Origin of the sequence: Pandoraea sp. PE-S2T-3, from assembly GCF_002179965.1 — a bacterium.
GTDB lineage: Bacteria > Pseudomonadota > Gammaproteobacteria > Burkholderiales > Burkholderiaceae > Pandoraea.
Genome location: NZ_NGUQ01000037.1, coordinates 346,029 through 402,605 on the forward strand (window position 1 = coordinate 346,029; position 56,577 = coordinate 402,605).

Sequence of the window (56,577 nt, forward strand, 5' to 3'; positions counted from 1 at the left end):
CAAACGCATTCTGCTTGCCACTGACGGCAGCGAGTCGTCGCGTCGCGCGCTACGCGAGGCGGCAGCCTTTGCGCGTAGTGGCGATGCGATCCGCGTCATTCACACGGTGGAAGATCCGGTCAATCTGCTGACGTCTGCGTTCGGCAAACTCATCGATCTGGAACAGGTGCGCCGCGACATGCAACGTGAGGGTGAAGAGCATCTGGCGCGCGCCGTGCTCTACCTGCGTGAAGAAGGGTTCGATGCGCAGGCGCATCTGCTGGATCTGCGCACGACCGGCGAAACGGTGCCCGAAGCGATGACGCGCGAGGCCAACGAATGGGCGGCCGACATCATCATCGTCGGCACGCACGGACGTAGCGGGGTGCGACGCGCCATGCTCGGCAGCGTGGCCGAACAGATTCTGCGCAATGCGTTGGTGCCGGTGATGCTGGTCGCGGGTGAAGCGCGCGCGCATCTGCCGCTACGCGCGGGCGGTCATTACGAGCGCGTGCTCGTGGCGCTCGACGCGAGCGAGACATCGCGGCGTGCCTTCGACTATGCGCTGACGCTGGCCCGCACGCATGGCGCGACATTGCGCGTGGTGCACGTACTGGATTTGCCCGGGCCGTTTCTGGCGGGCTTCGACCCCGAACCGATGCTCGAAGCCGTGCGCGCGGTGGGCGAGCAGGTGCGTGTGTGGGCTACGCAGCGCATGCGTGAAGCGGAAGTGCCGGGGGAAGTGGAAATGCGAGAGATTGAGCCGGTGGGCGAAGGGGTGGCCGATCAGATCATCGCGGCGGGCCGGGACGCCGATGCGGATCTTATCGTGCTCGGCACCCACGGCCGACGTGGTTTTCGGCGCTTCACACTAGGCAGCGTGGCGGAAGATACGGCCCGCCACGCGGGCAGGCCGGTCCTGCTATTGCCGGCGCAAGCACCGCACGTTGCCCCGGCCGCGCAGACCTGAAGCGATTCAGGTCAGGCGGCTGAATTGCCGGCCGTCGACAACTCGGCGACGAGTGTCTTGAGCGGCGTGGCGGCATCGGCCAGACGGGCCGGGTCGATCACGGCACGGCGGCCGACCAGCTCGCGGGCGGCGAGGAATTCCTGCGCGCGGTTGATGCTGGCAGCGGCCACGACGGCGCCGTCGCGCAGATAGAACAGCATGAACACGGCCGCGCCCTGAGCATCCGGCAGGCGGCGCTCGACCACGGCGTCGTGGCCTTCCGTCATCCCGACCATTTGCAACTTCGCGTTGAACTGATCCGACCAGAACCACGGTGCGGTGGCGACGGCCTTCGGGGCGTCGCCATGTACAACGCTGGCGGCCACCTTGGCCATTTCGCTCGCGCTCGGCACCGACTCCAGACGAATACGGCGCCCCAGCGCCGGGTGTTCGTGGTGGGCGCAGTCGCCCACAGCCAGAATGGCCGGATCGCTCGTCCGGGCGAATTCGTCGACCACGATGCCGTTGTCCACGGCGAGGCCGGCGGCTTGCGCGAGTTCGGCGTTCGGCAGCACGCCGATGCCGACCACCACCACATCGGCGGGCAGACGCTGCTCACCGGCGACCACGGCCACGACCTGACCGTTCGCGTCTTGTTCGAGCGCAGACACACCGACACCGACTTGCACGTTCACGCCGTTCTCGCGGTGCAGCGTCGCGAAGAAGTCGGCCAGATCGGCTTCGGCCACGCGCGCGAGCAGGCGCGGCGCGGCTTCGAGCACGGTGACCGTCGTGCCGGCCTTGACGGCGCTTGCCGCCACTTCCAGACCGATATAGCCGCCGCCGACCACGATCACGCGCTTGCCGGGGGTGAGCGCTTCGCGCAGACGTTGGGCGTCGGCGATGTCGCGCAGGTAGTAGACGTTGGCGGCGTCGCCGCCGGGCATCGGCAGACGGCGCACGCGACCGCCCAGTGCCAGCACCAGATGATCGTAGCCAAGCGTCTGGCCGTCGTCGAACGTCACGGTGCGTGCCGCGCGGTCGACGGCAGTGGCCGTGACGCCGAGACGCACGTCGATCTCTGCCTTCTCCCAGGCGTCGGCCGGGCGAATCAGCAAGCTGGCTTCGTCGGCCTGGCCGGCCAGAAACGCCTTCGAGAGCGGCGGGCGGCGGTAGGGCAGATGGGTCTCGCTGCCGGCGAGTACGATGCGGCCGGTGTAGCCAAGCGCACGCAGCGCGAGCGCGGTTTCGCCGCCGGCTTGACCGGCGCCGAGGATGACAGTGGTAGGAGTCATTGCTTCGGACATGTGGAAGTAGCGTTGGAGTTTGGCCGCCAGTGTAATGCATTGCACCGGCATTGCCCCCGCATTCCACGCGTATTCCACCCGAATTCCACCGTCTGCGGGCCGTCCGATACCGGTAAGATGACGTTGCGTCCCCCTTCCGGAACAGGCCCCAGGAGCTGCGATGGCAAGTGACCGTGCCGGCCGCCCGCTGTTGTCGAAGCACCCCGAGCTTTCTGCGCCGCAGGTGTATTTGTTTGCGTTCGCGCTGGGGTGTTCGACCGGTGTCGATTTCGTCGCCTCGTCGATGATGGGCATTGGCGGCACGCACATCCGGGGCGGCATACACGCATCGCCGGAAGACTTTCTCTGGAGTCTGACCGCGTACGCGGCAGCCGCGACCGTCGCCAATCTGGTGCTCGGACGCATTGCGCGCGACCTGAGCTATCGCGGCTTCACACTGCTGGGGCTCATCATTGCGGCCATTGGCGCCGGTTTGTGCGCGCTCAGCAATACCCCAACCGAACTGGCGCTGGCCAAAGCCGTGCAAGGGCTCGGCGCAGGGGGCCTGTTTTCCGCCTCGCGCATCATCATCCAACTGGCCGCCGAGCGCGAAGAGCGCAAGCCGCTGTTCATGGGCTTCAATACGGGCGGTATCGGGCTTGCCGCGCTGGCGCCGTGGGTCACGTCGATGCTGATGCAGGATGTCAGCTGGCGCGTCATCTTCGTGGTGCAGGTCGTGCTTGCGCTGGCGACGCTGCTGCTCGTGGCGCTAACTTACCCACGTCGGCTCGAAGCGTCGCTCGCGCCATGGCAGCTCGATGTGGGCGGCATGGACTGGGTCACCGTGGTGTTTCTCGGCGCGGGCGCGCTGGTCCTGCTGCACGGCCTTGGCGACTTGCGCTTTTACGAGATCCGCAGCTCACCGTCGGTGGCGCTCACGCCCATCATCGGACTGGCGCTCATTGGTTGCGTGTTCCTGCATCAGCACCGCCATCCCGACCCGTGGCTCGATCCGAAGCGGTTGATCGGGCGGCGCTATCTGGTCGGTCTGGGCTTCTATGCGCTGTATTACTTCCTGAACGGACTCTGGAACTACGTGCTGCCGACCACGTTGCAGACGGGGCTCGGCTTTACCTTTCAGTCGACCGGGACGGCGATTACGGTGGCAGGGCTTATCGGCTTTGCCGCCATGACGGCGTTCACCTATGGGAACCAGCATCTGGTCGGACAGCGGCGCTGGATTGCGCTCGGCTACGTGATGTTTGCTGCGGCCGCGTGGCTGGCGTCGCAGCGCATGATGCCGGGCGTGTCGTTACCGCTCGTGCTCGAAGCAATGTTGCTGCAACAGATGACCACGCCGTTCATTCTGGCGCTGGTCGCGGGGCTCACGTATCGCGAGTTCACCGTCGACGATTTTGCTCATGCCTATCAGTTCAAGAACATCGTGCGGCAGATCGTGACGGCGGGCGGCACCGGCGTGGCGAGTCTCTGGTTGCAGTACGGCGAGGCGATGGCGCGCACCCAACTGGTCGGCAACATCACGCCGTTTTCCCTGCCCCCCGATACCGATGCGGCTGAGCTCGCACGGCTCTCGCAACTCATCGATCAGCAGGCGTTACTGCTCGCGGCGAGCAACCTGTTTGCGCTGCTCGCTTCCGTCTGCGCGGGCGTCGCCATCATCGCTGTGGTGCAGCGCGCGTTGCGCTGAAATCACGTCAATTTGCTGCGCTGCACAGCAAAACGTTACAACAGGTGAAACCCCCGTCAATTAAGGCTGGAGCCCGTATTCATGCGGGTTCCGAAGCGACGCAGGGGGTCTTTTACGTGTCCGCAAATTGAGGAGTAGAGTGGGTTTCGTCGCACACATTGCCGCCGACGAAGGAGACACCATGGCCTGGACGAGTCAACAGAAGCATGTGGTAACGGCAAGCTACTTGGGGTGGACGCTCGACGCGTTCGATTTCTTTTTGATGGTGTTCGTGTTGAAGGACATCGCGAAGGAGTTCAACACCGAACTTGGCAGTGTGGCGTTTGCGCTGCTGCTGACATTGGCGATGCGCCCGGTGGGGGCGCTGATCTTCGGGCGGCTGGGTGACCGGTTCGGCCGACGCCCGGCGATGATGGCGAGCGTTTTGCTATATGCGTTGCTGGAACTGGCCTCGGGGTTCGCGCCAAGTCTCACGGTACTGCTGATACTGCGCGCGCTCTTCGGTATCGCGATGGGCGGCGAGTGGGGCGTGGGCGCGGCGCTGACGATGGAGAGTGTGCCGACGCATTCGCGCGGCATTGTGTCGGGGTTGTTGCAGGCGGGGTATCCGAGCGGCTATCTGCTCGCGTCTGTCGTCTACGGCTTGTTCTACGAGAGCATCGGGTGGCGCGGCATGTTCTTCGTGGGTGTGTTGCCGGCATTGCTGGTGTTCTATATCCGGCGGCATGTCCCCGAGTCGCCTGCGTGGCAGAAGGGCACGACACAGGCGGCGACGCCACGCGCAAACCTGCTTCAGGTGTTGGCGAGGGACTGGAAGCTGGCGCTGTACGCCATCGTGCTGATGACGGCGTTCAACTTCTTCTCGCACGGCACGCAAGATCTGTATCCGACCTTCCTGCAAGTGCAGCACAAGTTCTTGCCGCACACGGTGAGCTGGATCGCCATCACATACAACATCGGCGCGATTATCGGCGGGCTCTTTTTCGGGGCGATTTCGGAGAAGATCGGCCGGCGGCGCGCCATCGTGATTGCGGCGCTCATTGCGCTGCCGGTGCTGCCGTTGTGGGCGTTTTCCAGCGGTGCGGTGTTGCTCGCCGTCGGCGCGTTCCTGATGCAGATTTCGGTGCAGGGCGCGTGGGGCGTGATTCCGGCGCACTTGAACGAGCTGTCGCCTGACGAGATCCGCGCGACGTTCCCGGGGCTGGTGTATCAACTAGGGAATCTGTTTGCGTCGGTGAACGCCAATTTGCAGACTTCCATCGCGAAAGCGCACGACGGTAATTTCGGTCTGGCGATGGCAATTGTCGCGGGGACGGTGGCGGTGGTGATTGCTGTGATGATCGGCTTTGGCCGAGAGCGCCGTGGCGTGGTGCTGACAACCACGGCTGAAGCGCCAGCGGACGGCTTGCCGCCGGGGGCGGCGGTGCGGTAGCGCGTTGTACTCAGTGAGAACCGTCAGCCGATGCCAGTTGGCGTCGGCTGACCGGATTACGCCTTTGACGGCGTTGCAGCATTCGGCGTCGCGAAAAACAACATTTCCACCTGATTGATCAGTGCCGGGCCGAACGCCTCGCCGCCCACTTGCGGCGCGATCAGTTGCATCAGCACGGGCGAGCCGGGTGGCGGGTGCAGCGCGTGCACCAGCAGGCAGAAGTACATGGCCGGATGCTCGGCACGCACTACACCCGCTTCCATGCCCTGCACGATCAGCGGCTCCATGCAGTCGTAGACCGGCATCACCAACTGGCGGTGCAGCGTCGCGCCGCGCTCGCCGGTTTCCGCCGCGTGCTGCGCGATGAACTGCTTGTGTTCGGGATGGCTAACCGCGTGCGCGGCAACGATGGCAATCGCTTCCTTCAGCCGGTCGGTGACCGGGCGGGACATGTCGAGCGACAGCGCGCGCATCTGTTCGGCCGGCTCGGCGAGCGCCGCTTCGAGGGTGTCCACGCACGCGCGCCACAACTGTTCCTTCGAACCGAAATGCACGCGCACGAGGCTGGCGTCGACCTTCGCTGCCCGGGCAATCCCGCGCAGGTTCGCGCCGTCGTAGCCAAGCTGCGCGAAAGCCTCGATGGCGGCGGCAAGCAGCGCCGCGCGGCCATCGGGCAGGTGTTTGGGGCGTCGGCCCCGCGTTATGGGTGTGGCAGTCATCGTCTCGCAACGTCTTGCGACGTGCGTGCCTGTCCCTCGGCTTGTCCCACCGCGCCAGCCTTTGCCCCGTCCACCGGTGTCGGGGAAGCGGGAGTTTTGGCAGCGTCGGCCGTTGGCTCGGGCGGCACGCCCATCGCATAAAACAGGAGCGCAGTATCCGACAAACGCGCGCCGGTTGCACGCACTGTCGTCATATAGGCGTTCCAGTACTGCTGCTCCCGGCCCCGCGCCGCCGACGTGGGCAACGCGCCCAGCCTGACGCGCGCGGCCGTGTCGCGGTACACCTGCTCGGCCGCAGCGCTCGCGTTATCGGCATGCCGCAACGACGTGTTGTCCGCGTCGAGCGAGGCGAGGGTGTCGGCCACGTTCTTGAACGCGGTGAGCACCGTCTGCTTGTACTGATCGACGGCAGCCTCATACGTGGCCTGTGCCGCGCGACGCTGGGCGAGTAGCGCGCCACCATGGAAAATTGGCTGCGAGATCGACGCGGCAATGCTCCACAGCGACCCGGCGTTCGACATCACCGTCGGCCAGTTGAAGCCGCCTTTGCCCATCGACGCCGTGAGCGACAGGCTCGGGAACATCTGCGCCGTCGCCACACCAACCTCGGCCGATGCGGCTTTGAGCGCCATTTCCGCCGCCTGAATGTCCGGACGCGTTTGCAGCAATGTCGACGGCACAGCGACCGGCACCGATTGCGGTACGCGCAGTTCGCCCAACGGCAAATCATCGGGTGCCTGATCAGGCGTGCGGCCCAGCAGCACGGCCAGCGCATGACGGGTGGATTGCCACTGCGCCCGCAAGCCCGGCAGCGACGCCGCGAGTGATTCGGCATTCTGGGCGGACGACAACGCGTCGGAACGCGACACGGCACCGAGGACTTCGCGGCGTGCCATCTCGTCGGCATCGGCCTGTGCGAGATCGACCAGCCGTTCCGTGGCCTTGACCTGCGCACCGAGCACCGACGCGCTGATGGTCCCGGCAACGATATTGGCCGCCAAGGCCTGACGCGACGCTTCCAACTGGAATGCCTGCTGATCGACTTGCGCTGCCAGCGACGCATTGGCAAAGCGCGACGCCCCGAAGAAGTCGAACGTGTAGCGCGCCTGAATCTGACCCACGAACATGTTGTAGAGCGCCGTGGGCGGCCCGAACGTCGGGATGCCGAGATTGCGCTCGCGCGCCGCCTCGCCACCGATGTCGATCGACGGGAACAGCGACGAGCCGATCTGCGCCTTCAACTGTTCGCGTGCGGCCTGCAACGCATGATCGGCGGCCGACAGATTCGGGCTGTTGCGCAAGCCTTCTTCCACCAGCGCATTGAGCTTGTCCGAGCGATAGGCCTGCCACCAGGCCTTGACCGGTGCCGCCCCAACGTCGAACTGTTGCGACGTGCCCTGCGCCGTTACCGTGCGCTCAGGCAAGGTGTTGGTGCCGTATTGCGCAGGCGAGGGCATGACGGGCGGCTTGTCGCTCGGCGCGAACGAGCAGGCACCGAGCCACAACGGGAGCAGGGCGGCGAGGGGGGCATATCGGCGCACTACAGGGCGCGATACCGAGTGCAATGTCGATCGCAAAGTGAATCGCGGGGTCATGAGCGGTCTCCTTGCGGAATGCCGTTGTCGTGCGCACTGGCGGGCGGGCTACCCGGGCCATTCGAACCATTCGGGCCATTCGAACCCGCCGGGGCATGCGAGGCGCGCTCGTCATGCCGCACGCGGAACGCCGTGGCATACAACGCCGGCAGGAAAAACACGGTCAGCACGGTGGCGCTGGTAATGCCGCCCATCAGCGCGGTCGCCATCGGGCCGAAGAAGTTGCTGCGCAACAGCGGGATGAGGGCAAGCACGGCCGCCGCAGCGGTCAGCGTGATCGGCCGGAAGCGTCGTACCGTCGCGCTGACGATGGCGTCAAAGCGCGGATGGCCGGCCGCCACGTCCTGCTCGATCTGATCGACCAGAATCACTGAGTTGCGCATGATGATCCCGAACATGGCAATCACGCCGAGCATGGCCACAAACCCGAATGGCTTGCCGAACAGCAGCAGCGTAGCGACCACCCCGATCATGCCGAGCGGCGCGGTGAGCACCACCAGCATGGTGCGGGCGAAGCTCTGAAGCTGAATCATCAGCAGCGTGAGCACGACGATGATCATGATCGGCATTTGCGCCATGATCGACGACTGCCCCTTGCCCGACTCTTCCACCGAGCCGCCGATTTCGATGCGATATCCGACCGGCAGAGCCTTGCGAATGTCGCCGAGCTTCTTGTAGACCGCTTCGGTCACATCGATCCCTTGCTTGCCGGCGCGAACGTCCGAGCGCACGGTGATCGTCGGCTGACGGTCGCGCTCCCAGATCACACCGTATTCCAGATCGTCGACCACGTGGCCGAGCGTCGCCAGCGGCACCGGACCGTTCGGCGTCGGCATCGCCATCGTGGCGAGCTTGGCCGGGTCCATGCGTTCGGTCTTCGGTGCGCGCAGCGTGATCGCGATCAGCTTGTCGCGCTCACGGTACTGGCTCATGTCGTAGCCGGTGAGCGTCATGGCGATGAAGTTGGCGATGTCCGACGAACTCACGCCCAGCGCGCGTGCCTTCTGCTGATCGACTTCGAAGCGTACCGAACGTTGCGACGGCTCGTCCCAGTCGAATTGCACGTCGACGGTATCGCCGTTGGCACGCATCACGTCGGCCACCTGCTCGGAGATCTTGCGCACGGTGCCGATGTCGTCGCCGCTCACGCGGAACTGCACCGGAAAGCCGACCGGCGGCCCGTTTTCCAGACGCGAGAGGCGGGTGCGCACGCCCGGCATGGCTTCCCGCAATTTCGGTTCGAGCCACTGCGCCAAGGCTTCACGGTCTTCCACCGACTTGGCCGTGACGACGAGTTGCGCGAAGTTGGGCGTGGGCAGTTGCTGATCGAGCGGCAGGTAGAAGCGCGGCGCGCCCGTACCGACAAAGCTGACTGTGTGGTCGATTTCCTTGCGGCCTTCGAGCAGCTTTTCGAGGCGTTCGGTTTCGCGCAGCGTGGCCTGATACGACGCGCCTTCCTGCAAGCGCAGGTCGACCATCAACTCGGGCCGGTCCGAACTCGGGAAGAACTGCTGCGGAATCAGCGAGAAGCCCGCCATCGCGATCAGGAACAGCACGACGGTAATCACCAGCACGACGATTTTCCGCTCGATACACCACGTCAGCCAGCCGCGCAGGCGGTTGTAGAACTTGGTGTCATACACCTCGTGCTCGTGATCGTCGCCATGATGCGCCTCGCGCTTGCGCTCGGGCAGCAGCTTGTAGCCGAGCAGCGGAATCAGCACCACGGCCGCGAGCCACGACGCCAGCAGCGCAATGGCCGAGACTTCGAAGATCGAGCGTGTGTATTCGCCGGTGCTCGACTTCGCCAGCGCGATCGGCAGGAAGCCCGCCACCGTCACGAGCGTGCCGGTGAGCATTGGGAACGCGGTGCTGGTGTAGGCAAACGCAGCAGCGCGTTGGCGATTCCAGCCCTGCGAGAGCTTCACGGCCATCATTTCGACGGCAATGATGGCGTCGTCGACCAGCAGGCCAAGCGCCAGAATCAACGTGCCGAGCGACACCTTGTGCAGGCCGATGTCGAAGATGTACATGAACAGCGACGTGACGGCGAGCACGACCGGAATCGAAATCACCACCACCATGCCGGTGCGGAATCCCAGCGACAGCAGGCTCACGACCAGCACGATGGCCACGGCTTCGGCCACGGCTTCGAGGAAGTCGTCGACCGAGTGCGACACCGATTGGGACATGCTCGCCACTTCGGTGAGCTTGAGCCCGGCGGGCAACTGCGCCCGCAGATCGGTCATGGTGCTGGCCAGTGCCTTGCCAAGGTGGACGACGTCCTGCCCCTTCTGCATGGTGATGCCGATGCCGAGCACGGGCTTGCCGGCGAAGCGCATTTCCGTGACCGGCGGGTCGACATAACCGCGCTTGATCGTGGCAATGTCGCCGAGCCGGAACGTGCGGTTGTTCACGCGGATCAGCGTGTCGGCGAGTTCCTGCACGTTGCGGAATTGGCCGCTCGGACGCACGACGACGCGATCATTGGGGGCTTCGATGGTGCCCGCAGGCGAGACGGCGTTCTGGCCATTGACCGCTTCGGCAATCTGGTTCGGCGAGATACCGAGGCGGGTGAGCTGAGTGTTGCTGATTTCGACATAAATGCGCTGGTCCTGATCACCGAAGTAATCGACCTTTGCAACACCGGGCACGCGCAGCAGCACGGTGCGCAGCGCGTCGGCGTAGTCGCGCAGTTGGGCAGGGCCGAAGCCATCGCCTTCGAGCGTGAAGATGTGGGTGTAGACGTCACCAAACTCGTCGTTGAAGAACGGCCCCTGCACGCCGGGCGGCAGCGTGTAGGCAATGTCGCCGACCTTCTTGCGAACCTGATACCACTCCTCCGGCACTTCGCTGGCGGGTGCCGAGTCCTTCATCGAGAAGAAGAGCAACGACTCGCCGGGGCGCGAATAGCTGCGCTGGAAGTCGATCGACGGCATCTCCTGCAACTTGCGGGCGATGCGGTCAGTGACCTGTTCCTGCACCTGTTTGGCGGTGGCGCCCGGCCAGAAGGTGCGGATCACCATCACACGGAAGGTGAATGGCGGGTCTTCGGACTGCGCGAGACGCGAGTAGGCAAGAATGCCGAAGATCGTCGCCATCGCGATGAGAAACACCACGAGCGCACGGTGACGCAGCGCCCACGCCGAAAGGTTGAAGCTCCCTTCTTCGTGGCGGTAGTCGTGCGGCTCGGCGGGCGGTGGGGTGTCGGGTGTCTGGGGCACGGGCGGCTTCCCGTCCTGCGCGCTCATGACGCGAAGTCCTCAGGGTGCAGCGGTGCCACCACGCGAACCTTTTCGCCGGCCGTCACGGTATGCACGCCTTGCCAGACGACGCGCTCGCCCGGCTGGATGCCACCGGCCACCGTCACCGTGCGCTCGCCGTAGCGGGCGACCTTCACGCGGCGCAGCACCAGCGTGTCGTCTTGCTTGACCACCCAGACCGCGGGCAGATTGCCATCGTGGAAGAGGGCGGTGGATGGCAGCGTGATCGCCGGTCCTGCGGGGATGGCGGCGGTGGCAGCGGCCGTATCGGCGCTACCGGCCGCAGCGGCACCGCTGGCCGTGGACGGCGCGGCAGGTGCCGGTGCAGACGCCGGCGTTGCCGCGGCGGCAGGTGCCGCTCCGCTGCCCGGCAGCGGCTGGGCAAAGGCGACGTTCGCCGTCATGCCGAGCTTCACATCGGGGCCGGGGGAGAGCAGCGAAAGTTTGGCGCGATACGTGCGGCTTTGCGGGTCGGCCGCCGGGGCGACTTCGCGCACCCGGGCTTGCCACGTCTTGCCCGGCATGGCGGGTAGCGAGACGGTCGCCATCTGACCGATGCGGAATGCACCGAGCGCGACTTCGGGCACGTCGGCAATCACGTCGACGTCGCCCGTCCATGCGAGTTGATACACCGGTTGGCCGGCACTGACGTTCTGTCCGGTATCGGCCTGCTCAGCGGTGATCACGCCGTCGCGATCGGCCTTGAGATTGCCGTAGCTCAACTGGTCACCGGCCAAAGCGGCCTGCTGGGTCGCCTGATTACGCTGCGCGAGTGCGCTCGCGTAAGCGTTTTCCGACTGTTCCAACTGGGCGGGGGCAATCAGGCTTTCTTTCGCCTGCGCCCGGTCACGCGTGACGGTCTGCGTCGCATAGTCGAGCTGGTGCTGGGCGGCGTCGAGCTGGGCCCGCGCGCTGGCGGCGTTCTTCGACAGATCAGCCGGGTCGAGACGCGCGACGACCTGACCGGCTTTCACCGCATCGCCGAGCCGTACCGAGCGGTCAACGATCTTGCCGGCCACGCGAAAAGACAGCGGCGTGGTGTAGCGGGCTTCGATCTGGGCGGGGAGCGACGCGATGGGCGTCTGCTCGGCGGTTTTCGCCGCCATCGCGACCACCGGACGCGGCGGTGGCTCGGGCGGCGCCTTGCGCGAGCAGGCGGCCAGCGCGGCGACGGCAATGGCCGTGGTGGTGAGCGCCAGGGCAAACCGGCGGCGACGAGAAGCGTTGGCAGGCAGAGAAGGCAACATGCGCGCGTAACTCACAAGGTGTCACAAGGTGAGGAATCCGGGGGCATCTGGCGTGAATTCAGGCCGGTCGTCGACCGTCCGACCGGCGCCGCCCGTGGCTCGCACGGGCAAATCACCAGTCAAATCAGCAAGATCCAAATTAAATCTACGGGCGATGATATATGGATTGCGAGCGACCTGCAACGGGCGTCGGTGCCCCCTGTGACTATCGATAGGGAGCGCCCATTGGGAATGTTGACCGGGGCCGGTGAAAGGTCAACCGGCGAATTGTTTTGGAGTACGATCACTCGTACGAGCACTAAGGCGCGGTCACTCATCGTATGCAAAAAAGCTGATGATGGCGAGCCGCAGCGAGGCCCCCGAGCGGGCCCCCGGTTGGAGACAAATTGTCGCAATCGAGGAACGTTGTCACATGCGATGAGTCGCACTCGAGCCAGTTGCAACGACTGGCGACGTCACGAGATGCGGCGGTCCGGCGAATCACGAAGACCGGCATGCCGAGAAGTCGGCAATACCGCTTGATCACCATTTTTCGCGGGTTTGCGCGAGGTCAAGCACAGGGCACGCCGAGGCGTCGAATGCGCCAGCGGGCCGGTTTTTCCCGGCTATGCTGAATGTATCCGAAGTTTAACGATCCACAACGTTAACGAGAGACGGATAGCTATGACAACACGTATTGCATTGGTGACAGGCGGCATGGGCGGATTGGGAGAAGCGATCAGCCTGCGTCTGGCAGACGCCGGATATCGCGTGGCAGTCACCTGTTCTCCCCAGAATCACGATTGCGAGGGCTGGGTTTCCCGGATGCGGGAAATCGGGCGGAATTTTGAAGCCTATCGTGTCGATGTCGCCGATTACGCGTCGTGTGAGGGCTGCGTGAAAGCGGTGGAGTCCGACACCGGTCCGGTCGACATTCTCATCAACAATGCGGGCATCACGCGTGACAGCACGATGCGCAAGATGACGCCGGAAGACTGGCAGTCGGTATTGCGCACCGATCTGGACAGCGTATTCAACATGACGCGCCCGCTCTTCAGCGGCATGGTCGCGCGCGGCTGGGGCCGCATCGTCAATGTTTCATCGGTGAACGGCAGCCGTGGTGCGTTTGGTCAGGCGAACTACGCCGCCGCCAAGGCGGGCATGCACGGTTTTACCAAGTCACTGGCGCTGGAAGTCGCGAAGTCGGGTGTGACGGTCAACACGGTTTCGCCCGGGTATCTCGCCACCAAGATGGTCACGGCGGTGCCGCAAGATGTGCTCGAAGCGCGCATCCTGCCGCAAATTCCGGTGGGCCGGCTCGGGCGTCCCGATGAAGTGGCGGCGCTGGTCGCGTTTCTCGTGTCCGACGACGCGGGTTTTATCACTGGCAGCAATCTGGCAATCAACGGCGGTATGCACATGGAGTGAGTCGCGCACGCGCCGTGCTCACATTCACAGGTGTTTATTCAGGAGAGTCAAGATGTCCAAGGAAACGAATCCGGCATTGGCATTGGTCAAACTCGGCACGGCAAGCACGCTGGGGGCTTACGGCATCATGCTGGAAGCTGCGCAGCGCATGCACCAATTGCAGGCACAGCGCGATACCGAGTTGCTCAAGGCCCATGCCGAAGCCGCCAAGACGCTCGGCGGCGCGCAGGATTTCAACACGTTGATGACCGCGCATCTGCAACTGCTTAACGGCCAGCTCGCGCAACAGAACGAGTTCTGGCGCGAGTGGCTGGCCGTATGTGCCAACAATCAACTGCTGTGGGCCGAGCATTGCCGTACCACGGGCGAGGAGTTGCAGCACGGCATGGCCGGCGCGATGACGCTGCCCGATCTGATCGGTGCGGGGACCGCAGCCGGCGAAGCGGCCAAGGCCGTTGAGGCGCCGCTACAGAAGTGGTTCCAGGCCTTCAACGAGGCCACGCAGGGCACCATGGACGCGTGGCGCCGCATGTCGACGGAAGCCGCACAGGCGACCGAAGCGGCGGTGTCGAGTCAGTCGCCGCTCAATGGGCGTGTGCCGCCCAAGCGCGGCGGCCACGCTCATCGTTCGAGCACGTAAGCCCCGGGCGCATCGCCAAGATCGCGCCCCGGTGGTCAGGACGCGGCGACGCTCTCGCCGCTGTCCTGCGCCAGTAGCCACGCCCGCCACTTCCGCCACACCTGCCATGCCTGCCGCCACACGCGGTCCACGGCCATAGTGAATTCCTTTCCGACGAGCAATGCAAGGCCGCGAGTGCGTTAGCCTGCGGCCGCAGGCGCCACAGGGGTCGAGGTTTTCCCCGGCGTGGTGGATGGCGCAGTCGACGGCGCAATCGACGGTGTAATCGACGGCGTCACCGGCGGCACGACCGGCTTGCGTGCGTGCCAACTGGCCCGGCGGAACGGGTGATCGCGTCCCGACAGATTGAGTGCAATGTGGGTAATCCAGCGCTGCGTCGGCACGCGCTCGCCGTGCAGCCACATCACGAGTACGAAGAGGCTCGCGGCCATCGGCAACGTCTTGAGATTGGGGGCGTCGTCGTGGCGGGTCAGCCAGGCAAACGCTGCGCAGACGATGAAGCCCACGACACAGCCCGCGACGGCTTCCGACACCGAGTGCGCCGAGAGCGCCACCCGCGACACCCCGACGGCCACACTGCCGGCACTGGCGAGCGCCATGCCGAGCACGCGCCACGGCCACGCGAGCCGGCGCAGCAACAGCCACGCGATCACGGGATAAACCGTCGCCGCCAGCATCGTGTGGCCGCTCACGCCGGTGAAATCGAGCTCGCGCACCCCGAGCCCCCAGCCGAGAAACATGACCTTCGATGCCGCCACGACGAGTGCGCCCGCGCCGAACAGCGCGACCCAGATGAATGCGGTGCGCCACGCGCGCGCCGCGAGCAGCCAGACGGTGAGGGCGGCCGCCGCAGGCACGGTCACTGCGGCGCTACCGAAATTGGTGATGGTGATCCAGAAGTTCAACTTGACGACCAAAAAGCGGCCCGGAAGCAGGGGGCTTCGGGCAAAAACATTATCTTACGCGTGACGCTGCGCTCGGACCACAGTGCCGCCGGTCAAGGCAGCTGGCTTCGCGTCCGACTCGTCGCAGATCAATTCGTTCGAACGCCGACACGGATTCGTACTCAGGCAGGTTGCGAATGTTACGGCGATCGGCCGCGCGGTCGTGGCAACCTCATGAATCCGACGGGTTTCAGCGCACCAGCGGCCATAGTACGATGCCCGCTGATGTGGCCCCCGACGCATCGAATCAGGAGACTTCATGATGTTCAACGAAGCGAGCAAGACGGCACTTCCGCCGCCCTCGCGACCGCTGCCGCTGCGCAGCCGCAACGATGGCATCGACCTCTTGCGCGGCTTGTCCATTCTCTTCGTCGTGGTGCATCACCTCGCGCTTAGATTTCGCCTGCCGCTCGGTCCGAGCCTGTTCGGCGACGTGTTACCCAAGCGCATCATCGACGGTCTGAGTTTCAACGGCTACGAGGCCGTGTTCGTGTTCTTCGTAATTTCCGGCTTCGTGATCACGCGGCGTTCACTGGAGCGTTACGGCTCGCTCGACGCTTTTCGCTGGCGTAATTTCTATGCGTTGCGCGCGGTGCGCATCTTCCCGCTGCTCTTGTTGTTGCTGGCGGTCCTCGCCGTGATGCACTGGCTCGCGGTGCCCGGTTTCATCATCAACAAGCCCGGTCAGACGCTGGGCGGCGCGCTGGCCTCGGCGCTCACCATGACGCTGAACTGGTACGAAGGACGCACCAACTGGCTGCCCGGCGCGTGGGATGTGCTGTGGTCGCTGTCGATCGAAGAGTGTTTCTATCTGGCCTTCCCGCTGTTTTGTCTGGTCGTTCGCGGGCCGTGGCGTGTGCTGGCACTGATCGTACTGGCACTGTCATTGCCGTGGACCCGTGCGGCATTGCAAGGCAACGAAATCTGGCAGGAGAAGGCGTACCTGCCCGGTATGGCGGCGATCGCGTGGGGGGTGTTGACGGCACTGCTCATGCAGCGCGTGACGCTGCCACGCGTGTTGGCGCGCGTCGTGGGAGGACTGTCTTTGGCAGGGTTGCTCGCCGTCGTGTTCTATGGCGACGTGTTGGGGCGGCTGCTGCACGACCACATCATGTTGCTGCTCTGCGCAAGCGCTGCGTGCTGGCTTGCCGCCGCACATGGCTCGACCCGTGCCATGCCGCGCGGGTTTGGCTGGCTCACGGCGATGGGTCGATGGAGTTATGAAATCTATCTGAGCCACATGTTCGTGGTGCTGGCCGTCACGCCGGCGTATCTCGCGCTGATGGGCGGCGACATGCGCTGGACGTTCCTCGTCTACGTGCCCGTCGTGGCCATTTGCACCGGCCTCGGGGCGTGGCTGCACCGTTACGTGAGCGGTCCCGCCGCGCGGCGCATTCTGGGGCGCACGCCGTCGCAAATCGCCTCGGGCGCGGCGTAAACCTTCGTAATATCTCGAGCCCAACCGATTGGGTAAGCACGCGGCCCGATGGTACATTCTTGGTTTCCCGTACTTTGATGAACAGGACGCGTAGTGAGCCAGACCGTCGCCAATGTGATGCCCGAGAGTGCCACCCTGCTTGAGATCGTGCGTGCGCAGACCGAGATCGCCAAGCTCGGCCTCGACCTCGGTGGTGTGATGTCATTTGTTGCCGAGCGTGTGCAGGACCTGACCCAGGCCAACGGTGCCGTGGTCGAATTGGCCGAGGGCGACGACATGGTGTACCGCGCCGCGTCGGGCGTGGCCTCGGATCTGCTGGGCATGCGGTTGTCTCGCGACGGCTCGCTCTCCGGTCAATGCGTCAAGACCGGCAGCATTCTGCGCTGTGACGACTCGGAGACTGACCCCCGCGTGGACCGTGAGGCCTGCCGTCGCGTGGGGTTGCGTTCGATGATCGTCACGCCGTTGCGACACCTCGACACCACCGTGGGCGTGTTGAAGGTATTCGCGCCCACGCCGAGTGCGTTTCCCGACGCCGATGTGCGCACGCTTGAACTCATGAGCGAGCTCATCGCGGCCGCCATGTTCCACGCGGCGCGCTACGAGACGAGTCAGCTCTACCTGCAAGCCACGCACGACGCACTTACCGGCTTACCCAACCGTGCACTGTTCTACGATCGCTTGCGTCAGGCGATTCATCTGGCCATGCGCTCGTCGCAGCGGCTGGGCATTTTCAATATCGACATGGATGGCCTCAAGCCGATCAACGATCGGTATGGCCATCGCGCGGGCGACGCGGCCATTCGTACGGCCGCCGAGCGCATGCATGCGTCGGCTCGCCGCTCGGACACGGTGGCCCGCGTCGGTGGCGACGAGTTCGGCATGATCCTGCCGGGTCTGCATTCGCGAGAAGATGCCGAGGCGCATCGGCAGCGGTTGATGCAGCAAGTCGGTGCACCGTTTGAATTCGAAGGCAACGCGCTCGAATTGGGCGTGAGCGTCGGCATCGCCATCCTGCCCGACGACGGCACCGAAATGACGGCACTGATGGACCGCGCCGACGAAGCGATGTACGCCGTCAAACGAACTCGCACGACGACACGCGGCTAACCTGCCCGTAATTCGTCACTCACCCGCCGCTGACCTGTCCTTTCCCCCGGCACTCGCGTTAGGTCACTCATCGCGCGCGAATTGTCCCAAATACCACTGAATGGCACGCAACCTGCGTGCCATTTGCGTCTTTTCCCATCATTTCTCGCCAACAGCCCTCGTAGACTGCGCTGCTACTGTTCTCAGACCGCATGCTATGGATTTCGGACTGTTTGGCCGTTTGACCGTGGGCACTGGCCTGTGCGCGACGCTCGCTTTGCCGGGTGCCGTGCTGGCTGATGCTGGCGACATTCCCGCGATGCCCTGGCATCAGCGGCTGACTGCGCACGCTACGCCGATGCCGCATGCGGTCGCTGCCGGGCGCGCGCAGCTTCCCCTGTGCCACAAGGCGATGTCCATGTTTTTCGGACCGCCGGCGAGCGGGGTGAGCCATCAGCTTGTCTCGGCGACATCCGTGCATGCCGCATCCGCGCTGCACAAGGGGCATGCGCATGCCACGCCCGCGAGCAGGAAGTTCATGATGCCGGTGTCGTACGTGCGCGTCTCGTCGGCGTTCGGTTACCGTCGTCATCCGGTGCGCGGTGTCTGGCACGGTCACACGGGGGTCGATCTGGTCGCCCCCGCGGGCACGCAGGTGAAGGCGGCATCGCAGGGCGTGATCAAATTCATCGGCTTCGAGCGCCGGGGTTACGGCCGCTATGTCGTGATCGACCATCGGTACAACAGCGAGACCATCTACGGCCATTTGTCGTCGACATCGCGCGATCTGCGTGTCGGCACGAAGGTGAACGCGGGGCAGGTGATCGGGGCAGTCGGCAGTACTGGGATGGCGGCGGGGCCGCATCTGCATTTCGAACTGCGCCGTCATGGCCGGTCGGTCGATCCCATGCCGCTGTTGCGTGAGGCGGTGGCCGACGAACAGGACCACATGCCGCTGCGCCCGAGCGAGGCGTGTCTGACGGTGGCGTTTGCGCAGACACTGGTGCCGCACGCCAAGCGTGGCGCGGCATTGTTGCCCGCGTCACCGGTGCAACCCGAGCCTCCCGGACGCCCGCACGGCGGGGCCAGGTTCTTCGAAGAAGGATTCTCGGGAATAAATCGACGCGTCAACCCGTAATACAGGTGCCGGCACTTGCGAATGTCCGTCATCGTGATGGATGCGCCCCGGCCAGTATTGCGAGGGAGGTGCGTCATGAGCGATCGAACGACGGACGAAGCAAACCAAGGGGCCGGTAATGACCGCAATGCCGAGACGGCGGACCCAACGGGAGTCACCCGCGCCGACGGCACGGCCACGGCGGCCACGCCTGGCGGGCAGCCAGCCGCGCCATCGGATGCGCCGGGCATGTCCCGTCGCCGTGCGATGGCCTGCCTCGCGTGGGCCGGGGCGGGCATTCTGTGGACGCTCGACGGCGGCGTGCCACGCGGCGTTTCCTTCGGAACGCAGGCGCTCGCCGCGACCGATGCGCCTGCGGGCAACGCGTTGTCGTTCGTGCAGATCAGCGACAGTCATATCGGTTTCAACAAGGCACCCAACCCGGACCCCGCGTCGACCCTCCAGTCGGCGATCGATCGTATTCGCAGCGCGCCGCAACGTCCGGCCTTCATGCTGCATACCGGGGACGTCAGTCATCTCTCCCGCCCCGCCGAGTTCGACACCGCACAGCAAATCGTGACCGGCGCCGGCCTCGAGACCCATTACGTGCCCGGCGAGCATGACGTCATCGGCGACGATGGCCGCGCATTCTTCGCGCGCTTCTCCCCCGATACCCGTGGCCTCGGCTGGTACAGCTTCGATCAGAACGGCGTGCATTTCGTCGCGCTCGTGAACGTGCTCAACCTGAAAGCCGGGGGCATGGGATATCTGGGCGACACGCAGTTGGCGTGGCTCGCCAACGATCTCAAGGGCCGCTCGCACAGCACCCCGCTCGTCGTGTTCACCCATATGCCGTTGTGGACGGTCTATCCCGCGTGGGGCTGGGGCACCGACGACGGCGATCGCGCGCTGGCGCTGCTGCGGCCGTTTGGCTCCGTGACTGTGCTTAACGGGCATATCCATCAGGTGTTGCAGAAAGTGGAAGGCAACGTGCGCATGCAGACCGCCATGTCGACCGCGTTCCCGCAGCCTGCGCCGGGTGACGGCCCCGGCCCGGGCCCCAAGCAGGTCGACCCTGCGCAGTTGCGGCAGACCCTCGGTATCCGGCGCGTGGACTTCACCGCGCTCGACGGCACGCCGTTGCTTGCCGACACGACATTGGCGTCGTGACACTGCCCGGGCAGTGTCCGTTTATCGATTCAGGAGAGCCATCATGCGTTTGCCATCCCATGCCATGCGCCGTTTTTGTGCGGGCCTCGTCACCGTTTGCGCCGTCGTCGGCCTGCCGGCAAGTCCCGCGATGTCAGCGGGCGCCACGACGGCGACATCGGATCCCAACACGGTGCGTATCGACAACTTCACCTTTGCACCCGCCACGCTGACCGTTCCCGTGGGCACCAAGATCACGTGGGTCAACCGCGACAACGAGCCGCACACGGTCACCAGTCAGGCGAATCCGCGCGAGTTTGCCTCCGCAGCGCTCGACACTGGCGACACGTTCGTGCGCACGTTCGACAAGCCGGGCACGTATGCGTACTACTGCGCGATCCATCCGCACATGACTGGCGTGATCGTCGTGAAATGAGCTGCTGGCGCGCTGCGCGAGCGGCGAAGCGCAGATGTGTTTCAATGGACGCCATGGATGCCATCCAGCAGATGCGTCCTTTGCCAAAGCGGCTAACCCGGACACGCCGGTCATAGGGATCATGACAAACGTGCCCGACTTCGGGAGACCCCGGTGAGCGATGCCCCGAACACCGATCTGCCAGACCCGTCAGACTCGCTGAATCCGTCGGATGGGCGCGGCGCCAATCCTGCGGGCCGCTTCGAAGCGCTGGCGTTGCCGCATCTCGATGCGGCATACAACCTTGCCCGCTGGCTCTCGGGCAGCGCGAGCGACGCCGACGACATCGTGCAGGAGGCGTATCTGCGCGCGTTGCGGTTCTTCGACGGCTTTCGGGGCGAGAATGCCCGCGCGTGGTTGCTGGCGATTGTGCGCAACACTTGGCTCACCGAGTGGCGGCGGCGCTCCGATGCGGCGGATGGCACACCGTTCGACGAGACGCTGCACGGTCTGCATGGCGATACCCGGTTGCCGGGATGGGACGACGCCAGCGGCACCGACCCGGAGTTGATGGCAGTGCGGCGCGACGATTGTGCGATGGTGCGCGACGCGCTGGCGGCGTTGCCGGTCGTGTTTCGCGAGGTACTCGTGCTGCGCGAGATGGAGGACCTGAGCTATCGGGAGATCGAAACCATTCTTGGCGTACCGGCGGGCACCGTGATGTCGCGGCTCGCGCGGGGCAGGCACATGCTGGCCGCTGCCGTGCGCGCGAAGCAGGACGCCGGACGCGCCGCGGCATCCCCGTCGACCGCACAAGTCACACGTCTGCCCCTGGGCGGCAATCCACGCGGAGGACGCGATGAACAAGCCTGACGATCCTACCCATCCGAGCGATCCTGCGGAGCGCACCGATCCGGCGGGTTCCGTGAGTGGTACCCACTCGGAACGCACGTCGGCGCAGAGCGCGGAGACCACGCTTGGCAACGTGCTGCGCGACGGTTCGTTGCGGCATGCCGCGCCGTCGTCGCTGCGTGCGCGTATTCAGGCGGATCTGGCGCATGCGGAACAGCGTGCCGATGCGCGTGTGTCGCCGCCGCAATCCCCCAAGGCGGCTCAGCCATCGCCTTCACCACAATCGCCGCACGCATCGCCGTCATCGCAGACACCAACGAAACCGGCGCGTCCGCGGGACACCTCCGATGCGGGGTGGGGTTTTCGACTTGCACCTTGGTTCTTCGGCGGTGCGGGCGGGGCGATTCTTGGCGGCATGGCCGTGGCGATGGCGTTGCTCGTCGCGCGTCCGCCTGCGCCGCCGGAACCGGCAAGCGTGCAGACCGCCACGGGGCTGCAACCGCAGGAGATTGTCGCGAGCCATGTGCGCGCGCTGCTTTCGCAGCATCCGATCGATGTGATCTCGACCGATCAGCACACGGTTAAACCGTGGTTCAACGGCCGCCTCGATTACGCACCGCCTGTTGTCGATCTTGCTGAGAAGGGGTTCCCGCTCGCGGGCGGACGGCTCGATTACGTGGGCGGCCGCACAGTTGCCGTGCTCGTGTATCACACCGACAAGCATCCGATCGATCTGTACGTCTTCCCCGCGCGCGACAAGACAGCCACCGCACCGAGCCTGACCGGTGCCGACGGTTACACCATCGCGCGTTGGCGTCGGGACGGCATGACGTACTGGGCGATCACCGACGCCGAGGCATCGCATTTGCGTGTGTTTGTGGAGGCGTTGCAGGCGGCAAACTGATATCGTGACGACCTGTTCTCTGTGTCTCTGATGGAGTGAGTCATGACGCAAGCCTCGTCGTCCAATACCTCGCCGGATTCGGCCAAACCCGTGAATCCGGCGTGGCAAGCCTCGCAGTATGTGAAGTTCGAAGACGAGCGTACGCGCCCCGTGCGCGACCTCGTCGCCGCCATTCCGAATGCGCAAGCCGGCAACGTGGCCGATATCGGCTGCGGCCCGGGCAATTCGACCGAAGTGCTGGCTGAGCGCTATCCGACGGCCGACGTGCTGGGGCTCGATAGCTCGCAGGACATGGTCGACGCCGCACGCAAACGCCTGCCGCAATTTCGATTCGACGTGGTGGATATTGCGGGCTGGCAGGATGGCCCGTTCGACGTGATTCTCGCCAATGCCGTGCTGCAATGGCTGCCCGATCACGAGACGCTGTATCCGCACCTGATCGAGCGCCTCGCACCGGGCGGTTCACTGGCCGTGCAGACCCCAGACAATCTCGATGAGCCTGCGCACCGTCTGATGCGCGAAGTGGCCGCAGACGGCCCGTGGGCAGCAACGTTGAAGGGGGTGGAGCGTACCGCGCGCAATGGTGCGACGTTCTATTACCCGTTGCTCAAGGCGATGTGCTCGCGCGTGGACGTATGGCGCACCACTTACTACCACCCGCTCGCGGGCGGGGCACCGGCGGTAGTGGAGTGGTTCAAGGGCAGTGCGCTGCGCCCGTTCCTCGCGAAACTCGACGATGCATCGCGCGAAGCGTTTCTCGCGCGCTACACCGACGAGATTGCGAAGGCTTACCCGGCGCTCGCCGACGGCACGGTGCTGCTGCCGTTCCCGCGGCTCTTCGTGGTGGCCACGCGCTGATCGATCCAGCGGGCCGTGCAAGCGGCCCCGGCCACGGCCAGTAACATCGGGGCGAGAAAGTCCTGATTCACGTGTGTGAATTCGAGGGCGAGCACCACGGCCGTGATTGGCATGCGCATCGAGACAGCGAGAAATGCCGTGGCACCGATCAATGCCGCCGCGCCTAACTGCACGGTCATCGCCTCGGGCAACGCGCCGTTCCACACGCCGCACAACACCACGGCGAGCAATGCGCCGTTGGCCAGCCCCGGGGTGAGCAAGCCACCGGCTGCGCCAGCGCGCAGGCTGCTCCACGTGAAGACCACGCGCAGTGCGAGCAGGGCGAACGCGAGCGCGATCGTCAGTTCGCCATTGAACGCCAGGCCGGCCGGCCCTTTGCCGTTGCCCGGTAACTGCGGATACCAGGCAATCACCCACCCCAACACCATGAAGTTCGCCAGCGCGAACACCGGCAGACGCCAGTCACGCGGTGCCGTTGCGCGTGCGTTCTCGGTCAGCCGGGCGTAAGCCCACGCGGCGACACCGACGAGCGGGCCGCAAACGAGTGCCCAGACGATCAGCGGTGCGCTCACATCGAATACCGGAATCGTGTATTGCTGCTCGGCGCCCATGCCGATCCATGCGACAGCGGCGGCGATGGCTGACGTCGCGAACGCGGGCAACACGGCGCGCCACGCAAAGGTACCAAGCAGCACTTCGAGCACGAAGATCGCGCCGCCGAGCGGCACGTTGTACACGGCAGCCAAACCTGCGCCTGCACCACAGGCCACCATGAGTCGGCGCTGTTCGGGCGTGAGGCCTGCGCGACGCGCCAACTGATCGCCGATGAGCGAACCGAGCTCACGCGGTGCAACTTCCCGCCCGAGCGGCGAGCCCAGCGCGACGGTCACGATTTGCAGCAACGCATGCGCCAGCGTGCTGCCGACCGGCATGGCCCGTCCGCGTGATACGGCTTCCTTGATCGAGACGAGTTTGGCGCCGAACCGATATACGGCGAACCAGCCGAGACCGGCAACGACGCCGCAAAGTGTCAGCACGGCAAAGCGACGTTCGGGAGATGCCTCACTCACGCCGCTCAAAAAGCTCTGCGCGCCAAAAACGGTGTCGGTCGCGTAACCGAACGCGAAGTGTTGAACGACGTGGAGCAGGGCGGCGAGCAGGGTGCCCGCGACGCCCGCACCGACACCGGTCAGCAACGTGACGACGGCGAGCGTGGCGAGTGAGGGGGCGGCGACTTGCTGGGGCTCAGTGACCCGATGCATGGCCGGAGACGGCGTATGGGCGGGGGTTTGGGCGACTTGCCTCGAATTCATGATGCTGCGACTTCCGCTTGGGGGTGAGGGAATACCCGGAGTTTATGGCGCGACGCAGCATAAGTGAAATGAATGTTACGTTGTAATTTATGAATATTTCGTATGAGTTGGCGGCAGGTCAATACGTAAGCAAACGGGGAGTGTTGACTCGATCAGGTCGTCTCACCGCCGACGGGAGACGCTGGAAGATGAACTCGAAATGTTCCTCAACGCTTATCGCCTTTTGGACTTTTAACTGTCTCGGAATTTAATCGGAGAATAAAAAATTCTAGAGCGTGTATTCCCAACGCATGATTTGGAATTTCGGATCGGCAACCGACAGATTTTGTACGTGTAATTCGTCGCGATTTAAATACGTCAAATGATCAAGTGACACAAATTAAGTAGTGCGATGTACACTATGCGTTACGTAGTGCGATACACAATGTGTGACAAGTGGTGTGCGGCATCGGCAGCTGCATCGCCTTGTGCCCGCTAGGTACTTCCGACGTTTTGCGAGAAACCGACGATGAATAAACCAGCTGCGCGCATTACCCTTCTCATGGCAAGCCTTTTGCTTGTCCCGCCGCTGCCTGCGCAAGCGGCTATCTACAGCACAGGCACCGCTACCGCCACGTTTACCGTCACGCTGATCATCACGGCGGGCTGCTCGGTTACTGCCACGCCAATGAGCTTCGGGTCGCTATCCAATCTGAACACCGTGCAGACCGCCACGTCGACGGTCTCTGTGACCTGCACGAACACCACGCCGTACAACGTCGGGTTAAGCGCAGGTTCAGGTACCGGCTCGACCGTGACTGCACGGGTACTCTCCGGGGCTATCAACGGCAACGCGGCAACCATCGCGTACGGGCTCTATCAAGACTCGGGGCATGCGACGGTCTGGGGTACCACGCAAGGCACCAATACGCAGGCAGGCACCGGCAACGGCAGTGCACAGGCATTTACCGTTTATGGCCAGTTGCCGGTGTCAGCGGGCGCAATCCCTCAGCCGGACACGTACAGCTCGTCGATCACCGCGACCGTCTACTTCTAGCGGAGGACGGTCGATGACAGGTTTCCGCCTGCGCTGGGGCGCGATGCTCGCCGGCGGGTGTGCCGCCGCGCTCGTCTCGCTGTCTGCGGCCTCTGCCACGCTGCAAATTTCCCCCGTCACTGTGGAGTTTTCTGCCAAGCAGAATGCCATCGGCATGACGTTGAGCAATCCGGGCGAGACGCCCGTCTACGGACAGGTTCGGATCTATGCCTGGACGCAGGAAGACGGGGAAGACAAGCTCACGCCAACCGATGCCATCGCCGCCAGTCCGCCGATTCTGCGCATCGACGGCGGCAGCTCGCAGATCATTCGGCTGGTGCGTGTGGCGAACGCGTCACCCCAAGCCGAACAGAATTTCCGGCTGCTCGTCGATGAACTACCTGAGCCCGGACAGCCGGTCCAGAGCGGCATCTCGATCCGCATGCGCTATTCGATCCCTGTATTCGTGGTTCCGGCGACATCCTCCTCGAAGCCCGACCTGCGCTTCACACTCAAGCGCATCGACGGCAAGTGGCAGTTGGAAGCAGATAACCGAGGCGGCATGCGCGCGCAGATCGGTGCGACCCGGCTTGTCGATGCCGCCGGAAAATCGCACCCCGTGACCGATGGTCTGCTCGGTTATGCACTTGCGGGGCAGCGGCGCGTGTTCAACGTCACGTGGCCGGTCGACAAAGCGCCGGCGCAGCCGCTCGCGATCGACGCCGCGATCAATACGGTTCCCACACGCTTCGTCGTCCAAATCGATGGCGGTCCGTGAGCGCGCGCGTCTTGACGCGAACGCCCTCACGACTGCCCCGGCCACGGTCTCGACCCTTGCCGCTGTGTCGCCAGTACCGGCTGCCACGTCACGCCTATTCGCGAGATGCGGCAATCGCGCGAGCCTCCTGCGTCGCAAGCGGCAGGCCGCCCTGTGGGTGGCAAGTCTGTTCGCGGGTGCACTGGCACCCTTGGCCCCGGCATCGGCAACTGACGGTACCCCCGGTGACTACTATCTCGACGTGTCGGTCAACGGCGCCGCCACCGGCGCCATCGCCCACTTCATCATGCGCGACGGGCGTCTGAGCGCGGCGGCCGACGACTTGCAGTCGCTCGGCATCGACGTTAGCCAGTTGAGCATCTCGGGCGACACACAGGTGCCGCTCGATACGATTGGCGGCGTTCAGTACCGCTACGACGCGTCGCGGCAAAGCATCGATATCGCCGTGCCCGATGCCCTGCGCGTGCCGTTCCAGATCGGACGTGTCACGCCGCGCGCCGCGAATGCGATGACGTCGAAAGGCTTCGTGCTGAACTATGACGCGCTGGTCGAGCGCGACCGCATGACACGTGCGTCCAGTTGGACGGAGTTGCGGTACTTCCATCCGGGCGGCGTATTCAGTCAGACGGGCGTGTTCGACACTTGGCCGCAGAGTCAGACCTACCTGCGCTATGACACGTACTGGCGGCACGACAATCCCATCGAGATGACGACCTTGCAACTCGGCGACACGATCTCCGGCTCGCTCGCCTGGTCGCGCTCGGTTCGTCTGGCGGGCGTGCAATGGCGCAAGAACTTCGCCTTGCGGCCCGACCTCGTCACGTTCCCGGTGCCGTCCCTTGGCGGATCGGCCGCAGTCCCGTCGTCCGTCGACGTTTATCTCGACGGCATCCGGCGCTTTGGCGGCAACGTGCCTGCGGGGCCCTTCGTGATTCGCGAAGCGCCGGGGCTGATCGGCAACCTTCAGGCGAGCGTCGTCACGCGCGACGCGCTCGGGCGCGAGAGCGTCGTCAACGTGCCGTTGTACATCGATACCCGCATGCTCTCAGCGGGCCTGTCGAGTTACTCATTCGAAGTGGGCGCCCCGCGTGCGGACTACGGCTTTCGCTCATGGGGCTATGAACATCGCGTTGCGGCGTCGGCCGCGTATCGCTACGGCGTGTCGGATCTCCTGACAACGGAATATCACGCGGAAGGGTCTTCCGGCCTCGCGAATGCGGGGGTGGGCGCTTTGGTTTCCCTCTCCGGCTACGGTGTGCTGAGCGGGTCGCTGTCGGGATCGACGGGGCGGCGCAACGGTGGCCAGTTCGGCATCGGCTACCAGTATCTGTCGCGCAATTTCTCGTTCGACTCATTGTTCCAGCGCACCGCCGGAGATTTCCGAGACCTCGCCACACTGGGCGGCTCCGCCGTGCCGACCGCGATGGATCGCGTCACGGTGTCGTCGCCGTTCTGGGAGAACAGAACACTGTCGTTGAGCTACATCGGCATGCGCGGCCCCGATTTCCCGACGTCCCGGGTGATTTCAGCGAACGTCTCGTGGCCAGTGCGCTCGACGGGCTCGCTCAATGTCGGCGCGTATCGGGATATGGCCAACCGCCGCAGCTACGGCGTGTTTGCGATGTTCAGCTTCACCTTGGGCCCGAACACCGTGGGCTCCGTGTCGCTGGCTCGCCAGCAGGGCGCGACGCAGGCGCTTGCCGGCGCGACGCATACGCCCGATTACGGCGGCGGGTGGGGGTGGAACGTGCTCGGGGGTGTCAACGACAGTGTGCGCATCGGGCAGGCCCAGGCGCAGTATCTGGGCCGCTACGGGCAGGCGTCGGCGCTGGCACAGACCTACGACGGTCAGACGCGCGTCGGCGTCGGGCTGACCGGTGCTCTCGTTGCCATGGACGGTGGCGTCTACCCGGCGCGCCGCATCTTCGACAGCTTTGCGCTGGTCAAGACGGATGCGGATGCCGACGTTCCCGTCTTGCGCGAACAATTACCCGTCGGACGAACCAACAGTGGCGGCAGTCTCGTTATTCCCGATCTCAACGGCTATCAGACCAATCGCCTCAGCGTCGACACGACCGATTTGCCGGCCGACATGCGCATCATGCCCACGGCGCGCTCGGTGGTGCCTGAGACGGGCAGCGGCGTGCTGGTCTCGTTCCCGGTCCATCGCTACCGCGCTGCACTCATCACGTTGGTGCGCCCGGATGGCGCGCCGTTGCAATTGGGCGCGCGGGTCACGCACCGCGAGACCGGTGCGCAGATGATCGTCGGCTACGACGGCCAGACGTTCATCGACGGCTTGCTGCCTGAGAACACGCTCGTGGTGTCGCAGGATAACGGCACATGCGACGTGACGTTCACTTACGACCCTGTCGCGCAAGGCGCCATGGCCCGTATCGGACCGCTGGTCTGCACCCCCGAGGCCATCGTTGCGCCCCCTACACTGCCGAGGCGAGCCCGATGAAGCGCTTTCTCCTGCTCACGATCCTGATCATGACGGCCCTGTTCGCATCGCCGTCGGCGCAAGCACAGAGCTGCTCGTTGGGCGCGCCGAGCGTCGCATTCACGCCGTTCAGTCCAATCACGGGTGCCGCCGTGTCGACGACCGGCACGGTGCTGGTCACGTGCACGTGGCCCACCGTGAATCTGGTGCCGAACGTAAAAATCTGCGTGAATTTTTCGGCGGCAACGCCGCGGTCGCTGTCGAACAGCAACGTACCCAACACTATCGCCTACGACTTGTATACCGACAGCGGCTACGCCACACCGTGGGGAAACACGCCATCCACCGCGTTATCGACCACTTACAGCAACTCGATCCTCGGCTATACGGGCAGCACCAGTATCAACATCTACGCCAGAATCGGGGCGAACCAGACCACCGTGCCGACGACGGGAAACAGCAACACCGTCTACTCGACCACCTATCCCGGCAGCGATGTCACGATGACCTATCAGTTCTACCTGCTGTTTGCACCGGCGTGTGGCGGCACGGGTTTTTCGAACGGCACCACCAACGCTTTCACCGTCAACGTCACGGTCGTGAACAACTGCACGATCAACGCGACGGGCCTCACATTCGGGCCATCCTCCACGTTGCGCAACACGCTGACCGCGCAAGGCTCACTCGGCGTCCAGTGCACCAATAACGACGCCTATCAGATTCTGTTGAGCAGCGGCGTAAGCGGGCAAGTCGGGGCGCGCACCATGAAGGGTCAGTCGCTGGGCGCGACCATTCCGTACCAGCTTTATACGGACAACACGTATGCCGCGGCTTGGGGCGATGGCACGGGCGGTACGTCGACATATCTGGGCACCGGGACGGGGGCGTTGGTATCGATTCCCATCTACGGCCGAATTCTTCCGCAACCGTCGACACCCGCGCCGGATACCTACAAGGACACCATCACGGCAACCATTCAGTTCTGAACGCGCGTGCTGTCGCGCACAGATCAGCCCGCGTCAGGTCCGTTGATCGGCAGACTCAACACGGCGCGCAGTCCGCCGCCGGGACGGTTCGAGAGCATGAGCGTGCCGTCGTGGGCTTGCGCAATGGTGCGGGCGATGGCCAGCCCGAGGCCCACGCCGTCGACGCCTTCCGGAATTTCCTGCATGCCGGGTGCGAGCGTCGCGGCATCGGCGCTCGGCGTGTCGTGGCGCGCCGCACCGGTCCGGACAAACGGCTCAACCGCTGCGGCCAGCTCCGCCTCCGGAATGCCGGGCCCCCGGTCATCGACAACGATTTCCAGATGTGTGCCTTGCGGGGACAGATTGGCCGAGAGCCGGCACCCGCCGGCATGACGCACGGCGTTATCGACCAGATTCTGCAAGCAACGTCGCAGCGTGCGCGGATAGCCGCGCACCAGCCCCGCGCCACCGGCTGTGCTTTGCTCGCGCACCCGCACGTCGCCACCCGTCTCGCGGGCGTCTTCGGCGACGGCGCGAAGGAGGGCGTCGATATCGACATCGCGCAACGCTTCGCCACTCGGCACGCCACGCACGTGATCGAGCGACGCGGCGATCATCGCTTCCATCTCCATCAGATCGTGCCGAAAGCGTTCGCGTTGCTTCGGTTCGGCGAGCGTTTCCGCGCGCAGGCGCAATCGTGTGAGCGGCGAGCGCAGATCGTGCGACACCGATGCGAGAAACGCCGTACGAGCCTGCATGGCGTCGATCAGGCTGCGCTGCATGGCGTTGAACGTTTGCGCTGCGCGCTGCACTTCGGCGGGGCCAGTCTCGTCGAGCGGCGGACTGTGGATGTCCCGGCCAAGCCGGTCGGCGGCGGCCGACAAGCGGGCGAGCGGTCGCAGGGCGATCCGCACGGCCACCACGGCGATGAGTACCACCGCGAGAATGCGCATCAGATAGATACGCACGAAATAATCGGCAAACGCGGCCCCCGGGCGCAAATCCAGCCCCGCTTGTCCGGCCACGACGGCAACGGATAACCACTGGCCATCGCGAAGTTTCACGTCGGCAGCGAGATGCGCGGTCGGGGCGTGCGCCCGCAGCAGGGTGGCGAGCGTGAGTGGTTCGCTCGCGTCGTCGTAGAGCACGACAGGGCGCGCAACGAACGGGTGATCGGGGCCGAGTTGCGCCCGCAGTACACCGTCGAACAAATCATCCGAGAAATGCTCCATGGCGTGCGCGGGCGTGGGCACATCGATCGGCCGCACGTCGATACCCGCTGCGCGCAGACGCTCCATCAGCGCGGCACGCTCGGTCACCGGCACTACGTCGAACAGTTTGACCGCGTCGGCAATGCGCGCGCCGCCGGTCCGCACTGGCACCTCAGCCACGCGGCCATAGCGGGCGTCGAACCAGACCGTGCCCGTCACCAACTGCGTCGCGAGCATGCCGACCACCAGAATCAGCGCGAGCCGGCCGGAGAGCGTGCGCGGCCAGCCGAGCCAGTGGAAATAGCGGCGTGCGCGGCCAAGCGTGGGCGTGTCGCGCACGGCTGACGTCTTGTGTGGCAAGTCAGACACTGGCACTCACCACGTCTGCCGCGAGCATGTAGCCCTCGTTGCGCACCGTTCGAATCAGCGGTGAAGGCCGCGCGCGGGTATCGAGATGTGCGCGCAGGCGGCTGATGCAGACATCGATGGCGCGGTCGTTGGCCGCGCCGTGCCGCCCGAAGGCGCAATCGAGCAGAAAGTCGCGCGAGAGCGGCCGATGCGGATGCATTACGAGCGCTTGCAACGTGCGGTAATCCGAGCCACCCAGCGTAATCACGCGGCCCTCGGGCGAGATGAGCTGACGCGCGAGCGTATCGAGCCGCCAGCCGTCGAAATCGAAGAACGCGGCTTGCGCGCGCGACGGTACAGGAGCGGCGGGTGCGCCAACGGGCGTCGTTTGGAGGCCTGCGCCACTCGCCGAGGCTTGCGGCAACGCCGGCGCATGACCCCCACCGCCCGCAGGCAAACGCGGCCCCCGTCGCAAGATGGCTTTCACGCGCGCGAGCAATTCACGCGGGTCGAAGGGCTTGGGCAGGTAGTCATCGGCACCGACTTCGAGGCCGACGATGCGGTCGAGCAGGGTGCCGCGCGACGTGAGCATGATCACCGAGACATCGCCGCGCGCGTGCAACTGACGGCACAACGACAGGCCGTCTTCCCCGGGCAGCATCAGATCCAGCACGACCACGTCGACGCTGGTCTGCGCCAACTGATCCCACATTTGTTGCCCGTCGGCGGCGGTGAGCACATCGAGGCCTGACTCGCGCAGGTAATCGGAGAGCAGATCGCGAATCTGCGGATCGTCGTCAACGACCAGCAAACGGGAGCGGGGGGCGGGGGCGACAGGGCGCGAGGTCGCGCTGGGCGGAAGAGCGGAGGGCATCACGGCGATACGGCAAAGAATGGCAGTCTACCGGCGCGCGCCGTCCTTGCGCGCACCGCCCACACATCGATACATCTCAATACAAACCAATACATAACGACATCCCGTCAACACGAAGCCAACACACCCCGGCGCTACATTTTAATGGAAATGAGAATTGTTATTAATTCAACGCCGGGTGTCACCGTTATGCCGAAGTTTTCCTTTGCGTTCATGCGTTCGTTGCGCGCTGCGACGATTGCGCTTGCCTCGACCCTTCTTACAACCCTTGTCACGGCGTTTGCTGCGATGGTCATTGCGTCCCCCGCGCAGGCTGGCGAGACCGTGACCGACATGGCGGGGCGTCAGGTCACACTGCCCGACCACGTCAACCGCATCTTGCTGGGCGAGGGGCGTTTGCTCTACGCCGTGGCATTGCTCGAAGGCAAGCAGCCGTTGGCGCGCATTGTCGGCTGGCAGGGGGAGTTGCAGTCGCTCGACCCGCAAACGTGGCAGCAGTACGAGAAGGTGTTCCCGCAGATCGACACGATTCCGAAGATCGGCCAGTCGTCCGAGGCAACCGTCAGTGCGGAAAAAGCGCTGGCCCTCAAACCCGATCTTGCGATCTTCAGCATCGGCGGTCATGGCCCCGGGCGTCACAACGCGCTGGTGAAAGAATTCGCCGCCGCCGGGGTGCCGGTCATCTTCGTGGACTTCCGTCAGCAGCCGCTCGAAGACACCGTCCCGAGCCTGCGCCTGATGGGCAAGGCGATGCAGCGCGAAGCGCAGGCCGAGGCGTACATCTCGCTGTACCAATCGCATCTGAAAGCCGTGCGCGACGCGGTGGCGACCATTCCGAACAGCGCGCGTCCGAAGGTATTCGTGCAGATGCTCGCGGGCGTATGGCCCGGCTGCTGTCATACGGTCGGCCGCGGCAATATCGGCGAATTCGTCGATGCCGCCGGTGGCAAGAACATTGCGGGCGATCTCCTGCCGGGTGTGATCGGCGACCTCAACTTGGAACACGTACTGGCGGCCCAGCCTGACGTCTACATCGGCACGGGCACGCGCGGCAATGCGAGCCAGTTGCGCATTCACGTAGGCGCCGAGACGACGGCAGCCGACGCCCGGGCATCGCTCGACGCGTTCGTGAAGACGCCGGGCATCGCATCGATCAAGGCGGTGCGTGAAGGCCGCACGCATGGCCTCTGGCACAACTTCTACGATTCGCCCTACAACATCGTGGCCGTGGAGGCGATGCTCAACTGGTTCTACCCGGGACGCTTCCCGCAGATCGACGCCAACGCCACGTTCACCGAAATTCACCAGCGCTTTCTGGCGGTGCCGTATCACGGCACGTACTGGGTCGACGGAGACAAGCCGTGAGTCTGGCCGGAGAGATGCCCAACGAGGCGGATGGGATGAACGCGGTGCCTGTGGCGGCAACCTCGGCAAAGCTGGCCGCCGAAGACGCGCTGCAAGCGCACATTGCCAGCGGTTATCGCCACCTCAATCTGCGCCGCGCGCTGTGGCTGGTTGCGCTGGCGGGATTGATCGTGCTGGCGTTGGCGATGGATTTCACGCACGGGCCGTCGGCACTGGGCTGGCGCGATCTCTGGCGCACGCTTGTCGCACCTGCGACGGCGAGCCCCGATGCGCAGGTGATTGTCTGGCAAATCCGATTGCCCTACGCGTTGATGGCGGTACTCGTCGGCGGTTCGCTGGGGCTGGCAGGCGGCGAGATGCAGACCATTCTCGACAACCCGCTGGCGAGCCCGTACACGCTGGGTGTGTCGGCGGCTGCCGCGTTCGGTGCGGCGCTGGCCATCGTGCTCAATCTGCATGTGCCCGGTGTGCCGGATAGCTGGGTCGTGCCGGTCAACGCGTTTCTGTTTGCGCTGGCGTCGGCGCTGATTCTCGACGGTGTCGCGCGCTGGCGCGGATTGCCGACATCTGGCGTGGTGCTCATGGGCATTGCGCTCGTGTTCGTGTTCCATGCGCTGGTGTCGCTGATGCAGTTTGTGGCAACCGAAGACGCGTTGCAGGGCCTAGTGTTCTGGACGCTGGGCAGCCTCACGCGCAGCGACTGGACGCAGGTGCGCGTGCTTGCCGCCGTGCTCGCGATCATGGCCGTGTTCGCGTGGCGTCAGTCGTGGGCCATGACCGCGCTGCGATTGGGCGAGGAGCGTGCGGCGAGTTTCGGCATTCGTGTGGGACGTCTGCGTCTCATGACGCTCATGCGCGTGTCGCTGCTCTCGGCGTTGACGGTCTCGTTCGTTGGCACCATTGGTTTCGTCGGCCTTGTGGCACCGCATATCGCGCGGGGGTTGTTCGGTGAAGACCATCGCTTCTACTTGCCGGGCTGCGTGATCGTCGGCGCACTCGTCATGTCGCTCGCGTCGATTGCATCGAAAACGCTGTTGCCGGGCGTGATCATCCCGGTCGGCATCGTCACGGCGCTCGTGGGTATCCCGTTCTTCCTCGTGATTGTCGTGCGTGCCAGCGGGAGGTCGTTATGAACGCGAGCACGCAGTCTCTCGCGCTGTCGGCGCGCGATATCGATGTGTCGATCGGCCGCCGTCACATCCTGCACAGCGTGTCGCTTCCCGCGCTGGCGGCGGGTTCGGTCACGGCGTTGCTCGGTCCCAATGGTTCAGGCAAGTCGACGTTGCTGCGCACGCTGGCCGGGCTGGTCTCCGGTCACGGTGAGGTGACCTTCGGCAATGACGTATTACATCGATGCACCGGCCGAGCACCGGCACGTGACGTGGTCTATCTGCCACAGGCGTTGCCGGCTGGCGTGCACCTTCGCGTGCTGGAATCAGTACTCGCAGCTGGGCATGGCGCGCGTCATGCGTCGCGAGAATCCACGAGCGCGATGGCGCCTACGCCGGCCGTCGTCATGACATTGCTCACGCAACTCGGCGTGGAGGCGCTCGCAATGCGCTTTCTCGACGAACTTTCCGGCGGTCAGCGGCAATTGGTCGGATTGGCGCAAGCGCTCATTCGCGCGCCGCGCATCTTGCTGCTGGACGAACCGCTCTCGGCGCTGGATCTGCATCACCAGTTTCAAGTCATGCGGCTGATCGCACGGGAGACGGCAGCGCGCCGCATGGTGACCGTGGTAGTCATGCATGACTTGTCGATTGCGATGCGCCACGCGCATGCCGCTGTGTTGCTGCGCGAAGGGTGCGTGGTCGCAGCCGGGGACGTCGGCGATGTCGTCACTGCCGAGGCCATCGCAAAAGTGTTCGACGTGCAAGCACGCGTGGAGCGCTGCTCGCGCGGGTTGCCGCAACTGATCGTGGATGACGTCGTGACGCCGGTCTAGACGCGCATCCGTGACCCCGACGCGGCCCGCCGGTCTCTCGCACCGGCGTGTCCGGCTCACGCCTGCCCAGCCATAGCGCCACGCCGGCCGCGTCGATCTTTCCTGTCTGTCCAACGTTGACCCAAAGGGTCAGAAACCCGCTTGAGGCGCGATACCTGATTCGCGCCGCTCGCGGGCGGGGACGCTTTTTGCCTGTTCATCTCATAACGCACAACACCAGATGAAGTACCTGAACCCGTCGAATTCCCGTCTGAACACGCGACCGAACGCGCGACTGAATACACGTCTGACACTGGCGGCGGCACTCGCCGTCGCGTCGCTCCATGCTGCCGCACAAACATCGCCAGCGTCGCAGACGGCGCAGGCAGGTAGTAACGCCAGCACGTCAGCACCTGCCGCGCCTGCTGCCACGCTGCCGGTGGGCGTCGGCGGCGTCATGTTGCCCGCGACGTCGGTCACTGCCACCGTCGATGCGCCTTACAAGGCCGAGTCCGTTTCGTCGTCGAAGTACACCGCACCGCTGCGCGATATTCCGCAGAGCATCACCGTGGTGCCGAAAGCCGTGCTCGACGAGCAGAACGCGCAGTCGTTGCAAGACATCCTCAAGAACGTGCCGGGCATCACCTTCATGTCGGGTGAGGGCAATCTGGGCTGGGGCGATCTGTTCTCGATTCGCGGCTTCTCGGGGGAGCAGAGCATCACCATCGATGGCGTGCGCGACGCAGGGCTATCGAGTCGCAACGACACCTTCGACATCGACCGTGTGGAAGTCTACAAAGGCACCGGCTCGGTGGAATCGGGGGTGGCGGCGCTGGGTGGTTCGGTGAATCTCGTCACCAAAGAGGCCGAACTGGGTAGCTTCTACCGCTCGTCGTTCGGGCTGGGCAGCGACAGCTACCGTCGCATGACGGCGGATCTGAACCAGCAACTGGGCGACTCGACGGCGCTGCGTTTGAACCTGATGTCGCATCACAATGGCGTGGCCGGGCGCGATGAGGTGAACAACGATCGCTATGGCCTTGCCGCGTCGCTGGGTCTGGGGCTGGGCACGAGCACCCGCGTGTTCCTCGACGTGTTCCATCAGAAGGACAACAACGTGCCCGACACCGGCTTGCCGATTCAGCGCGGCACGGGCGGGCAGGTCATGCCGGGGGTGAAAACCAGTAACTGGTACGGTGCCGCTGGTATCTACACCCAGCAAACGGAAAGCACGTCGCTGTCGGGGCGCGTGGAGCACGACTTCAACGACACCACGCGCGTGCGCAGCCAATTGCGCTGGCAGCAGACCGACAACTTCTCGGTGCTTTCGCCCGCCCGATTCTTCGCCGCGAATGCCGATGGCAGCAAGACCTGCACGGGCACGCGCTGCGCCACGCTCGGGTACATCGGCGCAGGCCCGTTGTCGAACATTGGCGGGGTCAACGCCTATACCAACTACGGGCTGACGTCGCCGGGCTACGGCATCTTGCGCGGCAGCAACTTCGGCAATTCCACGCGGTATCAGATTCTCGACAATCAGACCGATCTGCGCTTCACGGCATACACGGGGCCGTTCAAACATGACGTCGTGACCGGCTTCGAGTTCTATCGCGAGACTTATGGCGGGCTGCCGCGCGCGGCCTACGTGCCCGCGGGCGATATGTTCTTCAATCTGGCGAACCCGTCCAATGCATTTGCCGGCACGTGGTCGATGGAAGGCACGAACCAGTCCCGCTCGGTCGTGAACGACGCCGCTCTGTTTGCGAGCGACACCATCACGCTCTCGAAGCATTGGCAGGTCCTGACCTCGTTGCGCTATGACCGCTGGCGCGCCGAAACCACGGCGGCGAGCGGTGGCGCCACCACGTCGAGCACTGACGGCGCATGGAGCGGGCGTGCCGGGTTGGTCTACAAGCCGGTGGAGCCGGGCAGCATTTACGTGTCGTACAGCCGCGCCACCCAGCCCACGGCCATTGGCGCGAGCACGAACAACCTGATCTACGGGACTGCCACGACCAACAACTACACCCCAGCCACGTCGCAGACCTATGAGTTGGGGACCAAGTGGGATCTGGCGGGCGGTGCGCTGGGTGTGACGGCGGCGCTCTTCCGCACGGAGTTGAGCAATTCATGGGAATACACGAGCGACGACACGTCGCCGGTGCGGGCGTTACCGGCGAAGCGTGTCGACGGGATCGAGCTCGGCATGCAGGGCAACATCACGGACAAGTGGTCGGTGTTTGCGGGCGTGACGCGCATGTGGAGCCGCATCACCAAGGGGGCGAACGAGGGCGCGGAAGCGGCCAACGTGCCGGACTGGAGCGGCTCGCTGTGGACTTCATACAAGGTCACGCCGGATCTGTCGCTGAGCTACGGCGTGCAGTATGTGGGCCGTCGCCGCTACACCGACAACGCGTACGTGGGCGGACAGAACAACAACAGCAGCTACGCGCAGGGGCCGTCGGGCGTATATGCCATCTACGTGAAGGATGGCGAGAAGGCGCCGAGCTATTGGGTGCACAACTTGGCGGCGCGCTATCGCGTGAACCGTCACGTGCACGTCAATGTGAATCTCGACAACGTGTTCAACAAGTTCTACTTCTCGCGCATCGGGGCGTCGCTCGACGGCTTCCAGCTTTACGGCGTGCCCGGGGCAGGGCGCACGGTGACGGTGAGCGCGGATATTGCGTTCTGAGCGTATTTTGACCACGTAGTGAGTGCGATGGCGCTTGCCTAGGGGCGGGCGCCATCGCGTGGGATAGCAGGAGAGCAGCATCATGATGATCGAGATTCCCGGCGTTTTCAGCCGTGACGAAGCGCGCCAGTTGTGCGAGCAATTGCAGGCGCAGTCGTGGGTGGACGGCAAGGCCACGGCCGGCATGCAGTCGGCGCAGGCGAAGGAAAACCGCCAACTGGCCGAAGACGACCCGTGGGCGCAGCGTATCGGCGAAGAGATTCTGCGTCGCCTGAGTCAGGACGCGGTGTTCATGTCGGCGGCGTTGCCACGCCGCATTTATCCGCCGCTGTTCAATCGGTACGAAGGCGGCGAGGCGTTCGGTTATCACGTCGACAACGCCGTGCGCGGCATCAAGGGCGTGCGCGAGCGGGTACGCACCGATCTGTCGGCGACGCTGTTTCTGGCGGAACCGGACAGCTACGATGGCGGCGAACTCGTGGTACGAGACAGCTTCGGCGAGCGCGCCGTCAAGCTGCCGGCGGGCCACATGGTGCTGTATCCGGGAACGAGCGTGCACAAGGTCAATCCGGTTACTCGTGGTGTGCGGCTCGCCGCGTTCTTCTGGATCGAGAGCCTGATTCGAGACGACGCGCAACGCAGCGTGCTGCTCGACATGGATATTGCGATCCAGCGGCTTACCCAGCAGGGCGCAGACGGCGATTCGCTCGTGCAGTTGACGGGCAGTTATCACAACCTGCTGCGGATGTGGGCTGACGTCTGATCGGACGGCCTGTTGGGGCAGGCAATCCGGGGGTGTTATTTGCCCGTTCTGAGCTGCTGATGGCGACGGGGTCATACGGGCGAGGTCGACGCTCTCCGGTGTAAAGTAGCGGGATGGATTTCCGCTCCGTCCCTCCTTCTCGGCCCACCAAGCCATTTCGCAATGCCCCGGTGTACTGGCGCTCGTCGCTCGTGCCCGATGGCGATATGGTGACGGCCGAGTACAACGACCACACCTTCGCGCCGCACTGGCACGATGCGTACACGTTCGCGTGCATCGTGGCGGGTGCGGAGCGCTATGACTATCTGGGCGGCGAGCACGTGGCCGATGCCGGCTCGGTGGCGATCATTCACCCGGGCGAAGTGCATACCGGTGCGCGGGAGACCGACTTCGGCTGGCGTTATCGCGTGTTCTATCTGCCGGTCGGTTTCGTGAAGGGGGTGCAGCAGCAACTGGCGAGTCCGGTTGCCGGGCTGGCCTCGCCTGACGAGGCGCTGCCGTGGTTCGGGGAGAACGTCGTGCGTGATGCGCAGGCCATGCAGCGCTTGCTGGCGGCGCATCGTCTGCTTGAGGCACAGGCCGATCCACTGGCCGCCGAACATGCGCTGGTCGACGCGGTGTCGATGATGCTCTCGCGCCATGCGCAGTTGCGGATTCCGACCCTGCCGGTTCATCGTGACGCCGTGCGTGTCGAGACGATGAAGGCTCGGCTGTCGGCTGACCTGACGGAACCGCTGACGTTGACCGCGCTCGCCGAGGCGGTGGAGCTTTCACCGTTTCACGCGGCGCGTCTGTTTTCTCGCGAGACAGGGTTGGCGCCGCATGCCTGGCGCAATCAACTGCGCGTCGCGCGCGCGTTACCGGCGCTGCGTAACGGGGCTTCCGCAACGGAGGTCGCGCTCGCGCAGGGGTTTAACGACTTGTCTCACTTCACCCGATATTTCCGGCGCGCCTTCGGGGTGTCGCCCGGCAAATGGCGTGAAGGAGATGGGACGTAAGGTTGCGCGCTTTGGACTTTGGCGTGCGAGCGCGGGTGGCTCACGCCGCCGGTTGTCCTGCGGCGGCGTCATGAACCCACGCGAGAAAGTCGTGCAACGGCCGTGACTTATCGGCATCGCGCGGCACGAGCGTGACGTAGGTTGCGCCTCCCGCCTGAATCTCCGGAAACGGCATGACGAGCCGGCCGCTGGCCAGTTCCCGGTCGAGAGTTGGTGTGCAACCGATGCCGATACCCAGTCCGTCGATCACTGCCTGCAAGCTCACGTGGTAGTGATCGAAGCGATGAAAGCGCACCGGACGCACCTCCGGCACACCCGCCGCATTCAACCAATCCTCCCAAGCCCCGACCCGCGTCTGCGTGGCGACGAATGCGTGCTTCGCGAGATCCTTCAGCCGTCGAAGCGGCTGCGTCTGCAATAGCGACGGCGACGCGACGACACTTGCGCGCTCGGTGAACAACGGTGTTTTCTCATAGGGCTGCCACTCGGCCCCCGGCGGCGGATCACGCCGGATGGCCACGTCGAAACCGCCCCGGAACGCCGGATCGGCACTGCTCGACGTCGTCACGACGATTTGCACGTCCGGGTGTGCGGCATGAAAGGCGGGAAGCCGCGCCATCAGCCAATGCATCGCGAGCGTCGTCTGCGCATTCACACGAACGGTACGGGTCTGCGGTGCCTTGCCGAAGCGCAGCGCGGCGTCGCCGATGCGGTCGAACGCTGCGCTGATTTCAGCGGCGAAAGCACGGGCGTGATCGGTGGCGACGTTGCGCTGGCCTTGCCGCACAAACAACTGCTGGCCGAGCCAGTCTTCGAGCAGGGCAATCTGGCGGCTCACGGCACCGTGCGTGATGGACAGCTCCTGCGCGGCCGCACTCAGACTGGGCGCGCGGGCGGCGGTCTCGAATACACGCAAGGCATTCAACGGGGGCAATTGGCGGCGAGACATCGTGAGCTCACAGAATGGGTAGCCATCGGGCCGAACTGTGACTTTTTATCACGGAAATGCTGTCATTTTGTCGATGGTGTGACGAATCATCATGCTTTATCGTTACCGGATTGCGAACAACAAGACACGGATGGCAGCGGGCATGTTCGAAGGACTCGTGGCAGGACACGCGTGGGGCATGGTGATGGTGGCGCTGGTCGGCACCTTGGCCGGGGCAGTGAGCGGGGTAGTGGGCACAGGCTCGTCGATGATGTTGCTGCCGGTGCTGGTGTACACGTACGGCCCGAAGCAGGCCGTACCGATCATGGCCGTGGCGGCGATTATCGGCAATGTCTCGAAGGTGCTTGCATGGTGGCGGGAGATCGACTGGCGCGCTGTGCTGGCCTATTCCCTGCCGGGGGCACCGGCGGCGGCATTGGGGGCGCGCACCCTCTGGAGTTTGCCGGCCACGGCTGTCGATATCGCGCTCGGCACGTTCTTCATTGCGATGGTGCCCGTGCGGCATTGGCTGCGTCGGCGGCAGTTCAGGCTGGGCGTCTGGCAATTGGCTGTGGTTGGCGCGGTCATTGGCTTTCTCACCGGCATCGTGCTTTCGACGGGGCCATTGAGTGTGCCGGCATTTGCGGCGTATGGTTTGTCGGGGGGAGGGTTTCTAGGCTCGGAGGCCGCCAGTTCGATGTTGATCTACGTGGCGAAGGTGCTGATGTTCTCCGACCTTGGCGCGCTGCCGCCGCAGGCGTGGGCAAACGGCCTGATCGTCGGCATGGCGTTGATGGCCGGGACGCTGCTCGGTAAGCGTTTCGTGCTGGGGTTGTCGCCGCAGGTGTTTCAACGGTTGCTCGATACGATGCTGGTGGTGTCGGGGGCGGTGATGTTGAGTGCGGCGTGGCGGTGAGCGTTGTTTAGAAGAATAAACGCGGCGAATAAACGCGGTGACTGAGATTCTGACTTACGGATGAATGGTTTCACCGCGAGTCAGCATCCCGATGAACTCTTCGATCTTGCGTGCGCGTGTTGCGGGCTTTTTGACGTTCTGTATCCGGAACAGGATGGCGTAGCGGTTTTGGCCGCTCAGCGTCGCAAAGAACGCGCTGGCCTTGGGGTTGGCATCCAATGCGGCTTGCAAGTCGTCCGGCACCACTGAGTTTCGGGCCGACGTGTAGGCAGCCTCCCAGCGGCCATCCGCTTTGGCCTTCTCGATTTCGCGCATGCCCGCAGGAAGCATTTTGCCTGCGGCGATCAGCGCTTCGGCTCGCGCTGTGTTGATCTTCGACCAGATGCTTTTTGTGGTGCGTCGAGTGAAGCGTTGCAGCCAATACTCATCACTTTCCGTCTGCTTTTGACCGTCGATCCAGCCATGACAAAGGGCGCTTTCCAACGCCTGCTCGTAAGTCACGGTAGGGCGGTCAGCGCCCTTTTTGGCGAAGCGCAGCCATATCCCGGCAGAGGTGTCGCCGTTTTGCGTCAGCCAGTGTTCCCATTCATTCTGGTCAAGGAATGTCAGACGAGGCTCTGTCATGGTGTGGTTTGCTTCTTTGGAAGCAAGACTGTGGGGGCTTTATCGCTCGTTGAAGGCCTATAGATTACCGATTCGCGTGGCAACTTGCCCAACGTTCGACGGGTGAGTACATTGAACGGGCTACTACGGGAGGGAATATGTCTGAGTTCGACACCAAGCTTCACGGTTCTTGGCAATTGGTTTCATTTGAAACTGAACTACAAGATTCAAGAGAACGCGCTCAACCGTGGGGCGCCGATCCGAATGGGTACTTAATGTTCGGTGCCGATGGGCGAATGATGGTGCTGATCACGGCAAAGTCGCGGGAGCCGGGCACTTCCAATGAAAAACTGGCCGGGCTCTTCCTTACGGCGATGGCTTATACCGGGCGGTATCGGGTGGAAGCGGACCGGTTCATCACGAAGATTGACGCATCTTGGAATGAGGCGTGGAACGGCACCGAGCAGGAGCGCTTGTACAAGCTCAATGGCGATACCCTCGAAGTTTGGACGGCGTGGATGCCGAACCCGATGGTGGAGGGAAATCCCATTGGAAGGGGGATTCTCCGGTTTCGGCGTGAGTAGGATTTTTGGACTAAGGCATTGATCAATACCAATGGAAAACGTGAAAGACGCTCATCCCGTACTGACAATCCGAGTGCTTGGCGATAGTCCGATTCAACCGGCGTTCGAAGCCCTTGTCGCGGATGCTTGTGAATCGATTCCATCAGCGCTCGATGACCTGCTGGATGGTTTATATCTATACGGTAGCGTCGCACGTGGCTGCGCAGTACCGGGGCAGTCGGATCTGGACCTGACCCTTGTGCTTACCGGGAATAAAAACGGTAACGGCGTAGCGGAGTCGGGGTGTCTCTTCCGAGGGCAGTCGCACATACTTGTGCGCTAGGCTACAGACAGTATGATTGCGCTATCGAGTCCGCTGTGCGCGCCAAGTTTGGTAGCCAGGCATCTCCGAATGGTTGCCCCGGCGCCTCCGCAGACGACACCTTTCCTGTTCGGAGTATTCGCGATGAGCACAGACGCATCCACTCTTGAGCCAATCACAATTGGTGGCCTGACAATACGCTATCTCATAGACGGATCCGCCACGAGGGGTATGGGCGTCTTCGAGTTGACTATCGCCCCGGGAGCAAACGTTCCGCCGCCACATAGTCACACCCACAATGAAGAATGCGTATACGCCCTGGAGGGGCTCATCCGCTATTCCGTTGACGGTGTAGTCAGGGATCTGGCACCGGGTGAGTGGATGCATACACCCAAGGGCTCCGTCCATGCGTTCAGCAACCCTCATCAAGCCACTGCCAAGGCACTCATCGTCCTTACCCCTGACCTGGGTGCGCAATACTTTCTGGATGTACAGGGAGTTGTGAATGCCGGCGGGCCGCCAGACCGCCAGAAGTTGTTGGCAGTCATGTCCCGCCACGGGCTCGTTCCTAGCCCTCCGATTCCAGCAGCCGCCCAACAATCGATTGAAGGGGATGCGCCCGCTTCGCAAGGACGCCCATGACGCAAGCGTTGAATGGCAGTTTTCGGCTTCGCCGAAAGGAAGCTTTGGGTCGGAATCGCCCGCCGGACAACGTACGCCTTTACCCATCAAACCTTCCTCGTCCGCGCGTCATGACCAAACTTCTCCCGATAGGCGGCCGGACTCGTATGGGCGATACGTCGGAAGTGTCTGCGCATCGATTCTTCCGACCCAAAGCCTGCTAGCTCGGCGATGCGCAGCATCGGCATGGACGGTTGCGCTTCGAGTAACTCTCGCGCCACTGCCACGCGCTCGTGCGTCAGCCATTCGTAGGGTGCCATGCCGGTAGCGTCCTGAAAATGCCGTTGCAAGGTGCGTGGACTCATCGCCGCACGTTCGGCAAGCGAGCGCAGGGTGTGCGGTAAGGCCGGATGTTGGCGTGCCCAGTCGATCAACTTCGCCAGACGACCGCTTTCGTCGCGCGGCATTGGTCGCGGTACAAACTGTGCCTGACCGCCCTCGCGGTGCGGGGGCACCACCAGCCGCTGGGCAACACGATTGGCGACTGCGCTTCCGTAATCCCGTCGCACCAGATGGAGGAGCATGTCGAGTCCCGCCGCCGATCCTGCCGACGTAATGATCTGACCTTCGTCGACATACAGCGCATCCGACTGCACGCGCAACTTCGGGTAGCGCTGCTGTAGTTTCTCGGCGTAGCGCCAGTGGGTCGTCACCGTCTTGCCGTCGAGCACGTCGGCCGCCGCCAATACAAATACGCCCGAACAGATCGAGCAAAGACGTGCGCCACGCCGATGGGCTGCGCGAATCTTCTTCAGCAGCGCCTCAGGCGGCACTTCGTCCGGGTCACGCCAACCGGGCACCACGATCGTGTTAGCACTGTCGAGTCGCTTGAGCGCGTAGGGCGCGGTGACGGTGATGCCGCCGGCCGCACGCAGCGGTCCGGGCTCGATAGCGCAAACGCTGAAGCGGTACCAGTCGACGCCGAGTTCGGGGCGCTCCAGTGCGAACAATTCGGTGACGCAGCCAAATTCGAAAGTACAGAGCCGGTCATAAGCCAACGCAACGATGAGACGATTTTCCATGGCGTAATGTTACCGGATATTGTCATTTGCGACACTTATCGGCTTGATAGTGCGACGGCAAAATGAGGGTTCCCAAATCGCGCTGCCCGGGCATCACGGGTACCGCATCCTCCTTCGACAAAACCTATGTCCACCCTCAGCGAAAATAACGCCGTTACTGCCATCCCCGCCGCCGAGAGCACCGCGGCACTTGCCCACTTTCGCGCGTCACTGCAATTTGAAACCGATTGCTCCGATGTTGCCAGTGCACTGGCCAGCGGATCACCCGGCTTCGTGTTGCTCGACGTTCGAAGTCCGGCGCTGTTTGCTCGTGGCCACGTTCCTGGCGCCGTGAACTTAATGCACGGCAAGATCATCGCGTCGAAGCTCGCCGATTATTCGCACGACACACTCTTCGTCACCTACTGCGCGGGACCGCACTGCAATGGCGCAACGCGAGGCGCCATTCGGCTGGCGCAGTTGGGACGGCCAGTGAAGGTGATGATCGGCGGTGTTACCGGATGGCTCGACGAAGGTTTCGACCTTGCCGTGAGCGAGCTTGAGTGATCGATCCGAGTAGGCGTTGATGAGGGGCTTGCGCTCAAAGATCGGCAAAGAGCGGCCAGTTGTGAATTGACGCAGAATACGGGCTGAAGCAGCAGCACCGCGTTTTACACAACCACAAACCACTGAGGCGACAAATGGTTGATTGGTCTGTTATTGCGACAGTCTTTTCTGTCTATGCGGCGAGCGCCGTCATCCCCGGGCCGAACTTTGTCGCAATCACGCACAAGGCGGTAACCGGCAAACGCTCCGATGCGCTCGCGCTTGTCGCCGGAATCGTGACGGTGAATCTGTTCTGGGCGACATGCGCCATTCTTGGTATCGGCGTGGTGTTCGCGATGTTCCCATGGCTTGCTGTCGGCGTCAGGCTTGTTGGCGCGGCCTATCTGATCTGGTTCGGACTGCGGCTCGTTGTGTCGGCGCGGGCAAGTCCCTCGGAAGCACGTTACCCACCGAAGATGCCTCGGTTTCGCGGCGCCTTCCTGCAAGGTGTCGCGACAAATATCGCGAACCCGAAGTCCATCGCTTTTTATGCGGCGGTGTTTTCCTCAGCGGTGCCCGCCCACGTTTCCACGCAGACGTTCTTTGCGATGCTGGTGACTGTCGGTGTTTCAGCGACGTGCTGGTACGGCGCCGTTGCGCTCGTGCTATCGCATGCGACGATTGCGACGGCGTATCGCCGCGCGAAGACATGGATTGACCTCACGTGTGGAGGGCTCATGATCGCGCTGGGAATCCGGCAGGCATTTCGGTAACAAAGCGCGCAACCGCTCAACGTTTTATCAATCAAAAAGTAGCAATCCGAGTCGACACGTCTAATGTTTCATCTGTCGAAAACACGTTCGGCCGATCGCGATCGAAGCACCAAAAACATCCCACGCATACGGTATAGAAGCATCGATCAATGTCACCCAATTAGGTGATACATCGCCCCGAAACTCGCGACTAGAATTGCGACAGGCAATCCACCTTTGGAGCCCTTGTCACATGAATGCATATCTATTGCGGGTGTTCGTCGTGTTGGTTTTATCTGCCGGACTCGGCCTGTCTGGCCAAGCTTGGGCCGGTGCCACTTACGGCGTTGATGACGCGGGCATTATTCCGCAGATGGATCAGGGCTGTACCAGCCCCAACTGCGAAAGAAATACCATCCTTCCGATAACCAACAGTACGGGTGAAGCTGCGGTTTGCATTCAGCCCGGTATGGAAAGCGCCAGCTACAAGTACACGGGCTCGAACCAGTTCATTCTCGTCTACGGCTATCACAACGCCTGCGGGTTCGTTTCTTTCGTCTGGGTGAAGCATCAGGGGCAATGGCATAACGCTGGTCTTGCCCAGCCGCGTCAGAACGTCGCCGTAGGGATCACCTTCGATACGGCGCAAGGCGACCCGCCCAACGTCATCATGTTTTGCCGTACCGCAGGCGCGCCACGCGATGATCTGCATTGTCAGTGAGAGCGCGTGATCGACAAATTGTGGTTCGACCGTATCGTACAAATTCATTTGAAAGCCGCTCCCGTGAGCGGCTTTTTTTTCGGCTATACCGACGTACGCACGATTTGCATGAATGCCGGACGATCGAGATTCCTCATCTGCCATCCCGCCGCGCAGCCACCAGATTCACCACCAACGCCACCGTCATCGCCGCACTCCCCACGACGAACAACACTGCATAGTTGCCCCGCGTCGCGGCAAACAAAAACGACATCCCGTAAGCGGCCCCGGCCTGCAACGTCGCGAAGCTCGTCGTCGCCGTACTCCACGCGCCCTTCTGTGCAGAAGGGTGGTGTACCAGCAGCTCATTCACGCGGCCCAGCACAAGTGGCACGATGCCCGGCGTGAACGCGCCCATCACCAGACTCGACACAATCAACCCCGGCAACCCGAGCCCCAACACCGGCAGCAACACCGCAACAATCTGCGAAACGTAAGCGACCCGCAGCGCTCGCCCGAACCCAATCCTGTCCGCCAGATGCCCCGCAAAGATCGGCCCAAGGATCGCACCCAGCCCGTACAGCACCCAAAAGTGCGCCCCGGCATCCAGCCCCTTGCCGAGACCGCGCGCCACGTAATCCACAAGAAAGATCATGTGCGGCACCAGCACTACGGCATTCAGCGCGTATTCCAGATACAACGCGCGCAGTGTCAGTGAACTAGCCGGCCGACGATGTGCATGCGCAGTGGGAGCCACCGCGACGGCGGGCGTTCCCGACGGCCATCCACGCCATCCCACGACCGAAAGCGCGAGCGAGACGATACCCAACCCGATCCACGTCTGCGAAAGACCTTGCCGCAGCAACAGCGGCACCAGCGTGCCCGACGCCGCAATCCCCAGCCCAATGCCTGCAAAGATTGCGCCGCTCACGATGCCGCGCCGCGACGGCGGTACATGACCCAACACCGTCGGTGCCGCAAGCACCATCAGCACGCCGCCGGAGAAACCCGATGCGAAGCGCCATGAGAAGAACCACAGAAACGACAGCGGCCACGCACACGCGAGAAACGCGACAGCGGTGAGCAGCATCATCGCGCGCAGGATCGTGACGGTCGGTGCGTAGCGCGCAAGCGCCCGTGCACCGAGCGCCCCCGCGAGATAGCCGCCGAGATTGGCCGCGCCAAGATAAGCGGCCGTCGACGCAGCAAACCAGTGCGCGCCAATAATCGCCGGAAGCAGGGCGCTGTATGCGAAGCGGGCGAAGCCGATGCCGATCAGACTTGCGCTGGCGGCAGACAACGTGGCACGCCACGCATTGAAGGGGGCGGCTGACGTGCCGCCAAGCGTTGCGTTTTGCATGTGGACTCCGGGGCGCGCGTGGTGCATGTCCCATGCCGGACCACGCGCAAAAGCGATGGAGTCAGTGTAGGTGCCGCGAGCCCGACGGAGAACGGCCGCGCCCCGGAAGTCATTCTTCCGCGCGGCGTACGAATCGTCGTTACGCTTTCTCCGCCACCTTGTTCACGCGCACGAAATGCTTGCGCAGGCGCGGCACCGCGAAGTCGACGAACGCGCGCACTTTTGGGACGGCGAGGCGTCCCTGCGGTGTGATGACGTGCACGGGCATTGGCGGATGCTCATACTCGCGCAACACGATCTGCAACGTGCCGCGCTCGATCTCGTCGACCATGTGATAAGTCAGCATCCGCGCCACACCGTGGCCGGCCACGGCCGACGCAATTGCCGCACGAATCGAATTGACGATCAGCCTCGGCGTGAACTGCACCACCTGCGGCACCGACCCCCGCCCGCTCGCCGGAAAACGCCACGAGTCGATCCCGAAGTAGGTCATCGACACGATCTGATGCTTCGCTAGATCGGCGGGTGTCTCGATAGGCGCGTGCGATGCAAGATAGTCAGGCGACGCGGCAATCACCCGTCGGACTTCGCCAACCTGTGTCGCGACGAGCGATGAGTCGGGCAAATGCGCCACGCGTAGCGCCACGTCGATGCCTTCATCAATCAGGCTGACCGGAACGTCGCTCAACGCAAGCCGCACGGTCACGGCCGGATACCGTTCGATGAAGGCATCGACGATCTCCCGCATCAGCGTCTCGCCGGCAGCCAAGGGCGACGCAACGGTGAGCAAGCCGCGCGGGCCGGAACGTTCACCGGCGGCGAGTACGTCGGCTTCGTCCAGATCGAGCAGAATGCGCCGGCAGGCGGCGGCGTAGCGCTCACCGGCGGCGCTCAGCCGGATGGTGCGCGTGGTGCGATGTAACAGAGCCGTGCCGGTATGGGCTTCAAGATACGCGATGGCGCGGCTCACGGCGGCGGCCGAGCGCCCCAGGCGGCGAGCGGCACCGGCGAGGCTGCCTTCGTCGAGGGTCGCGACGAAGACCTTCATCGCATCGATTCTGTCCATGAGCTTGGTGGGATGACGGTTTGGTAGTGACTTGGACGCGGGTGAACGGTTCGAATAGCCCGAATAGCCCGAACAGGGCGAATAGTGCTAGTAGAGCGTTTAGAGCGTTTGACCGGGTTCCGTAAGGCTGTGTGGCCCAGCAACGGGGCTGATGGGCAAGATTACCCCTAAATCCGCCAATACGGCGACAATGGCGTTCGGATCAACCGCCGGAGTCCGAACGTATGATCACCGTCCATCACCTGAACAACTCCCGCTCGCAACGCGTGCTCTGGTTGCTCGAAGAGCTTGGCCTGCCGTACGAACTGCGCCATTACGCCCGGGACCCCAACACGATGCTTGCGCCACCGGAGCTTCGGCAGGTCCACCCGCTCGGGAAGTCGCCGGTTCTCACCGACGGTGACCTGACCCTGGCCGAGTCGGGCGCCATCATCGAGTATCTGGTCGATCGTTACGGCGAAGGGCGATTGGCCCCGCCGCGCGATACCCCCGAACGCCTGCGCTGGACCTACTGGCTGCACTACGCCGAAGGTTCCGCGATGCCGCCCTTGCTGCTCAAGCTCGTGGCGTTGCGCATCGCAAGCGCGCCCATGCCGTTTTTCGTCCGTCCCATCGCCCGCAAGATCAGCGGCACGTTGCAGTCGAGCTTTGTCGATCCGCAATTGGCGCTGCACTTCGGCTATGTGAACGACGAACTGGCGAAGACCGGCTGGTTCGTCGGCGACAGCTTCAGCGCGGCCGATGTCCAGATGAGCTTCCCGCTCGAGGCTGCGGCCGCGCGCGGCGACGCGAAGGGCCGTTGGCCGGCCATCGAAGACTTTCTCAAACGCATTCATTCACGTGAGGCTTACCAGCGCGCACTCGCGCGTGGCGGCCCCTATGAACTGTTGAGTTGACGCGGCCACGCCAAGCCGTGTCAGTCATGCCCGAATCCGTTAGCTTCTTTCACCCCTGACATCACGACATCACTGACGTCCTACGCCACACACGACATCATGAAAACCATTGTCGCTTCGTTGCTCGCCACCGCCGCCGTCGTTCTGACGCCTGTCACCCACGCCGCAGAAGGCATGCCGCCCGTGCCCGGTGCCGCGTTGTCGGCGGCCGGTGCCGAAGGCCTCAACCCGTCTGCTACGCCGGTCCCCACGGTGTCCGCTGCCCAGATGGCCGCTAACAAACAGGCCGTCCTCGCGTTCTACGAGGCGGGTCTGAATCGCAAGGATTTCGATGCAGCGCGCCAGTATCTGGGCACGCAGTACATTCAGCACAATCCGAACGCAGCCGACGGCGTGGAAGGCTTCGGCAAGTTTCTCGATTTCCTGCGCAAGAACCAGCCCGATTCGCATAGCGATATCGTGCGCGCCTTCGCCGACGGGGATTACGTGATTCTGCACGTGCGCAAGGTGCCGCACCCGGGCGACGCGCCGATTGCCATCGTCGACATCTTCCGGCTCGACAAGGGCAAGATCGTCGAACACTGGGACGTGTCGCAGCAGGTGCCCGCCAAGACGGTCAGCGGCAACCCGATGTTCTGATCCGTATCACGGCTTGCCGTGATGTATCAGGTCTCGCCTGAAATCACCCGCTTGCAGTGTTCGAGATAGGCGGCTTCGTGCTCGCTCATCAGTTGCACAACGCTGTTCCAAAGCCACACGGGCGCGTCGATCGACTTCGAGCGGTTGCGTTGCAGTTCAGTGAGCCACGAGCGGCAGGTGGCATCGTCCATTTGCCGCGCGTGGGCTTGTCCGACCACGTGCGCGAGGTAGTACGCGATTTCGGCGGCGTCGTTGACGGTGAGCGTTTCGATGCTGAGCTTGAGATCCTGCGGCAGCAACTCGCGAATGATGATCGAGCGATCCATCATGCGCGCCGCGCGCATGCGGTCACCGAGAAACGGCGAGAGATGCTGCGCCCCTTTGACAACCCGCTCGGCGTTGTCGCGCGGCATGCGAACGCCGGGGTAGCGCGGCGCGGCGGCTTTCACGCCTTCCTTCAGATCCATCAGACAGAGGTCGTCGCCTTGCACGACACCGCCGTCCACATCCAGCAGTACCGCATAGCGAAGCCGTCCCAGCGAACTGCACCCCTTGACCCAATACGCGGCGTCGAGCACTTCGACATGCCCGTCGTCTGGGCGCCCGCGTAAATCGGTCGCGAGACGCGCGATGGTTTCCCGCTGAAAGAGCGCGTCGATCTCGTTCTTCTCGGTCTTGCTCAGTGGCCAGAATCGCCGGCCGAGCGGAATCGTCGGACGGATATCCTCGATGCGCTCCAGTGCCAGATGTTTCCACGAGCGCTTGGTTGCCTGCCGCAAGATCAAATCGACCACTTTCGGGCGTTCGTAGTCGTCTTCGGCGGCGGCGTTCTTCGTGCCCTTGGCGGACTTGCTGCTCGCCTTGCCTGCGCGCTTCCCGTTGCGCTTGCGCCCGTTCGAACTCTCGTCATCCGGGGCATCACCGCGTTCGAACGCCGACTCGTAGCCGTGCGTGAGCGCTTCGAGCATATGGATGACGGTAAGGCCGGAGAGGGACGAGCCGCGTGCGGCGCTCGCCAGTGACAACGCCAGCCGCACTAGATCGTGAACCGGGTTGCCGATGACGGTCTGATCGAGATCGCGAATATGGATTTCGACATGACCGCGTGCGTTGGCCAGCGGCCCGAGATTGCCAGTGTGGCAGTCACCGCAGATCCAGATGGCCGGCCCCTGCGGCAAATTGACGTCCGCGTTGCTTAGCCACTCATAAAAACGGATCGTACTGCCACGGACATAAGCGTGAGGCGAGCGCGCCATCTTGCGCGCCCGTTCGCTGGTCAGACGCGCCATTCGCTCGTCCGGCGTGGCCCAACTGTGCTTTTTGCGGTGCTTGCCGTTTGCCATATCGTCAGCTCCCTGAGCGCACACCGCGCGGGCCACGGTGTTGAATCCTGGTCCCGCGCGGCGTTGCAGTGCCCTCAGTGTCAGCGAAATGGCAACTCAGTGGCAAGTCACCAGCGAATTCACCACATCGGCGAGCGTTGTGGTGCCTTGACGCGGCGTGCCTTCAAAACTGAGCCAGCCCGCGTTGAAGCCGTCGAGCATTTGCGTGCGCGGAATCGGGTTGCGCATGCCTTGCGCTTTGAAGCGGGCTTCCCATTCGGCACGCGGCACTTCGCGGGCTTCGATGGGGCGGCCAAGGGCAAGACCCAGCGCGTCGGCCAGTATCGCTGGCGATACCAGCGCGGGGCCAGCCAGCTCGATCACGCGTTTGCCTTCCCACGGCTCGCACAGCAGGTGAGCCGCCGTGCTGCCGACGTCGGCGGTCGCCACCATCGGGATCGCGCGATCCAGCGGCGTGAGATAGCTCTCCAGCACACCGTCAGTGCGGGCGCGCGCGACATCCCACGCGGCGTTCTCCATGAACCATGCCGCGCGCAGGAACGTGATCGGCAGGGGCAGGGCACCGAGGTGTTGCTCCAATGCCGACAACTGGGAGAGCAGGCTGGTTTGCGTGGCTTGCGCGCCCACGGTCGACAGGCAGACGACACGCGCGGGACGCGTCGCTTGCAGCGCCTTCGATACCGCAGTAATGACGGCACGTGACTCGGCAAAGTCGGGCGACGGATCGAAGGTCGGCGGAAGCAGCACAAACACCGCCTCTGCACCGGTAAAGGCCCGGGTGAGCGCGTCGGCGTCCGTCATGTCGGCAAGTGCGACATCGCAACCGCGCGCCTGCCACGCCGCCCCCTTGGCGGCATTGCGCACCACGGCGCGCACTGCCTCGCCTTGGGCCAGCAACGTTTCGGCGAGGGCACCGCCGACTTGTCCGGTAATTCCTGTAATGGCGTACATCTCAAATCCTCTGAAAACTGCGGTCCACACCGCGTTGGACGCCATTGTCGGTACCTGCATAACATTTCGCGATAACATGAGTGTCATTTGATTAATGCCAAAATGGCATGAAATGCGGCAGGCGGAGGCACCACGACATGACAGGATTCGACGAACGCATGCTCAACGGCATGAGCGTTTTCGTAGCGATCGTGGAGGCGGGGAGCTTTGCCGCCGCGGGCGAACGTCTCGATATGTCTCAGCCGGGCGTCAGTCGTGCGGTGGCACGACTCGAAGCGCGGCTGGGCATCCGGTTATTCGACAGAACGACGCGGGTGGTCTCGTTGACGGACGAAGGGCGGCGCTTCTATGCGCAGGTCACGCCGTTGCTGGCAGGGCTGGAGGATGCAGTGGCAACCGCGTCGGGCGGGGCCACTGCCGTGCGCGGGCGATTGCGCGTGAACATCGACCCGTTCTTCTCGCGGTTGATCCTTGGGCCGAGCCTTGAGGCGTTCCTCGCGCAGCACGAAGCGCTTCGCCTTGAACTGATCACGCGCGACAGTCTGGGCGATCTGATCGCCGACGGCTTCGATCTGGCCGTGCGTTTTGGTGTCCCGCCAGACTCGACGCTCGTGGCGCGCAAGCTGCTCGATACGCCCATTCGAACGGTGGCCGCGCCGAGTTACCTGAAACGTTGTGGCCGTCCGCTCAAACCGGAAGACCTGTCGGGCGATGCACACACGTGTATCGAATTCCGTGACCCGCAAACCGGCCGGCCGTATCCGTGGGAATTTCACCGCAAGCGCAAACAGCTGGTGGTTCCGACGCACGGCCGACTCGTCGTCAACGATGCCGGCACGCTGCTGAGTGCATGTCTTGCCGGTTACGGCATTGCACAGGTCATGGGGTTCGGCACCGACGTTTGGCTTGAGAGCGGCGAACTGGTCGACCTGTTTCCCGACTGGCCCGATGAACGGTTTCCGCTGTATGCCTACCATCCGTCGCGTCATCATCCGCCCGCCAAAACACGGGCGTTTCTCGATCTTGTGACCTCGCTGACAGCGCAAGCCTGACCTCAGGGATCAAGCGTTGTCGCCACAAATCGTCGCGATCTGCTCGCGCAGCCAGCGATGCGCGGGGTCGACATCGCGTCGTGTGTGCCAGACCGCCTGAAACGCGAAGGCCGGAATCGGAAACGGTGGCGGGAAGCGTCTCAACTGCCGGTCGTGACGCAGATGTGCGACGGCCCGCTCGGCGACGGTGAGCACGAGATCCGTACCGGCGATCAATTCGGTGGCAACGCTCCAATGCGGCATCGCGACGGCGACGCGGCGAGTCTGCCCTTGCTCGGCGAGTGCCAGATCGATTTCGTTGGCGGTGTCCGGGCGCATCGCTACAAGCACATGAGGCCGTGCCAGCCACGCATCGAGCGTGAGTGCGCCGCGCGCTGGCAGGGTGGCCCGGTCGGCCACGCAGACGAACGATTCGTCGAACAGCGTTTGCGCCAGCAACTCGTCCGGCAGATCGTGAAACACCCCGAGCGCCAGATCGATTTCACCATCGAGCAACTGGGTCACCATCGCCTCGCGACTCGTCTGCGAGACCGCCAGATCGACTCCCGGTGCCTGCTCGCGCAGGCAACGCGTCAACGCCGGGAGTGCTACCCGGGCACCGTAATCCGACAACGCGAGACGGAACGTACGGCGTGCGCGCCGGGCGTCGAATGCGGGGGCGTGCAATAGCCCCTGCAACTGGGCAAGTGCGTCATCGAGTGGCCGTTGCAGTTCCTGCGCGCGGGCAGTCAGCGCCAGAGCACCGTCGCGCCGCACCAGCAGCGGATCGTCGAAGATCACGCGCAACTGCCCGAGCGCATGGCTGACCGCTGGCTGGCTACGGTGCAGCCGAACCGCAGCGCGCGATACGTGGCGCTCCGCGAGCAACGCGTGCAGCGTCAACAACAGGTTGAGGTCGATCCTGCGCAAGTCATCCATTGGCTATCCATATGGCGAATAGTTTGCGTACGAATTTCGAATTTCCATTATTGGAATGGATGATGCACCCTCAAGGCAAGTCATGATTTACGCCAAAGGAGGTCACTTCATGAACGCATCTTTCGCTCCCTCGTTATCGCCTGCGGTCTTGTTGCCGCTGGTCGTCGCCATGCTGGCGGGTGCCGTCGTGCCGTTTCAGGCAGGCAGCAATGCAGCGCTCGGCCGCGCGCTGGGTCATCCGTTGTGGGCCACGGTGGCATCGTTGCTGGTCAGCCTGATCGTCATCCTGCCGGTGTTGATCGGCATGCGTGCCGGCGTGCCCGATCTCGGCAAGGCGGCCGGCGGGCCGTGGTGGCTGTGGATCGGTGGCATCGCCGGGGTGGCTTACATCACGGCAGCACTGATCCTGACACCCCGGCTCGGCGCGGCAAATTTCATCGTCTGTGTGGTGGCAGGGCAGGTGGTCGCGTCGCTCGTCATCGATCACTTCGGACTGATGGGGCTGGCGCAGAAACCTGCCAACCTTGCCCGTATCGCCGGCGTTGGCTTGATCGTCGCCGGCATGCTCGTGGTGCAGTGGGGCACGAGCGCGCCGGTGAAGTCGATGGCCGGGCAGGCCGTCGGCTCGTAAGCCCGCCTGCCGCCGCACACCTGTCCGTGGTCACTCACCCGCCGTCATGCAGCGTTCGCAGCGCCTGCCCCGAACTGCGCATCGACGGCCGCCACGGCATCCACCAACTGCTGTGCCAGTGCGGGCGACGCGCTGGTCATCGGCGCACGCAGTACGTCGGCCAGCAAGCCCTCGCGCGCCAGCCACGCCTTCACCGGGCCGGGATTCGCCTCGGCGAAGAGCAGCCGCACCACCGGCATCAATGCATGAAACAGCACCCGCGCTACATCGAGTTGCTGCGCCTGCACGGCACGATATAGCGCCACGAAATGCGACGGACGGCAATGCGACGACGCGATGATCGCGCCGTGGCCGCCCATCGAGAGGGTCGAGAGCAGTTGGTGATCTTCACCAGCGAGTACCGACAAGCGACCGTCCGCGATCAGGGCCTGCGTCGTGGTGGCATTGCCACCGCAGTCCTTGATGCCGCGAATGTTGTCATGTGCCGCGAGTGTCAGGAGGGTGTCGAGCGTTAGCGTCGAGCCGGTGCGATACGGAATGTCGTAGAGCACGATCGGCGCACGCGAGCGGTCAGCCAGCGCGTGGAACCAGTCGATGAGCCCCGCCTGCGACGGCCGGATGTAATACGGCGCAGGCGCCAGCACACCCGCGAGCGGCAGCGCATTGAAGGCATCCAGCCGTGCCAGCGTGTGGCCCAGGTGATTGCCCGCGAGTCCGGCAATCACGGGCAGGTCGCCCGCCTCGGTCAGCACGGTGTCGAACACGGCGAGTTGCTCCGCGTCGTCAAGCGCAGCCGCTTCGCCGGTCGTGCCGCAGATCACCAGGCCAGCAATCCCCGAGCGGCGATAGTGGGCGACCAACCGGCGCAGCGCGGCGTGGTCGACCGGGGCGTCCGAGGTGTTCGTGCTACCGGGCAGAAAGGGTGTGACGAGCGGCACCCAGATCCCGCGAAACGCCGGCGTTTGGCCGCGTGATGCGAGTTGTGCCGTGGATGGCGAGGCCGGATGTGAAGCCGAATGTGAAGCC

General features: G+C 64.0%; 52 protein-coding genes (2 of these 52 running past the window's edge). 34 read left to right on the top strand and 18 right to left on the bottom strand.

The genetic code is table 11. From position 1 onward, the window contains the following. Positions 1 to 949 carry the 3' portion of a universal stress protein gene (locus CDV46_RS23805; protein ID WP_087725378.1) on the top strand. 5 nt of this gene lie to the left of the window's left edge, so 949 of the gene's 954 nt are visible here — the last part of the coding sequence; its start codon lies beyond the left edge, outside the window; it ends in the stop codon at positions 947 to 949. Between the two features lie 11 nt (positions 950 to 960). On the opposite strand, the gene CDV46_RS23810 is transcribed toward CDV46_RS23805, so the two are convergent. Further along, entirely contained in the window at positions 961 to 2,223 is a 1,263-nt protein-coding gene (locus tag CDV46_RS23810; RefSeq protein ID WP_064675206.1) for an NAD(P)/FAD-dependent oxidoreductase, read from the bottom strand. A 172-nt stretch (positions 2,224 to 2,395) separates the two neighbouring features. Here CDV46_RS23810 and CDV46_RS23815 point away from each other — a divergent pair, with 172 nt between their 5' ends. Both CDV46_RS23815 and CDV46_RS23820 read left to right on the top strand, forming a co-directional pair. Then, complete coding sequence (locus CDV46_RS23815) at positions 2,396 to 3,922, top strand: MFS transporter (RefSeq protein WP_087725380.1); 1,527 nt, start codon at positions 2,396 to 2,398, stop codon at positions 3,920 to 3,922. A 181-nt stretch (positions 3,923 to 4,103) separates the two neighbouring features. Further along, positions 4,104 to 5,354: an MFS transporter gene (locus CDV46_RS23820; RefSeq protein WP_087726066.1), complete on the top strand. Its 1,251-nt coding sequence runs from the start codon at positions 4,104 to 4,106 to the stop codon at positions 5,352 to 5,354. 56 nt (positions 5,355 to 5,410) lie between these two features. On the opposite strand, the gene CDV46_RS23825 is transcribed toward CDV46_RS23820, so the two are convergent. From CDV46_RS23825 to CDV46_RS23840, 4 genes are read right to left on the bottom strand one after another with little or no spacing between them, the layout of a single operon-like run. Then, positions 5,411 to 6,073 (bottom strand): TetR/AcrR family transcriptional regulator, encoded by a 663-nt coding sequence (locus CDV46_RS23825; RefSeq protein WP_087725382.1) that lies wholly within the window; start codon positions 6,071 to 6,073, stop codon positions 5,411 to 5,413. Then, the gene (locus CDV46_RS23830; protein ID WP_087725383.1) at positions 6,070 to 7,668 is read right to left on the bottom strand and encodes an efflux transporter outer membrane subunit; all 1,599 of its coding nucleotides are present in this window, start codon (positions 7,666 to 7,668) and stop codon (positions 6,070 to 6,072) included. Before CDV46_RS23830 ends, CDV46_RS23825 begins: the two co-directional genes overlap by 4 nt. Then, positions 7,665 to 10,919, bottom strand: coding sequence for an efflux RND transporter permease subunit (locus CDV46_RS23835; protein WP_254916197.1), 3,255 nt, complete (start codon positions 10,917 to 10,919; stop codon positions 7,665 to 7,667). The genes CDV46_RS23830 and CDV46_RS23835 overlap by 4 nt, the downstream gene beginning before the upstream one ends. Continuing rightward, a complete protein-coding gene (locus tag CDV46_RS23840; protein WP_087725385.1) occupies positions 10,916 to 12,178 on the bottom strand; it encodes an efflux RND transporter periplasmic adaptor subunit in 1,263 nt (420 codons plus the stop codon). Before CDV46_RS23840 ends, CDV46_RS23835 begins: the two co-directional genes overlap by 4 nt. Positions 12,179 to 12,841: 663 nt before the next feature. On the opposite strand from CDV46_RS23840, the gene phbB reads away from it, so the two are divergent. Together phbB and CDV46_RS23850 are read left to right on the top strand one after the other, a co-directional pair. Continuing rightward, the gene (gene phbB, locus CDV46_RS23845; protein ID WP_087725387.1) at positions 12,842 to 13,585 is read left to right on the top strand and encodes an acetoacetyl-CoA reductase; all 744 of its coding nucleotides are present in this window, start codon (positions 12,842 to 12,844) and stop codon (positions 13,583 to 13,585) included. A gap of 52 nt (positions 13,586 to 13,637) precedes the next feature. Continuing rightward, complete coding sequence (locus CDV46_RS23850) at positions 13,638 to 14,225, top strand: hypothetical protein (protein WP_087725389.1); 588 nt, start codon at positions 13,638 to 13,640, stop codon at positions 14,223 to 14,225. A 179-nt stretch (positions 14,226 to 14,404) separates the two neighbouring features. On the opposite strand, the gene CDV46_RS23855 is transcribed toward CDV46_RS23850, so the two are convergent. Next, positions 14,405 to 15,130 carry a phosphatase PAP2 family protein gene (locus CDV46_RS23855; protein ID WP_254916198.1) on the bottom strand — a complete coding sequence of 242 codons (726 nt, stop codon included), beginning with the start codon at positions 15,128 to 15,130 and terminating at the stop codon, positions 14,405 to 14,407. A 298-nt stretch (positions 15,131 to 15,428) separates the two neighbouring features. Between CDV46_RS23855 and CDV46_RS23860 the strand changes: the two genes are divergently transcribed. The 8 genes from CDV46_RS23860 (at position 15,429) to tam (ending at position 22,991) form a co-directional block, all read left to right on the top strand. After that, positions 15,429 to 16,607, top strand: a complete 1,179-nt coding sequence (locus tag CDV46_RS23860) for an acyltransferase family protein (protein WP_217896765.1) — start codon at positions 15,429 to 15,431, stop codon at positions 16,605 to 16,607. Between the two features lie 117 nt (positions 16,608 to 16,724). Next, the gene (locus CDV46_RS23865) at positions 16,725 to 17,717 is read left to right on the top strand and encodes a sensor domain-containing diguanylate cyclase (RefSeq protein WP_087687996.1); all 993 of its coding nucleotides are present in this window, start codon (positions 16,725 to 16,727) and stop codon (positions 17,715 to 17,717) included. A 196-nt stretch (positions 17,718 to 17,913) separates the two neighbouring features. After that, the gene (locus tag CDV46_RS23870; protein WP_176399174.1) at positions 17,914 to 18,834 is read left to right on the top strand and encodes a M23 family metallopeptidase; all 921 of its coding nucleotides are present in this window, start codon (positions 17,914 to 17,916) and stop codon (positions 18,832 to 18,834) included. A 228-nt stretch (positions 18,835 to 19,062) separates the two neighbouring features. Next, positions 19,063 to 19,983 (top strand): metallophosphoesterase family protein, encoded by a 921-nt coding sequence (locus CDV46_RS23875; protein ID WP_087687995.1) that lies wholly within the window; start codon positions 19,063 to 19,065, stop codon positions 19,981 to 19,983. Between the two features lie 43 nt (positions 19,984 to 20,026). Next, complete coding sequence (locus CDV46_RS23880) at positions 20,027 to 20,398, top strand: cupredoxin domain-containing protein (protein WP_217896766.1); 372 nt, start codon at positions 20,027 to 20,029, stop codon at positions 20,396 to 20,398. Between the two features lie 198 nt (positions 20,399 to 20,596). Further along, entirely contained in the window at positions 20,597 to 21,250 is a 654-nt protein-coding gene (locus CDV46_RS23885; RefSeq protein ID WP_176399217.1) for an RNA polymerase sigma factor, read from the top strand. Beyond that, complete coding sequence (locus CDV46_RS23890) at positions 21,237 to 22,133, top strand: anti-sigma factor family protein (RefSeq protein WP_087687785.1); 897 nt, start codon at positions 21,237 to 21,239, stop codon at positions 22,131 to 22,133. Before CDV46_RS23885 ends, CDV46_RS23890 begins: the two co-directional genes overlap by 14 nt. Before the next feature lie 42 nt (positions 22,134 to 22,175). Continuing rightward, positions 22,176 to 22,991 (top strand): trans-aconitate 2-methyltransferase, encoded by an 816-nt coding sequence (gene tam / locus CDV46_RS23895; RefSeq protein WP_087725397.1) that lies wholly within the window; start codon positions 22,176 to 22,178, stop codon positions 22,989 to 22,991. Here the strand turns inward: tam and CDV46_RS23900 are convergent. Beyond that, positions 22,922 to 24,253 (bottom strand): chloride channel protein, encoded by a 1,332-nt coding sequence (locus tag CDV46_RS23900; protein WP_087725399.1) that lies wholly within the window; start codon positions 24,251 to 24,253, stop codon positions 22,922 to 22,924. The two genes, tam and CDV46_RS23900, sit on opposite strands and share 70 nt — an antisense overlap. A 559-nt stretch (positions 24,254 to 24,812) precedes the next feature. Here CDV46_RS23900 and CDV46_RS23905 point away from each other — a divergent pair. From CDV46_RS23905 to CDV46_RS23920, 4 genes are read left to right on the top strand one after another with little or no spacing between them, the layout of a single operon-like run. Next, positions 24,813 to 25,340 carry a Csu type fimbrial protein gene (locus CDV46_RS23905; protein WP_087687782.1) on the top strand — a complete coding sequence of 176 codons (528 nt, stop codon included), beginning with the start codon at positions 24,813 to 24,815 and terminating at the stop codon, positions 25,338 to 25,340. Positions 25,341 to 25,353: 13 nt separating this feature from the next. Then, the gene (locus CDV46_RS23910; RefSeq protein ID WP_254916199.1) at positions 25,354 to 26,097 is read left to right on the top strand and encodes a fimbrial biogenesis chaperone; all 744 of its coding nucleotides are present in this window, start codon (positions 25,354 to 25,356) and stop codon (positions 26,095 to 26,097) included. After that, positions 26,084 to 28,561, top strand: coding sequence for a fimbria/pilus outer membrane usher protein (locus CDV46_RS23915; protein ID WP_176399175.1), 2,478 nt, complete (start codon positions 26,084 to 26,086; stop codon positions 28,559 to 28,561). The genes CDV46_RS23910 and CDV46_RS23915 overlap by 14 nt, the downstream gene beginning before the upstream one ends. Beyond that, positions 28,558 to 29,526 (top strand): Csu type fimbrial protein, encoded by a 969-nt coding sequence (locus CDV46_RS23920; protein WP_170935918.1) that lies wholly within the window; start codon positions 28,558 to 28,560, stop codon positions 29,524 to 29,526. The genes CDV46_RS23915 and CDV46_RS23920 overlap by 4 nt, the downstream gene beginning before the upstream one ends. A gap of 23 nt (positions 29,527 to 29,549) precedes the next feature. On the opposite strand, the gene CDV46_RS23925 is transcribed toward CDV46_RS23920, so the two are convergent. After that, positions 29,550 to 31,085 carry an ATP-binding protein gene (locus CDV46_RS23925; protein WP_140413475.1) on the bottom strand — a complete coding sequence of 512 codons (1,536 nt, stop codon included), beginning with the start codon at positions 31,083 to 31,085 and terminating at the stop codon, positions 29,550 to 29,552. Further along, the gene (locus CDV46_RS23930; protein ID WP_087725408.1) at positions 31,078 to 31,938 is read right to left on the bottom strand and encodes a response regulator; all 861 of its coding nucleotides are present in this window, start codon (positions 31,936 to 31,938) and stop codon (positions 31,078 to 31,080) included. Before CDV46_RS23930 ends, CDV46_RS23925 begins: the two co-directional genes overlap by 8 nt. Positions 31,939 to 32,127: 189 nt before the next feature. Here CDV46_RS23930 and CDV46_RS23935 point away from each other — a divergent pair, with 189 nt between their 5' ends. The 6 genes from CDV46_RS23935 (at position 32,128) to CDV46_RS23960 (ending at position 39,683) form a co-directional block, all read left to right on the top strand. Further along, positions 32,128 to 33,303, top strand: a complete 1,176-nt coding sequence (locus CDV46_RS23935; protein WP_254916200.1) for an ABC transporter substrate-binding protein — start codon at positions 32,128 to 32,130, stop codon at positions 33,301 to 33,303. A gap of 35 nt (positions 33,304 to 33,338) precedes the next feature. After that, positions 33,339 to 34,436, top strand: coding sequence for a FecCD family ABC transporter permease (locus CDV46_RS23940; RefSeq protein WP_441339361.1), 1,098 nt, complete (start codon positions 33,339 to 33,341; stop codon positions 34,434 to 34,436). Continuing rightward, positions 34,433 to 35,248: an ABC transporter ATP-binding protein gene (locus CDV46_RS23945; protein WP_087725413.1), complete on the top strand. Its 816-nt coding sequence runs from the start codon at positions 34,433 to 34,435 to the stop codon at positions 35,246 to 35,248. The genes CDV46_RS23940 and CDV46_RS23945 overlap by 4 nt, the downstream gene beginning before the upstream one ends. 220 nt (positions 35,249 to 35,468) lie before the next feature. After that, the gene (locus tag CDV46_RS23950) at positions 35,469 to 37,922 is read left to right on the top strand and encodes a TonB-dependent receptor (RefSeq protein ID WP_087725415.1); all 2,454 of its coding nucleotides are present in this window, start codon (positions 35,469 to 35,471) and stop codon (positions 37,920 to 37,922) included. Between the two features lie 82 nt (positions 37,923 to 38,004). Continuing rightward, positions 38,005 to 38,685, top strand: coding sequence for a Fe2+-dependent dioxygenase (locus CDV46_RS23955; protein WP_087725417.1), 681 nt, complete (start codon positions 38,005 to 38,007; stop codon positions 38,683 to 38,685). 113 nt (positions 38,686 to 38,798) lie between these two features. After that, positions 38,799 to 39,683, top strand: a complete 885-nt coding sequence (locus CDV46_RS23960; protein ID WP_087687773.1) for a helix-turn-helix transcriptional regulator — start codon at positions 38,799 to 38,801, stop codon at positions 39,681 to 39,683. A 40-nt stretch (positions 39,684 to 39,723) separates the two neighbouring features. On the opposite strand, the gene CDV46_RS23965 is transcribed toward CDV46_RS23960, so the two are convergent. Further along, complete coding sequence (locus CDV46_RS23965) at positions 39,724 to 40,632, bottom strand: LysR substrate-binding domain-containing protein (protein ID WP_087725420.1); 909 nt, start codon at positions 40,630 to 40,632, stop codon at positions 39,724 to 39,726. A gap of 178 nt (positions 40,633 to 40,810) precedes the next feature. Between CDV46_RS23965 and CDV46_RS23970 the strand changes: the two genes are divergently transcribed. Further along, the gene (locus CDV46_RS23970) at positions 40,811 to 41,527 is read left to right on the top strand and encodes a sulfite exporter TauE/SafE family protein (protein WP_087726071.1); all 717 of its coding nucleotides are present in this window, start codon (positions 40,811 to 40,813) and stop codon (positions 41,525 to 41,527) included. Between the two features lie 54 nt (positions 41,528 to 41,581). On the opposite strand, the gene CDV46_RS23975 is transcribed toward CDV46_RS23970, so the two are convergent. Beyond that, entirely contained in the window at positions 41,582 to 42,151 is a 570-nt protein-coding gene (locus tag CDV46_RS23975) for a YdeI/OmpD-associated family protein (protein ID WP_087725422.1), read from the bottom strand. Between the two features lie 137 nt (positions 42,152 to 42,288). Here CDV46_RS23975 and CDV46_RS23980 point away from each other — a divergent pair, with 137 nt between their 5' ends. From CDV46_RS23980 to CDV46_RS23985, 3 genes are all read left to right on the top strand, one after another. Beyond that, entirely contained in the window at positions 42,289 to 42,714 is a 426-nt protein-coding gene (locus tag CDV46_RS23980) for a lipocalin-like domain-containing protein (RefSeq protein ID WP_087725424.1), read from the top strand. A 31-nt stretch (positions 42,715 to 42,745) separates the two neighbouring features. Further along, positions 42,746 to 43,036, top strand: coding sequence for a nucleotidyltransferase domain-containing protein (locus CDV46_RS27680; RefSeq protein ID WP_369597123.1), 291 nt, complete (start codon positions 42,746 to 42,748; stop codon positions 43,034 to 43,036). A 210-nt stretch (positions 43,037 to 43,246) separates the two neighbouring features. Then, on the top strand, positions 43,247 to 43,657 hold the full coding sequence (locus CDV46_RS23985) for a cupin domain-containing protein (protein WP_249277498.1): 411 nt from the start codon (positions 43,247 to 43,249) through the stop codon (positions 43,655 to 43,657). Positions 43,658 to 43,743: 86 nt separating this feature from the next. On the opposite strand, the gene ftrA is transcribed toward CDV46_RS23985, so the two are convergent. Further along, positions 43,744 to 44,718 carry a transcriptional regulator FtrA gene (ftrA, locus tag CDV46_RS23990; RefSeq protein ID WP_087725427.1) on the bottom strand — a complete coding sequence of 325 codons (975 nt, stop codon included), beginning with the start codon at positions 44,716 to 44,718 and terminating at the stop codon, positions 43,744 to 43,746. Between the two features lie 126 nt (positions 44,719 to 44,844). Here ftrA and CDV46_RS23995 point away from each other — a divergent pair, with 126 nt between their 5' ends. From CDV46_RS23995 to CDV46_RS26965, 3 genes are all read left to right on the top strand, one after another. After that, positions 44,845 to 45,264: a rhodanese-like domain-containing protein gene (locus CDV46_RS23995; protein ID WP_087725429.1), complete on the top strand. Its 420-nt coding sequence runs from the start codon at positions 44,845 to 44,847 to the stop codon at positions 45,262 to 45,264. 134 nt (positions 45,265 to 45,398) lie between these two features. Further along, complete coding sequence (locus tag CDV46_RS24000; protein WP_087725431.1) at positions 45,399 to 46,016, top strand: LysE family translocator; 618 nt, start codon at positions 45,399 to 45,401, stop codon at positions 46,014 to 46,016. 232 nt (positions 46,017 to 46,248) lie between these two features. Further along, positions 46,249 to 46,716, top strand: coding sequence for a hypothetical protein (locus CDV46_RS26965; protein WP_140413476.1), 468 nt, complete (start codon positions 46,249 to 46,251; stop codon positions 46,714 to 46,716). A 133-nt stretch (positions 46,717 to 46,849) separates the two neighbouring features. Here CDV46_RS26965 and CDV46_RS24010 read toward each other — a convergent pair whose 3' ends face one another. Continuing rightward, positions 46,850 to 48,055, bottom strand: a complete 1,206-nt coding sequence (locus CDV46_RS24010) for a YbfB/YjiJ family MFS transporter (RefSeq protein WP_087725436.1) — start codon at positions 48,053 to 48,055, stop codon at positions 46,850 to 46,852. A 139-nt stretch (positions 48,056 to 48,194) separates the two neighbouring features. After that, a complete protein-coding gene (locus tag CDV46_RS24015) occupies positions 48,195 to 49,121 on the bottom strand; it encodes a LysR family transcriptional regulator (RefSeq protein WP_087725438.1) in 927 nt (308 codons plus the stop codon). Between the two features lie 224 nt (positions 49,122 to 49,345). Between CDV46_RS24015 and CDV46_RS24020 the strand changes: the two genes are divergently transcribed. Further along, entirely contained in the window at positions 49,346 to 50,017 is a 672-nt protein-coding gene (locus tag CDV46_RS24020; RefSeq protein WP_058378450.1) for a glutathione S-transferase, read from the top strand. 174 nt (positions 50,018 to 50,191) lie between these two features. After that, positions 50,192 to 50,656, top strand: a complete 465-nt coding sequence (locus CDV46_RS24025) for a nuclear transport factor 2 family protein (protein ID WP_087726072.1) — start codon at positions 50,192 to 50,194, stop codon at positions 50,654 to 50,656. 26 nt (positions 50,657 to 50,682) lie between these two features. On the opposite strand, the gene CDV46_RS24030 is transcribed toward CDV46_RS24025, so the two are convergent. Both CDV46_RS24030 and CDV46_RS24035 read right to left on the bottom strand, forming a co-directional pair. Continuing rightward, entirely contained in the window at positions 50,683 to 51,999 is a 1,317-nt protein-coding gene (locus tag CDV46_RS24030) for a DUF2252 family protein (RefSeq protein ID WP_087687763.1), read from the bottom strand. Between the two features lie 96 nt (positions 52,000 to 52,095). After that, positions 52,096 to 52,950: an NAD(P)H-binding protein gene (locus CDV46_RS24035; protein WP_087725441.1), complete on the bottom strand. Its 855-nt coding sequence runs from the start codon at positions 52,948 to 52,950 to the stop codon at positions 52,096 to 52,098. 137 nt (positions 52,951 to 53,087) lie between these two features. On the opposite strand from CDV46_RS24035, the gene CDV46_RS24040 reads away from it, so the two are divergent. Continuing rightward, a complete protein-coding gene (locus tag CDV46_RS24040; protein ID WP_087725443.1) occupies positions 53,088 to 54,002 on the top strand; it encodes a LysR family transcriptional regulator in 915 nt (304 codons plus the stop codon). A 9-nt stretch (positions 54,003 to 54,011) separates the two neighbouring features. Here CDV46_RS24040 and CDV46_RS24045 read toward each other — a convergent pair whose 3' ends face one another. Beyond that, positions 54,012 to 54,920: a LysR family transcriptional regulator gene (locus CDV46_RS24045; RefSeq protein WP_087725445.1), complete on the bottom strand. Its 909-nt coding sequence runs from the start codon at positions 54,918 to 54,920 to the stop codon at positions 54,012 to 54,014. A gap of 109 nt (positions 54,921 to 55,029) precedes the next feature. Between CDV46_RS24045 and CDV46_RS24050 the strand changes: the two genes are divergently transcribed. Continuing rightward, positions 55,030 to 55,551: a DMT family transporter gene (locus CDV46_RS24050; protein WP_087687988.1), complete on the top strand. Its 522-nt coding sequence runs from the start codon at positions 55,030 to 55,032 to the stop codon at positions 55,549 to 55,551. A gap of 44 nt (positions 55,552 to 55,595) precedes the next feature. Here CDV46_RS24050 and dapA read toward each other — a convergent pair whose 3' ends face one another. Next, positions 55,596 to 56,577, bottom strand: the 3' portion of a protein-coding gene (dapA, locus tag CDV46_RS24055) for a 4-hydroxy-tetrahydrodipicolinate synthase (protein ID WP_087725447.1). Its footprint extends 44 nt past the window's final position; the window shows 982 of its 1,026 coding nt (coding positions 45–1,026); the start codon falls outside the window, past its right edge — the gene reads right to left on this strand; the stop codon is at positions 55,596 to 55,598.

Coding starts and splice junctions, on each gene's coding strand:
- CDV46_RS23900 (WP_087725399.1), bottom strand. CDS start 24,253: ATGCATCGGGTCACTGAGCCCCAGCAAGTCGCCGCCCCCTCACTCGCC.
- phbB (WP_087725387.1), top strand. CDS start 12,842: ATGACAACACGTATTGCATTGGTGACAGGCGGCATGGGCGGATTGGGA.
- CDV46_RS23945 (WP_087725413.1), top strand. CDS start 34,433: ATGAACGCGAGCACGCAGTCTCTCGCGCTGTCGGCGCGCGATATCGAT.
- CDV46_RS24000 (WP_087725431.1), top strand. CDS start 45,399: ATGGTTGATTGGTCTGTTATTGCGACAGTCTTTTCTGTCTATGCGGCG.
- CDV46_RS26965 (WP_140413476.1), top strand. CDS start 46,249: ATGAATGCATATCTATTGCGGGTGTTCGTCGTGTTGGTTTTATCTGCC.
- CDV46_RS23970 (WP_087726071.1), top strand. CDS start 40,811: ATGGTGATGGTGGCGCTGGTCGGCACCTTGGCCGGGGCAGTGAGCGGG.
- CDV46_RS23940 (WP_441339361.1), top strand. CDS start 33,339: ATGAACGCGGTGCCTGTGGCGGCAACCTCGGCAAAGCTGGCCGCCGAA.
- CDV46_RS23915 (WP_176399175.1), top strand. CDS start 26,084: ATGGCGGTCCGTGAGCGCGCGCGTCTTGACGCGAACGCCCTCACGACT.
- CDV46_RS24020 (WP_058378450.1), top strand. CDS start 49,346: ATGATCACCGTCCATCACCTGAACAACTCCCGCTCGCAACGCGTGCTC.
- CDV46_RS23875 (WP_087687995.1), top strand. CDS start 19,063: ATGTCCCGTCGCCGTGCGATGGCCTGCCTCGCGTGGGCCGGGGCGGGC.
- CDV46_RS23850 (WP_087725389.1), top strand. CDS start 13,638: ATGTCCAAGGAAACGAATCCGGCATTGGCATTGGTCAAACTCGGCACG.
- CDV46_RS23880 (WP_217896766.1), top strand. CDS start 20,027: ATGCGTTTGCCATCCCATGCCATGCGCCGTTTTTGTGCGGGCCTCGTC.
- CDV46_RS23860 (WP_217896765.1), top strand. CDS start 15,429: ATGATGTTCAACGAAGCGAGCAAGACGGCACTTCCGCCGCCCTCGCGA.
- ftrA (WP_087725427.1), bottom strand. CDS start 44,718: ATGGAAAATCGTCTCATCGTTGCGTTGGCTTATGACCGGCTCTGTACT.
- CDV46_RS24025 (WP_087726072.1), top strand. CDS start 50,192: ATGCCGCCCGTGCCCGGTGCCGCGTTGTCGGCGGCCGGTGCCGAAGGC.
- CDV46_RS23985 (WP_249277498.1), top strand. CDS start 43,247: ATGGGCGTCTTCGAGTTGACTATCGCCCCGGGAGCAAACGTTCCGCCG.
- CDV46_RS24035 (WP_087725441.1), bottom strand. CDS start 52,950: ATGTACGCCATTACAGGAATTACCGGACAAGTCGGCGGTGCCCTCGCC.
- CDV46_RS24040 (WP_087725443.1), top strand. CDS start 53,088: ATGACAGGATTCGACGAACGCATGCTCAACGGCATGAGCGTTTTCGTA.
- tam (WP_087725397.1), top strand. CDS start 22,176: ATGACGCAAGCCTCGTCGTCCAATACCTCGCCGGATTCGGCCAAACCC.
- CDV46_RS23935 (WP_254916200.1), top strand. CDS start 32,128: ATGCCGAAGTTTTCCTTTGCGTTCATGCGTTCGTTGCGCGCTGCGACG.
- CDV46_RS23815 (WP_087725380.1), top strand. CDS start 2,396: ATGGCAAGTGACCGTGCCGGCCGCCCGCTGTTGTCGAAGCACCCCGAG.
- CDV46_RS23930 (WP_087725408.1), bottom strand. CDS start 31,938: ATGCCCTCCGCTCTTCCGCCCAGCGCGACCTCGCGCCCTGTCGCCCCC.
- CDV46_RS23905 (WP_087687782.1), top strand. CDS start 24,813: ATGAATAAACCAGCTGCGCGCATTACCCTTCTCATGGCAAGCCTTTTG.
- CDV46_RS24015 (WP_087725438.1), bottom strand. CDS start 49,121: ATGGACAGAATCGATGCGATGAAGGTCTTCGTCGCGACCCTCGACGAA.
- CDV46_RS23810 (WP_064675206.1), bottom strand. CDS start 2,223: ATGACTCCTACCACTGTCATCCTCGGCGCCGGTCAAGCCGGCGGCGAA.
- CDV46_RS23825 (WP_087725382.1), bottom strand. CDS start 6,073: ATGACTGCCACACCCATAACGCGGGGCCGACGCCCCAAACACCTGCCC.
- CDV46_RS23975 (WP_087725422.1), bottom strand. CDS start 42,151: ATGACAGAGCCTCGTCTGACATTCCTTGACCAGAATGAATGGGAACAC.
- CDV46_RS23865 (WP_087687996.1), top strand. CDS start 16,725: ATGCCCGAGAGTGCCACCCTGCTTGAGATCGTGCGTGCGCAGACCGAG.
- CDV46_RS23910 (WP_254916199.1), top strand. CDS start 25,354: ATGACAGGTTTCCGCCTGCGCTGGGGCGCGATGCTCGCCGGCGGGTGT.
- CDV46_RS23960 (WP_087687773.1), top strand. CDS start 38,799: ATGGATTTCCGCTCCGTCCCTCCTTCTCGGCCCACCAAGCCATTTCGC.
- CDV46_RS23995 (WP_087725429.1), top strand. CDS start 44,845: ATGTCCACCCTCAGCGAAAATAACGCCGTTACTGCCATCCCCGCCGCC.
- CDV46_RS23820 (WP_087726066.1), top strand. CDS start 4,104: ATGGCCTGGACGAGTCAACAGAAGCATGTGGTAACGGCAAGCTACTTG.
- CDV46_RS23980 (WP_087725424.1), top strand. CDS start 42,289: ATGTCTGAGTTCGACACCAAGCTTCACGGTTCTTGGCAATTGGTTTCA.
- CDV46_RS24045 (WP_087725445.1), bottom strand. CDS start 54,920: ATGGATGACTTGCGCAGGATCGACCTCAACCTGTTGTTGACGCTGCAC.
- CDV46_RS24030 (WP_087687763.1), bottom strand. CDS start 51,999: ATGGCAAACGGCAAGCACCGCAAAAAGCACAGTTGGGCCACGCCGGAC.
- CDV46_RS23920 (WP_170935918.1), top strand. CDS start 28,558: ATGAAGCGCTTTCTCCTGCTCACGATCCTGATCATGACGGCCCTGTTC.
- CDV46_RS23955 (WP_087725417.1), top strand. CDS start 38,005: ATGATGATCGAGATTCCCGGCGTTTTCAGCCGTGACGAAGCGCGCCAG.
- CDV46_RS27680 (WP_369597123.1), top strand. CDS start 42,746: ATGGAAAACGTGAAAGACGCTCATCCCGTACTGACAATCCGAGTGCTT.
- CDV46_RS23840 (WP_087725385.1), bottom strand. CDS start 12,178: ATGTTGCCTTCTCTGCCTGCCAACGCTTCTCGTCGCCGCCGGTTTGCC.
- CDV46_RS23965 (WP_087725420.1), bottom strand. CDS start 40,632: ATGTCTCGCCGCCAATTGCCCCCGTTGAATGCCTTGCGTGTATTCGAG.
- CDV46_RS23835 (WP_254916197.1), bottom strand. CDS start 10,919: ATGAGCGCGCAGGACGGGAAGCCGCCCGTGCCCCAGACACCCGACACC.
- CDV46_RS23950 (WP_087725415.1), top strand. CDS start 35,469: ATGAAGTACCTGAACCCGTCGAATTCCCGTCTGAACACGCGACCGAAC.
- CDV46_RS23870 (WP_176399174.1), top strand. CDS start 17,914: ATGGATTTCGGACTGTTTGGCCGTTTGACCGTGGGCACTGGCCTGTGC.
- CDV46_RS24050 (WP_087687988.1), top strand. CDS start 55,030: ATGAACGCATCTTTCGCTCCCTCGTTATCGCCTGCGGTCTTGTTGCCG.
- CDV46_RS24010 (WP_087725436.1), bottom strand. CDS start 48,055: ATGCAAAACGCAACGCTTGGCGGCACGTCAGCCGCCCCCTTCAATGCG.
- CDV46_RS23830 (WP_087725383.1), bottom strand. CDS start 7,668: ATGACCCCGCGATTCACTTTGCGATCGACATTGCACTCGGTATCGCGC.
- CDV46_RS23890 (WP_087687785.1), top strand. CDS start 21,237: ATGAACAAGCCTGACGATCCTACCCATCCGAGCGATCCTGCGGAGCGC.